Origin of the sequence: Citrobacter sp. RHBSTW-01013, from assembly GCF_013781985.1 — a bacterium.
GTDB lineage: Bacteria > Pseudomonadota > Gammaproteobacteria > Enterobacterales > Enterobacteriaceae > Citrobacter > Citrobacter braakii.
In genome coordinates this window covers 1613045-1667368 of the sequence record NZ_CP056185.1, presented here as the reverse complement: position 1 = coordinate 1667368, position 54324 = coordinate 1613045, and the positions used below count along the sequence as shown (strand labels likewise).

The window sequence follows — 54324 nt, the reverse complement described above, 5'->3', positions numbered from 1 at the left end:
GCGCGCCAGTTTATTCCGATTTATTTATGCTGGGCGCGCTGGGATCGCGCGGGCTGTGTACTGCCCCGCTGTGTGCAGAAATTCTGGCTTCGCAAATGAGCAATGAACCGATTCCCATGGATGCCAGCACGCTGGCGGCGCTAAATCCAAATCGTCTGTGGGTCAGGAAGTTATTGAAGGGTAAAGCGGTGAAATAAAAGAATGGCCTGATGACGCTACGCTTATCAGGCCTACAAACACCCCAACAAGGTAGGCCGGATAAGACACCAGAGCGTCGCCATCCGGCACAATTTACCGCAATTATTGTGCAGTAGCCTTCTGGAACAGAGTGTCCCACATTTCTTTCACTAACGCCTGGTCACGCGGCGATAGTTCGCCTGCGCTGATGGCTTTTTCCAGGCTGCTGGTCACATTGGCGTACAATGCCTCAGCGGAATGGTCCTCTCCAGCGTCCAGTTCGGCCACGGCCAGCGTCAGGTGTCCACGCAAATAGCCACTGGCAAACAACTCATCATCGCTGGCGTGCTCTACCATATCGTCGATTAATGCCAGAATGCGTGATTCAAACTCCGCGATCATCTTCTTTCCTCATTGTAAACGTGGCAGCGACTTCAGTTGAGCGCTTCGGGCCACGGGAATTGTTCCGCCTTAAGTTCAGGCGTGTGATAATAATTCTGTAACGCGTTAATGAAGCGCGCCGGACGTTCAGGGATCCCCTTTTCCAGGTACTCCATCACCTGAGCATGGACACGGCGCTGGAATACCACGCGATCCGGTTCAAAGTCCCCTTCAAGGTTGTCGCAACTGACGTTAAACGGGTAGCCCGCCGCCATGCAAAACAGCCAGTCAAACGCCTGCGGCTTCACTTCCACGTCTTCAAACTGGCATTGCGTCTTCGCGTCGCGTCCGTCCGGACAGTACCAGTAACCGAAGTCGACCAGTTCACGCCGCGCCTTACCGGCGATGCACCAGTGTGAAATTTCGTGTAACGCGCTGGCGTAATAGCCATGCGCAAAAACGATACGGTGATACGGTAATTCCGCATCCGCAGGAAGATAGATCGGTTCGTCATCGCCTTTAATCAGACGGGTATTAAATTCATCGGCAAAGCAGCCGTTAAAAATCTCAATTAACTGTTCGTAGTGATGGGTATTATTCATTAGTTCATCCCCAGCCAGTGGAGAATCTCCTGTCCATGATTATCATAAAGTAGCTTGGCGCTCATCACGGCGGAGACAATGACGATCATTGGCCGAATGAGTTTTTGTCCTTTACTGAGCACCAGCCGTGAACCCATCCGTGCGCCAATAAACTGGCCAATGAGCATCACAAATCCGGTCGCCCAAATCACTTTGCCGCCGAGGGCAAACAGCAACAGCCCGCCGATATTCGATGTGGCATTTAATACTTTGGCGTGGGCCGTCGATTTCGCCAGGTTGTAGCCGCACAGCATGACAAAGGCCAGCGCGTAGAACGACCCCGCAGCCGGACCAAAAAAACCATCATAAAAGCCGACGCAGCCCCCGGCCACCAGCGCGAAAGGCAACCCATGCAACCGACGCTGTCGGTCCTCCTCCCCCACTTTCGGCATCAACAGAAAGTAAAGGCCAATACAGATAACCAGAACCGGCAGGATCTGGCGCAGAATATCTGACTGCACGTGCTGAACCAACAGCGCGCCGCTCATTGAGCCGATAAAAGTCATGAAGATATTGAGCTTCTGATCCGCCAGATTAACCACGCCCCGGCGAATAAAATAGAGGGAGGAAGAGATAGATCCTCCACAGGCCTGTAGCTTATTGGTAGCCAGCGCTTGCGCGGGTGGCATCCCGGCCGCCATCAATGCCGGGATAGTGAGTAAACCACCGCCTCCGGCCAGAGAATCAATAAAACCTGCCAGCATCGCCACGAAAAAAAGCACACCTAACAGCAGTGGCGACACCATAAATAGAGAGGCAAAATGATCCATTAGAGTACATGCTCGTCCAGTAGCGCCTGGCAGGAAGGCGGCAACGGCGGCGGTGTCTTCTTCTCAGGCTTGGTGGTTCCAGGTTTCGGAGGTTCGAACCAGCTTTGCAGCTCCGCGCCGCAGCCGTCACCCGGTGGTGGTAACGGTTGATCTTCGCACTCAAGACTGTCGGCAGGACAACGCAACCGTACGTGCATATGCGCACGATGCTGGAACCATGGCCGCACTTTACGCAACCAGTCCCTGTCGGTCCCTGCATCCAGACAAAGTTGCTGCTTAATCGCCGGATTCACGAAAATACGCGTGACTTCATTATCTTTTGCCGCCAGCCTGATCAGGCTGAAAATCTCCGGCTTCCAGAGTGACGGCACGACACGTTTGCCATCCTGTGAGACCAGATCTAACGCCTGCGGCCGCAGCAGTTGCGACTGGGTCCAGCGGGTTTTCGGCAATTGCAGGAAAATATCTACATCCAGTCCCGTCTGGTGACTGGCGTGACCGCCATTGAATCGCCCACCGGCCGGCATGCCCATATCGCCGATTAACACCGTACCCAGCCCCAGATTGTTGGCCTGATTACTCAGACGCTGGATAAACATCACCAGATCCGGATGGCCAAAGTAACGGCGCTGATCGGTGCGCATCACCTGATAGTGTTCTGACTGTACAGGCAGCGTATCTGCGCCAACAATACAGCCATTGGAGAACGCGCCGATAGACTGCGCGCTGCCTGCAACCGGATGGGTAATTTTCTGCCAGGGCGTCGCCGCCAGACAGGCGGTGCTGGCAAACAGAGCCAGCGCCGCAAGTGCCGTTTTTTTCATCTCTTACCAGCGTGGAATATCGGTCTTCACGTCCGCATTTTGCGCCCGCTGACGCAGCAGGTGATCCATCAACACGATCGCCAGCATCGCTTCGGCGATTGGCACGGCGCGGATCCCAACACACGGATCGTGACGACCTTTGGTGATCATTTCGACTTCTTCACCAAAGCGATTAATAGTGCGCCCTGGAACGGTAATACTCGAGGTCGGTTTCAGCGCCATATGAGCAATGATTTGTTGCCCACTGCTGATCCCACCAAGAATGCCGCCCGCATGATTACTCTGGAAACCTTCTTTGGTGATTTCATCACGGTTCTGGCTGCCGCGCAGTGCAACAACGTCAAAACCGTCGCCAATCTCAACGCCTTTAACGGCGTTAATGCTCATCAGCGCGTGAGCGATATCAGCATCCAGGCGGTCAAATACAGGTTCGCCGAGACCCGCTGGTACGCCGCTTGCAACTACGGTCACCTTCGCCCCGATGGAGTCGCCCTCTTTCTTCAGCCCACGCATCAGTTCGTCCAGCGCCTCGAGTTTATCCGGATCTGGACAAAAGAACGGGTTAAGTTCCACCTGGGACCAGTCTTTGATCTCCAGCGGAATATCACCCATCTGCGTCAGACAGCCGCGAATTTCAACGCCGAATTTTTCCGCCAGATATTTTTTGGCAATCGCTCCGGCCGCAACGCGCATCGCTGTTTCACGTGCGGATGAGCGTCCGCCGCCACGGTAGTCACGCAGGCCATATTTCTGCTCATAGGTATAGTCGGCGTGTCCTGGACGAAAAACGTCCTTAATCGCGCCGTAATCCTGTGAACGCTGATCGGTATTTTCGATCAACAGGCCAATGCTGGTGCCGGTGGTAACGCCTTCGAACACGCCGGAGAGGATTTTCACCTGATCCGGCTCACGACGCTGCGTAGTGTAGCGCGATGTGCCCGGACGGCGTCTGTCGAGATCGTGCTGCAGGTCAGCTTCTGTCAGAGAAATGCCCGGCGGAACACCATCGACAATACAACCGAGCGCCAGCCCGTGTGATTCACCGAAAGTGGTTACGCGAAAGAGTTGCCCAATTGTGTTTCCTGCCATCACGGCTCCGTTATGAGTGTTGTGTATGTGCGCGTGTATTTAGTCTTTATAAATGCTGAAGTGCTCGCGAGCAGCAACTAACTGCTCTTTGGTCAGCATGAATACACCGTCACCGCCGTTGTCGAACTCCAGCCAGGTGAACGGTACATCCGGGTATTGCTCTATCAGATGTACCATGCTGTTTCCGACTTCACAAATCAGAATACCGTTATCTGACAGGTAGTCCGGAGCGTTACCCAGAATGCGACGGGTAAGTTTTAGTCCATCGCTGCCGGACGCCAGACCCAGCTCAGGTTCATGACGATATTCGTTTGGCAGATCGGACATATCTTCCGCATCGACATACGGCGGATTGGTCACAATCAGGTCATACTGGACTTTCAGCAGATCGCGGAACAGATCGGAACGGATCGGCGTAACATGATGGATCAGGCCGTGCTCTTCAATATTGTGTTCGGTCACCGCCAGCGCGTCGGTGGAAATATCCACCGCATCCACTTCAGCCTCCGGGAAAGCATAGGCGCAGGCAATGGCAATACAGCCGCTGCCGGTACACATATCCAGGATATGCTGCGGCTGCTCATTAATAAGGCCCGCAAAGCGGTTATTAATAAGCTCGCCAATCGGCGAACGTGGTACCAACACGCGCTCATCAACATAAAACTCATGCCCGCAGAACCAGGCTTTGTTGGTCAAATAAGCGACCGGAATGCGCTCGTTGACGCGGCGAATCACGCGTTCAACAATGCGATGGCGCTCGCTGGAAGTCAGACGCGCGGTACGCATATCTTCTGGAATATCCAGCGGCAGATAAAGTGACGGCAGCACCAGTTGTACGGCCTCGTCCCATGGGTTATCCGTGCCATGGCCATACCAGATGTTCGCCGCGCTAAAACGGCTGACCGCCCAACGCAACATGTCCTGAATGGTATGCAGTTCACTCACTGCTTCATCGACGAAAATTTTATCCACGTATTCCTCCAGGGCATGCTCGTATTAATTTCGGCGGCTAGTTTGCCACGAAGACGGCGATAAATCAGCATTCACACAGGGCCTGAGCGCGAAAATTGCGTTTTAAGCGATCGGATACCCGCCGAGTCGGGTTAAACTAACGAAAAATAAAAGATGAGACTCTCGAATGAAAAAGAAAACATCGCTCAGCGAGGAGGATCAGACGCTGTTTCACCAGCTGATGACCGGCACGCGTAAAATTAAACAGGACACCATTGTTCACCGACCGCTACGTAAAAAAATTACCGAGGTTCCGGTTAAAAGGCTGCTGCAGGAACAAGCTGATGCCAGTCACTATTTCTCGGACGAGTTTCAGCCGCTGCTGAATACGGACGGCCCGGTAAGATATCTGCGTGCCGACGTCAGCCATTTCGAACTGAAGAAAATGCGCCGTGGCGATTACTCCCCGGAGCTGTTTCTCGATCTGCACGGGCTGACCCAGCAGCAGGCCAAACAGGAGTTAGGCGCGCTGATTGCCGCCTGTCGTCGTGAGCATGTGTTTTGCGCCTGCGTGATGCATGGCCACGGAAAACATATTCTTAAGCAGCAAACACCGCTCTGGTTGGCGCAGCATCCGCACGTGATGGCCTTTCATCAAGCGCCAAAAGAGTACGGTGGCGACGCCGCGCTGCTGCTGCTGATTGAAGTGGAAGAGTGGCAACCACCCGAACTTCCCTGATGCAGAAAAACAGAAAGAGCCGCTTTTGCGGCTCTTTGATTTTCCGGATGACGGCTGTGCCTTATCCGATTCCAGGCTTTTTAAATCGCTTTTGCCATTTTCAGGTTACACGGGCTCATCTGCCAGTTAAAAGTACCCTTCCCGCTCTCATCAAGCGTTACGCTGGCAATCGCTGATGTGGTAAACATCGGCGGTGTTTCGCCTGGGCAAAGTTCAGACACCAGATACCCCACTAAAGGTAAGTGAGAGATGACCAGCGCCGTGGCGATACCTTCATTGGCCAGAGCCTGTAAATAGGCGCTGACCAGACCGACATCGCCGCAGGGAGTCAGCTCCGGCAAAACATCCACACCGGTTGGCAGGTTCATACACTCCCCCACCACATCCAGCGTTTGTTCGGCTCGTAGGAACGGGCTCACCAGAACACGTTCGATATCCACTTTTTGACCTTTCAGCCAGTTCGCCATCAGGCGAGATTCGTCACAACCACAGGAGGTTAAGGGACGAACCGAATCACTGGCGGCATCGAGGGCTGCGTCGCCGTGACGCATGATAAAAACTTGCATATTGCACCGCTTTTGTTAACCAGAATCACCGACACCTTTATCCACAGCCCCTATTGACCGTGGTAACGATGTGGTGGCCGGCATTGTGCCTTATCCATTCACCGAATGAAACGCTGTTTTTTACCTCAACGGCGTAAGTATAGTCAATCTCTGTTTACATTTTGAGCGCGACCCATACATTCAGTGCGGATTCATCCTACCTTTGACCTCATGAATTCAGGTCAGTTTCCCCATTACTCCAGAATCTTTCACCGCGTTCCGCCATCTGCAATAACTGCTCACACGGCGTAAACCGCGAGCCGTATTGCGTGGTCAGTCGTTGCAGAGCAGCAACCACTTCACCCGCGCCGAGCGAATCCATATACCGGAACGGGCCGCCGAGGAAGGGCGGAAAACCAATACCAAATACAGCGCCGATATCGCCATCACGCGCGCTGCGGATAATCTTCTCATCGAAACAGCGTGCTGCTTCATTGAGCATTAACATGACGCACCGCTCAGCGATCTGCGCGGCGGTGAGTCGGCCCAGCCCCTGGACGCCAATAAGCGTATAAATTGCAGGGTCGACCTGTTTTTTGCTTTTACGCCCTTTCGCTCCATAAAGATAGAAACCCCGACCATTTTTTCTACCTTTGCGATCGTCATTCAAAATTGAAGCAACAACATTTGCAGGCGCGCTAAAACGTTCTCCATATGCAGCCTCAAGCACTGGTATAATTTTAGTGCCCGTATCAATTCCGACCTCATCCAAAAGTTGGATTGGCCCGACCGGAAAACCAAACTTAACCAGCGCGGCGTCAATGGCTTCAACCCGCTCGCCTTCGGTCAGCATACGAATAGCTTCGTTAATGTATGGCGCTAAAATGCGGTTAACATAAAATCCGGCCTTATCTCTGACCACTATCGGAGTTTTGCCCTGCTTTTTCGCCAGTTTAACGGTTGTGGCAATTGTCTGCTCAGAGGTCGTGGCATGCGGGATAACCTCGACCAGCGGCATTTTTTCCACCGGGCTAAAGAAGTGCAAACCAATGACTTGTTGAGGCCTGGCAGCGTTCGCCGCAATATCGCCAATCGGCAAAGATGAGGTGTTAGAGGCAAAAATGGTATGAGATGCGCAATTTTGCTCAACTTCTGCCACCATCTGTTGTTTTAACACCAGATCTTCAAATACGGCTTCAATAACCAGATCGCGATGAGCGAAGCCACGGTAATCGGTTGATCCCGAAATCAGCGCCAGCTGTTTATCACGCTCGCTGGCTTTGATATGACGGCGGCGAACCTTCGTTTCAAGCTGATCCCAGCTGTACTTCAGCGCGTGGTTGATTCCCTTGGCATTTATATCTTTGATACGCACTGGCAAGCCGCCTTTACAGGCCGTCACATAGGCAATACCGCCCCCCATCAGACCGCCGCCCAAAATGCCTACACTGTTTAGCGGGCCGGGCTTCACATCACTTCCGGGATCCTTTTTCACATCGGTGTTGGCAAAAAAGATGTGCCGCAGCGCCTGAGACTGAGATGTCATCGCCAGTTCGCCAAACGCGCGGGCTTCGGCGTCGTAACCGCTGCTGCTGCCTTGCGCCAGGCCGGTTTCGATGACCTCAAGGATACGTTCTGTTGCAGGGTAGTTGCCCTGCGTTTTTTGCGCCGTCTTTTTACTGGCCATGCGGAATAACAGCGCCCGCCCCAGCGGCCCCGCTAGCACACGCTCTCGCACCGGCAGAGTTCGGTGTGCGGGACTGTCCTTTTTGGCCAGTTCTACGGCCGCTTCCAGCAAAATGGTATGCGGTACAACTTCATCCACTAAACCCACTTTTAGCGCCTGTTTTGCGCGTAGTTGTTTTCCGGTGAGGATCATATCCAGCGCGGTACTGACGCCAATCAGACGGGGCAACCGCTGGGTACCGCCAGAGCCAGGCAGCAGACCAAGCTGCACTTCCGGTAAACCCAGTACGGTTTTAGCATCATCGGTACAAATACGATTGTGGCACGCCAGCGCCATCTCCAGGCCACCGCCGAGACAGGCGCCATGAATTGCGGCGATAACGGGGATCGGCAAGGCATTAATTTCCGCCATAATCTGCTGCCCCTGGCGTGCCAGCGTTTCAGCTTCCTGCGCGCTGCGACAGCGACCAATCATGTTGATATCCGCCCCGGCAATGAAGTTATCGGGTTTCGCCGAAATGAACACCACGCCGCGTAATGCTTTGTTATCGCGAATTTGTTTCAGAATGACCCGAACCTGAGAGGCAAATTCCGCCTTCAGGGTATTCATTTTCTCTCCGGGCACATCAATGGTGACAACAGCGACGTTATCCAGACGTACGTTTAGCGTAAAAGCCGATGCCATTTCCATTATTCCGCCTCCAGAACCATTGCCGCACCCAGACCACCTGCAGCACAGGCTGTCACTAAACCAAAACCACCGCCACGGCGTCGTAACTCATGGAGGGTTTGGGTGATCATGCGAGCACCGGTGGCGGCGAAGGGGTGTCCATAGGCAATCGATCCGCCCAGCACATTAAATTTACTGTCATCGACCTCGCCCGTGGCATGCGCCCTGCCCAGCACTTCGCGGGCAAAACGTTCGCTACCCAGCAGTTGAAGATTCGCCAGCGTTTGTGCGGCAAATGCTTCATGCATATCGATCAGGGTTAAATCAGCCATGGTCAGACCCGCTCTCTCCAGGGCAAGCGGCGTTGACCACGCAGGCCCCAACAGCATGTCCTGCCAGACATCGATGGCGGTAAAGGCAAAACTACGCAGGTATCCCAGCGGCACCAGCCCCAACTCTTTCGCACGCGATTCCGTCATCATAATCACGGCGGCTGCGCCGTCCGTTAGCGGGGTACTGTTCGCCGCGGTAACGGTGCCGTGCTTTCGGTCAAAGGCCGGACGCAGTTTGGCGTAATCGGCCAGCGTAGAGTTACCGCGAATATTGTTATCTTCTGAAAAAGGATCTTTGAAAGGTGGCGCGTAGGTGGTCATCACCTCATCTGCCAGTTTGCCTTCAGACCATGCCTGAGCGGCGCGCTGATGAGAACGGTGCGCCAGGGCATCCTGTTGCTCTCGCGTAATCCCATAAGTTTTGGCCATTTGCTCGGCCGTATCCCCCATGCGTAAACCGGTGGAATACTCGGCGACGGCTGGCGGTACGGGCATCAGGTCACGTAAGCGCAGTCGGGAGAAAAGTTTAAGACGCTGACCGGTGGTCCGGGCCTTATTGACATCCACCAGCACCCGCGCCAGCTTTTTGCTAACGCCAATAGGCAGAACTGACGAGGAGTCCGCACCGCCGGCAATTCCTGCACGAATAGTCCCCGCCATCAGGCTTTCCGCGACATTCGCCACCGCCTGGAAGCTGGTGGCGCAGGCTCTGCTTACGCTGTAGGCATCGGTGTGCACATTCATCCCGGTTCCCAGCACGATTTCACGAGCAATATTTGGGGCTTCGGGCATTTGCACCACCTGGCCAAAGACCAGTTGCTCAATCACATCAGCAGAAATTTCGCTGCGCGCCAGCAGCTCGCCAACGACCATTTTCCCCAAATCTACGGCGGGAATGCCATGAAACGCGGTTGCCTGGCGGGCAAATGGCGTACGCAATCCGCTTACGATGGCGATGCGATCGCCCTGGCGGGTAACCAGCGGTAAAGCCTGACTCATAACACTCCCCTGTAAAAAATAAAAATAAGTGGTCTGACCTGATCACAGTCTTAACCAATTTTTTACATTTAGCCAAGCAGGGAGAAAAGAAAGTGGGAGCTAAGACACAGTGAATAATCACTGACAGTGACGAAAAAGCCCTTGCTACCGGGTAACAAGGGCTTTTAAAGAAGGGATTAACGCAGACCCAGTTGGAAGATCAGCGTTTCAGCTTCACAGGCAAAAACAAAGTCGATATCCAGACGCACACCTTCAGACTCTTCAGTAAAGGTCGAGGTGATTTGGCAAGGCTCAGATTCCACGCCACGCGCCTTCTCAGTCAGAGCGGCCAGCGTTTCTTCTGCCTCTGCACGATTCGCGAACACACGGCTGTATGACGCGGTGCAATCGGAGTTGTCCATGATGGTGCCAACATCCATACAGCAGCAAACCGGGGTTTCATCAGCACTGCATTTACTCATTGTAGATTTCCTCTGTATTCGCACCTGTGGTGCCAGATAAACGATGGGGATATTTTACGCTCCCATTATTCGCCTCTCCAGTCGTTAATTGTATGAAATGGGATAAGTGACCGAAATCACACTTAAAAATGATCTAAAACAAAAATCACCCAAACAGGTGAGTGTGCATACCCGCAATTTTGCCAGCTGGATCGCGTTTCCGAGATCAGAATTGAAAATATTTATAAACATACTTGCAACATTTCAGCTGGTCAGACCTATACTCTCGGCACTGGTCTGATTTCTAAGTTGTACCTCAGACCCTACACTTCGCGCTCCTGTTACGGTATGTAACATTGTTTGTATAAAAATAAATCAATGAGGTTATGGTCATGAGCCAGAAAACCCTGTTTACAAAGTCTGCTCTCGCAGTCGCAGTGGCAATTATCTCCACACAGGCCTGGTCTGCAGGCTTTCAGTTAAACGAATTTTCTTCCTCTGGCCTTGGCCGGGCATATTCGGGTGAAGGCGCTATTGCAGATGATGCAGGTAACGCCAGTCGTAACCCGGCGCTGATTATGATGTTTGACCGCCCTACTTTTTCAGCGGGTGCGGTGTATATCGATCCAGACGTGAATATTTCCGGTAAATCGCCATACACCGGTCGCAGCACCGATGCGGACAACATCGCGCCTACGGCGTGGGTTCCCAATGCTCACTTCGTGATGCCGATCAACGAACAGTTTGGTTGGGGGGCTTCTGTCACGTCAAACTATGGCCTGGCAACCGAATTTAACGATAACTACATCGTCGGCGAATACGGCGGGAAGACCGATCTTAAAACGGTCAACCTGAACCTGAGCGGTGCCTACCGTCTGAATGATAGCTGGAGCTTTGGCGTTGGTTTTAATGCCGTCTATGCAGATGCAAAAATTGAGCGTTATTCCGGTGAACAAACTGCTGCATTGCCAAAAGTCAGCCAGAAAATTGCCAGCCTGAAAGGTGACGAATGGGGTTACGGCTGGAACGCCGGTATTTTGTACGAGCTGGATAAAAATAACCGCTACGGTTTAACGTATCGGTCTGAAGTCAAAATCGACTTCGATGGCGATTACAAGAGCGGCATCCGCACCCAGGCCAACGCGTTACCTGGCGCAGGCACGGCGTTCCCTTGGGGAACCACCAATGCCACCGTCCCAGGTTCTCTGACGCTTAACCTGCCGGAAATGTGGGAACTGTCGGGTTACAACCGCGTTGCACCACAGTGGGCTATTCACTACAGCATGGCTTACACCAGTTGGAGTCAGTTCCAGGAGCTGAAAGCAACCGGCACCAACGGGCAGACGCTGTTCTATAAAGAAGAAGGGTTCAAAGATTCTTACCGCATCGCGCTGGGTACGACTTATTACATGGATAAAAGCTGGACCTTCCGTACCGGTATCGCCTATGACGATAGCCCGGTTCCTGCGAGCAAGCGTTCCATCTCCATTCCGGACCAGGACCGTCTGTGGTTGAGTGCGGGTACCACTTACGCCTTCAATGATGACGCATCCATTGACGTAGGCGTTTCTTATATGCACGGCCAGAAAGTGACCGTCAAAGAAGGCCCGTATACTTTCGATTCTGAAGGTAAAGCCTGGCTGTTCGGTACCAACTTCAACTACGCATTCTGATTTTCTTCAGATATAAAAAAGGTGAGCTTTTTAGCTCACCTTTTTATTTTCATCCTTCCTTACTCAGAATCGATCTCTTTTAAATCGTCCTGAATATCTTTCGCGTTCGGGTTTTCTTCTGGTTTGAGTTTCCCACCGTTCGCAATAAAGTCATGACGCTGGAAGTAAGCTTCTCGCACCATGATGTAAGGGTCGGAAGACTGACGCAGCAGACCGTCGGAATCAAGCAGTTGCGCGCGGGTTTCAATCCCTTCAACCGTCCATTTACCTATCGACAACGGCCAGGTCAGCCAGGACAGTACCGGATACAGCGTATCCACCATGTCGCCGCCATCATCACGCAGCGTGAAGCTGCCGTAGAATGGAAGCTGCATATACGGTCCATAACCAACGTCATAGTGGCCTAACGTACTACCAAAACGGTGTGGTTCAACGCGCTGTAACTTCGGATTAGCCATACCCGCCACGTCGATAAATCCGCCCATACCTAACAGGGTGTTCAGGAAGAAACGGGTGAAGTGCACCATCCCCTGATAGGGGTCGCCTTGCAGGAAGTAGTTGACCATAACGGCCGGCTCTTCAAGGTTGCCGGTAAAATTGCTCAAACCGTTACGCGCCGGCTGCGGGACATAATCACGCCAGGCAACTGCCACCGGTCGAACAACGTATGGATCTAAAACATTAAAGTTGAAGTTGTACATGGTGCGGTTGAACCCTTCAAATGGGTCCGAACGCCCCTGCTGTTCAGTACCAGAGCTCGCACACCCCACCAAAAGTGTGGTTCCCAGCGCAAGCGCCGACAGGCGAAGCTTCATAAGTGTCTCCCTGTGTATTATGGCTATCGCTGATTGCCATCCATGACGGAACGATGACGTATCCGCCTGTTTAGATGTGAGCGATTGTAACAGCACGTCAAATGATGTCTATATACCCTGTGTTACTGATTTGATCATAGCCTGGTAATGCGTACTCCGCGGCGGCTCTATTCTAGCTACCCCAATAAAAACAAACGTTACCATTTTTGCTATCTCAGACTTTCTCCCGCTGATTTTCGGACAAAAGCCGCTACGCTTTAGCAATACGTGCTAATTCAGGATTCGGCTATGAATGACATTGAGAAGGAAAAGATTGATCGGCACAGCGACGAACTTCAGGTCGACAGTGACGAAAAGCTAGAGGGTAAAAAGATTGAGGTCGATGAGGACAGACTCCCCTCCCGCGCCATGGCGATCCATGAACATATCCGCCAGGATGGGGAGAAAGAAATGGAGCGCGACGCGATGGCGCTACTGTGGTCAGCCATCGCTGCGGGACTCTCGATGGGCGCCTCGCTACTGGCTAAAGGAATTTTTCATGTGCAACTGGAAGGTGTGCCTGGAGGATTTTTGCTGGAAAACCTCGGTTATACCTTCGGCTTTATAATTGTCATTATGGCTCGCCAGCAACTGTTTACCGAAAATACCGTCACCGCCGTCCTGCCGGTAATGCAAAACCCTACGCTCGGCAATTTTGGCCTGCTGATGCGCCTATGGAGCGTGGTTCTGCTGGGTAATATTATTGGCACCGGGGTTGCCGCATGGGCGTTTGAGCATATGCCGATTTTTGATGAAGAAACCCGCGATGCTTTTGTCAAAATCGGCATGGATGTGATGAAAAACACGCCAACGGAGATGTTTTCCAACGCCATCATTTCCGGCTGGTTAATTGCCACAATGGTATGGATGTTTCCCGCCGCCGGGGCAGCAAAAATTGTGGTCATTATTCTGATGACCTGGCTGATTGCGCTGGGCGATACCACGCACATCGTCGTCGGCTCGGTGGAAATTCTCTATCTGGTCTTTAATGGCACGCTGCACTGGAGTGATTTCTTCTGGCCCTTTGCGCTACCAACGCTCGCCGGAAATATCTGTGGCGGGACGTTTATCTTCGCGCTGATGAGCCACGCGCAAATCCGCAATGATATGAGCAATAAACGCAAAGAAGAAGCCAGGTTGCAAGCCAGGCGGGATGAGCAAAAGCAGAAAAACCAGAAAAAACAGGCTTGAATGGTGACGGTTTGAGCAGTTGGGCGGCCTGAGGCTTACCGTTGTGAGTAAAAAACGCTATACTCGTGCCGCTTCGTCCCCTTAGTTAAATGGATATAACGAGCCCCTCCTAAGGGCTAGTTGCAGGTTCGATTCCTGCAGGGGACACCATTTCACAGTTCGCCACTCTCCGCAGTAGTTCGCAAAATCCCTTACACAGCAAGCTCTCAATAAAACACCAGTTCGCCATAGTTCGCATTAGAACGTTGACAGCCGTATGCTTCGGCGGGTAAAAAACGAGTAAATAATTTTACCCACCGGAATTTTACCCATGCTCACCATCAAGCAGATCGACGCGGCTAAGCCGAAAGATAAACCGTACCGGCTGCTCGACAGCAACGGGCTGTACCTTTATGTGCCGGTTACCGGAAAGAAAGTCTGGCAATTGCGTTACAAGCTCGATGGTAAAGAGAAGGTGATGACGGTAGGCAAATACCCGCTCATGTCATTGCAGGAAGCCAGAGACAAAGCGTGGCTTGCAAAAAAGGACGTGTCTGTCGGTGTAGATCCGGTAAAGGCTAAAAAGCTGTCAGTCAAAGACAACTCTTTCGGCTCTATATACCAGGAATGGTACGAGCACAAAAAACAGGTATGGTCAGAGGTATACAGCACCGAACTGTCACGCATGTTCCAGGATGACATTCTGCCGTTGATTGGCGGGATGGAGATTAACGAGATAGAACCAATGCAGATACTGGAAGTGATCCGCAGGTTCGAAGACCGTGGGGCAATGGAGCGGGCCAATAAGGCGCGGAGGCGGTGCGGGGAAGTATTCAGGTACGCGATTGTTACCGGGCGCGCGAAGTATAACCCGGCCCCTGACCTGGCTGATGCCATGAAGGGATACCGGAAGAAGAACTACCCTTTCCTTCCTGCAGACCAGATACCAGCATTCAATAAGGCACTGGCGGGATTCTCCGGAAGTATTGTTTCACGGATAGCAACGCAGGTTCTGCAATACACGGTGCTCAGGACAAAAGAACTCCGGTCCATGCAATGGTCGAACGTCGACTTTGAAACCAGGACGATTACGATCTCTGAAGAGGTGATGAAGGGGCGCCGCCCTCACCTTGTTCCAATGTCAGATCAGGTTGTCTCTCTGCTTGAAATGCTGAGGCCGGTAACACAGCCTATATCAAGCTTCGTGTTCGCCGGACGTAATGATAAAACAAAGCCAATCAGTGAGAATGCCGTGCTGCTTGTTATTCGCCAGATAGGATATGAAGGTATAGCAAGTGGCCACGGTTTCCGGCACCAGTTCAGCACAATAATGAATGAACACGAATGGCCCGCTGATGCTATTGAGAAGCAACTGGCGCACGCTAACAGTGGATCAATACGCGGGATTTACAATCACGCTCAGTACATGGATAAGCGCCGGGAGATGATGCAGTGGTGGGCTGACTGGCTTGATGAGAAGGTGTCATAGGGAAGCAGCGCAAAGCCTTGCAAACCGATGATGACACTGCCGGCGATCAACACTGACGCCAGCAAGCATGAGAAGGAACAGATAAGCCGGACGGTTCAGGAAATGTTTGAGGAGTCTGAGTTCTGGCTTATTTCTGAGTAATATGAAGCGAGGCGCGCACTCTAATCATGTTATGAATCGACCCGTAGCCTGAACTTTCCAGACAATGGCTACGGTTTTTTAACGATTCGTCAGGCACACTAGTCCTGTTTTTCAGGTGGTATATTGCTTACTTTTTCAACGTGTCAAGTTCTGCTTTCAACTCGTGTACTGCCCCGATCAAGTCAGACACCAGGGCCAGATACGACACGTTAAGGATAGGGTTTTCCGGGTTCTCACCTCCCGCCTCAAACACATATAGTGGGTCCACTTCCTGGAGCTGCTGGGCTATAACCCCGCGGTCTCGTCGGCCATCCCCTCGCCATGTGAACTCGTAAGGCTCTATCCGGCTGACACGGTCCAGGGCACCTGTTTGTGCCGCAGTTACTTCTTTTTTCAGGCGTCGATCCGAACCTGACGGAAATATCGCCCCATTTGAGGTATTGATTCCTCCGGAACCATTCACAAAAAGCCAGTGCTTTGTATAGCCATACCCGTCAGAGCAGGTCAATATTGGGCCTGCTGAGTCTGCCGTCCCTGCAGAACCAATGTAACCACCGAACGCCATGTTTAATGTGAACTGGCCTCCCGTACCTCCTGTTTTCTGTATGGTTGCCATCCCCGCAGGCGCAAATACCCGGCTCCCGGAGTAGATATGCTTTATATTAAAGGGCGCGGCTTTGATTGCCGGTATGGCTTCCGTAATAACCGTCGTTGGTGCGGAAATATCGCCTTTCATACTAATGGCGAATGTCGCGGTATTTACTGATGCTATGCACTGAGAGAAGTCGGATAAATTACCGAGTGCAGCTGCTGTGTCATGGGCCTGCTGCGCACTGGTAGCCGCCTCTCCCGCTTTTGTGGTTGCGGTCGATGCACTGGTGGCTGCCTCTCCGGCTTTCGTGGTTGCAGTTGAAGCACTGGTAGCCGCCTCTCCCGCTTTCGTGGTTGCAGTCGATGCTGCTGTTGAAGCTGTTGATGCGCTTGCCGCTGCGGCCGTTTTATCGACAGCAACTTGTCCCGCATCAGCTGATATCTGGTCAGCCAGGGACTGCAGGTGGTCGGTGTCTATTTCTTTAAGCAGGTCGGTTATCTTTTTCCAGCTTGGTCCGGAAAACTGAGAGCCGTCAGGCAGCATCACAGTAATATCACCACCGGTGCTGAACACCATTTGCCAGTTCTGCTTGTCGTAATTAAGCCCACGAAGCGCCTCAGTTGTCTGCGCAACCAGCGCAGCGGTCACCTGGTTCTGGGTGGCTCGTGGAACAGCATTCCACGCAGAGGAGGCTTGTGACGGGCCGGGATACTTGCTGATCAGGGTGATTTGAGTGTCACTGTCGATCGTCTTTACTGGCAGTGTGTAAGTAATACCGCCGACCGTAACGACAACAAAATCACCTGCAGCTAACTCAGTGGTGAAAGTGGTGTCAGTTCCGGCAACCGAGGCTGAGTTATTGTTAAGGGTTAAGGTTCCTGCTGACATGGATATCTCCTGAATTCAGATAATAAAAAACCCACCGGAGCGGGTTATTTTTTGTAGGTTTAATTCGAACAGTTCGAACTGGTGAAATTATTCTTATTCACCCATCGCCAGTTAAATGGATAACCGGCCTGATATTGTGTCTGGTTTACAATTTTACGTATCCCGTAAATGAGCACGTCTGTTTCCTGATTGCCGATCATCGCCGTTGCTGTACATAAGGGTAATTTCTTTTCGAGAGTGCCGGAACATGCAGTTAATGATAAAAATGCAAGAACGATTAATATAATTTTCATATTGTTACTCGCTGTAGTTATTCATATTCAAAATATCAATAGCGGACAACAATAGATAATAGATTTAACAGATCATTTAAAATACATTGATCGTTTAAAACGATCGTACAGGCATTCAATATTTTGACACTTCAACTGCAATAACTGTATTACCTGCATTTACAGGGGCCATTGGCTGCGCGCTACCAGATGGAATTGCCTGAGTGGCAGCGGTATAAATTCGGGTGCTGGCCCCGTTATATACAGCTGTAAAAGTAACCGGAACAGGCCAGAGCTGCCCGCCCGGTCCACCGCCAGATATTCGCCATACCTGCTGACCTGCAACATCCGGGATAATTGCCCATTTACCCGCTCTGCTCTCGTCAATATAAATGCCTCCATTTGCCCCGATTGTTCCGACAGTTACCACGTCCGTCAGGATTTTCGATTCATGAGTAATAACCAGATTCCCCGTCTGGTCGTCCCAGACAGCCAGCCCATACGGAGGATTTGGCATGGGCTGAGGGAATATAGTGAATAAATAGACTGTCAGGGTAAATGTGGTATTTAGTATCTCATAGGCCCGTACAGCCAGTTGTCCGTTTGATTCAATCCAGACAGCACACGCGGCCTGACGGGATGTCAGAACAAACGGGATAACAGGTTGTGTTGCATCAGGTATATTAACCAGTTGCTCAATATAATGTAGAGCACCATTCGATACTGACGAAAACGTCTGCTTTGAATACAGACAAACAGGTACTGACTGGGGGGTGATAAATGTTTCGCCGCTTTTCAACGATAATAACGCACCATATCTGTTAGCCATTATGCATTTTCCAGAAAAACAAAAACATAGCTCTCATTTGCCTGAGGCTGGTTCAGAGAGTTATCAGTGCCTGCGCCAATTACAATACTATTGCCTGAAACGGCTATTGTTCGGCGCCCCTCTACATACGCTATAGTTTTTGCCAGACCCAGCATATATCCGAGCCTCTTCCCTGCCGGCACGTTGAACGAATATGCACCTGACGTCTGGCCGGCACTCAGCTTTATCGTTCCAATGATTGATATTGGTTTAATACCAAAGTTTGCTGATGATCCGTCCTCATGCCAGCAATCAAAACCAAAATCAGACATTAGGCGCTACTCCGGTAATATGCCCCAGCTGTACCAGCAGTCGCCCGCTGGGCCCAGTAAATGACAGGTTGTTATCAGCCTTAGACAGACACCAACCGCCCTGATTTGCAATTTTATAGCCCGTAGACCAGAATGCGCCTGAGATTTTGCCGTTAGTAATCGCAGCATCCGCAATTTTCGCACTGGTGATACTGGCGTTCTGAATAAACGCATCGCTAATAAATACCTGACCATTAACAACAGCAAAGGGTGAATACTGCGTATCACCGCTGCCACTCATCAGGACGAACTGGTTGGCGTTAAATCCGACGCGAGTGACCACCGGCTTACCCGCTTCCGCCAGCACCGCAATTGATATCCCGGCACTGTAAAAAATATCGTTGATGCGCACTCCGGCTTTCAGGGTATGAATGGCCGTAGCACTTGTAGCATCAACGGTGGCGGTGAGCTTATCCTCAAGCGAGGCGGTTACATCTTTAATCTGCGCCTGTACCTGAGTGGACATTTCCGCCATCGCCTTATCCACACTGGCGACCGTCGTTTTAATTACCAGAATATCAGCGCGGACTTCACCATGCTGCGCCCACTGATGCTCTACCGTTCCATGGTTGGCCAGTGCGTTCTGCAATGCGGCTTCCAGGTTGGTATCAATGTCGCCTGTCAGGCGGTCACCATCGGCAGACGTCAGGAAGTCATCAGCAATATCGCCCAGGTAGTCGTCAGCATTCGCATTAGATTCACCACGAACCCAGTCGGTCCATTCACTCTGATTACCAATGCGATCGACCAGACGAGCCCGGTACCAAAATTCAACACCAGCCTTTAAGCCTAGTTGGGTGTAGGTGTGTTGCGGATAAGGAACTCCGGCAAGCAACAAAGGGTTATCACCGTTGCCGTTTACTGAATACTGCAACTCGGTCTGAAAGGTGTCACCTGTATCAACCGGGAAGGACCAGTCAACCTGAATACCCCAGTTGATTGCTGTGGTGCGCAGACCAACCGGTTTCGGTACATCCCCTGTACGCCCTGTGAGATGAGTCAGAACAGAAGATGCCCACAGACTGGAAGCGCCACCGGAATTAATAGCGCGAACTCGCACAAGGTAATCACCGGAGAAAATCCCGGAGACCTCTATATTGCGCAGGCCTGTTTCGGGAATATTGATCCACTCATTATCACCACGTTTCCACTGTGCCTGATACGCGACGATATCTGGCTGAGGTTTCCCGTTTTTATCTACTGGCGCATCCCAACTCGCAACCATAGTGGCGATACGCTGCCCCTGGCGGACCGAATCGTAGCTGCTAATTGCGATGTTCGACGGTTGCCCTACCAGGCCTGTCGGTATCAGACTGATCGGTGGCGTATCCAGTCGGGCATTGTTATCAACCGCATCATATTTCGCCCCGTTGTACTCTGCACCGGTGATACTGTAGGTGTTCTCCTCATCGTTAAATGTCAGATTGGTTACACGGAAATACTGGAGACGCAACTGACCTGCATCGATAACAAAAATGGCATTAGGTAGTGGCTCAGCGGTAAAGGCAGTTGCCAGTATCAGTTGCTGGCCGTTAACCGCCTGAATGGTTCTGCTCTCAACGGTACCGCCCTGGGTACGAATCATCAGCGTATCGCCGGCCAATGCGCTTGTTCCCCGATCGGTAGTTACAGATTTCAGCCCGGCATCGTAGTCAGTAATTCGCCCACCATAGACACGGCCAGACAGCCGCTCATCGGCAAAGGCGAACACTGTCCCAGGTACATAGGCGAAGCCATCGAGTCCAGTCTGAACAGTGATAATGCGATCCAGCGAGTTGGAGTAGACGACCCACCCTCCGCGGCGCTGCGCCTCGATTTCACGTGTACAGCCAATAGCCGTCAATTGCGTCTGCTTAAACTTGAACTGCTTAACCAGCTCGGGAAACATCACTGCCGTTGTGCGATCCTGATAGTGGTTATCTGGGTCACTAAAGTTAATCAGCGCAGAGCTATAGCGGTTCTTTTCACTGCCGCTGGAGTACGTTGGCTTACCGACAACAGAGGCTCGAGTGAGTATCTGAAGTTTTGACGTATCCGCTGGCATATCAGAGACAACATTGAACATGTTGTTGCCCCAGAACGTCATGCCATTAAAACCTGCCGCAATATCCTTGATCACCTGCCAGGCATCAGCCTGAGCCTGGATATAAACGTCAAACATAAAGCGAGGCTCGGTACCGCTGCCACCCTTACCATCCGGCACCTTCTGATCGCAGCGCTGGGCAATACGGTACAACTCCCATTTATCGAGCATCGCTGGCGTAACCCTGCGACCCAGTCCGAAGCGCGGCTCAGTAAGAATATCGAACCAAATCCATGCAGGATTATTCGTCCATCCCCATTTGAATGTACCATCCCATGTACCGCCATAAGTGCGTGTAATCGGATCGTAGTTCTGAGGGATGCGGATTACCCGACCTTTAGGTTTACAAGAAATCTTCGGGATATTGCTGAATGACTTAGCATTGAATGACACATACAGTAGTGCGGTATGTGGATAACGGAGACGCGCATCAATCACCTCGGTGATCGCCTGTACCTGCGTTTTGTTCTGGAGCATTTGGCTGGTACTGTCGTCGGTATCGCGCACGACCCGAATCTGCCAGCCTGTGTTCGCTTTCGGGAGGTTAATACGGTGCGTCAACTCATAGAGAGAGCTGAGTTTCTCCGTAACCGTTTTGGTCATTACTGTAGAGTAAGCCCCACCATCAACGGCGAGATCAATATGGTACGTTACAGTAGTGCCGACAATATCCCCATCGTTTTCCTGCTGCTGAAGGCCAGGAATGCCAACTCGTACTAATACGGCGTCGATCTGGGTATTGCTGATAGTTCTAGTCCATGGGGTGACTTTCGTCAGCGATACGCCAACCGTAGTTTCGTTCTCGACTGCGGGAAAACCCGGAATCGGTGTCTGGGTCTGTGTGCCCGGTCGAAATTCCCAAGAAACGTTCTCAAAATTCATCGTTCCATCGGCGTTACCGAGCGGTGTACCGTCCAGGAAAATCCGGGTCGCATCCAGACCACCAGCAAACTCACCTTCCCCTAGCGCCAGCAGCATGCGGCAGCGCGCCATTGATTGCGCCGAATCAGGCTGTTCTACGGGCGTATGCTGCTTCTGGCTGCCACCCTTTGCACCAGTAATCGTTGCCATATTGCATCCATAAAAAAGCACCCAATTTGGTGCTAATTGAAAGATAAGGAATCTTCAGATATCTTCGGCGACAATCCCTGCACTGATGATGGCGCCGCCGATCTCTCTTTCTCCGTAAAGGATGGCGACAGGGTTACCCATTGCCAGAGTATTTACTGAACCGCCAAACGCATAAGAGGGTTTGTTATCGGGATCATCGCGGCTTTGTAGTCCTTTGGGCTGGGGCGAAAGCATCTGGTAAATCCCACCAGTCATCATTCCGATACCAGCGGAGACCATCCCCGCGCCAATGACACCTGCTGAACCAAACGTCATGCCCGTAACTACGATGCCCGCCACAACCATGACAGCACCCAATATCGTCTGGAACAAACCCGCTTTTTTTGCCCCTTCCATCACCGGTGCTATGCGAATATCGGTACTTCCAGCCAGGTTCTTAAAATCATCCGCGCCAATGTTGCGCTTGCCGCGAAACACCGCGAACGTCATTCCGTTTTTCTTCGCGTTCATCAGGTAACTTTCCAAACCATCCAGGTTGATACATAACGCCTTCACGGCTTCCGCTGACGTCTGCACCGCCAGTTTATGAACGCGTCCGAACCGGGCGCCCAGCGCGCCATACAGTCGAATGGTGGTTAACCGCGCCATGGCTGAATCTCCTGTGGCAAGTCTTTGTGGCGAACGCAGATCATCGTTCGGTCTTTGAAGTAGCCGCGAGCGTATGGCGTGATGCATGACGGATGGCCGTATAGGTGATGCAGTAACTCACCCTCTTCAGTAATGATTCCCGCATGGTTCCACTTACCGGATTCGACTTGCATGATGACCATGCAGCCGGGCGCAGGATCACATTCAACGAACCCCTCACGTTCCCAGTTTTCGAAGTAGAGATTGTCCGGGTACTGGCTTTCCCACCACGGGTAATCGACGCGAAAATCGTTTAGCGTGACGCCTTGGATGGCGTGCCAGTCCATAATCAGCCCCCAGCAGTCATTCGAGCCCAGGATAAACGGACGTCCGATAAGCGGCACCGCCTCCGGCATTATCTCGGCGTATTCATCGCTGTCAGGTGAGTAAATACCCCAGATCACGCCGGAGTTGTTGCACTGCTGGCGGTCCAGATCGGACGGAATAGGCCGGGCACCGTCGCCCGGGTGGGAGTGGATGACGCGAATAATCGTCCCGATATCTTCGGCGTTAGCCCAGTGCTCGCCGTCGATGCGAAAATGCTCTGTCGGATTTTCGTGCGTATTCGGCACAGGAATGTAGCGCTGGCGACGGCCTGACTGAATAACGAAGCCACAGCACTCACGCGGGGATTCCTCCAGTGCATGCGCCCGGATAGCTGCCATTATGGTTTTATTCATTGGTACGTCCGTAAAAAAACCCGCCGAAGCGGGTTTGGTTATCTAGATGGTTATGGAGAGGTCGGGCCTAACCTTTTTCCTGAGAATGTATTTGCTAATGCCAGTCCGTAACGCGGCCTCTTTAAGTTGCATTTTTTCGCCATTCAAAATTACGTAAGGGATTCGGTTTCGTACAGGTTTCGCTAACGCATCTTCGGCATTCATACCGGCGTTTAGTCTGTTGTAAAAAGTTGACTCTTTCATGCCATTTGTTTGCCATGCTGCGCTCATAGTTACCGACTCTCCGCTCACGACAACTTTATGATTATTGCGCTTGTTGCGACCTTGCTCTGTAGCATTTGCCCATCGACAATTGTCTGGAGAATAGCCTTTATTGTTATCTATGCGTTCAATTGAGAACCCTTTAGGCTTCTCACCCATGTCATGAGCAAAATTCACGGGGTTGCTCCATTCATCGCAGACTGTTATACCCCGCCCGCCATAGTGGGGAAAGTCCTTGCAAGCAGGATTTCGACAGCGATCAAGCATAGATGTCCAAGACGAATATCCTGAATAAGCTGTGATTGGCTTGCCATTATGCAGTTTTGTTATTTTTTTCTTATGATAACAGCCGCAAGAAACAACAGCGCCACTACGGAGTGACCCCATGGAAATGCTCTTAACAACACCACATTCACAAGAGCACAAAAAGTATCTGAGACCTTTTGTTTTTATATGGCTAGGGGCTTTGGTTTCTTTAATAATTGTAAGATAGCCGTACTTTTCACCCGGAAAAATAGTAATGCGTGACATATAAACCTCGTAGCAGGTTGCGTAGATGATGGTGCGCGGCAGGAGTGTCTACGTTCACTCTCTTCGACTGGCCAGTCTAGCCGCGCTGACAGATTATAATTACCTGCTCAGTAAAGTGGTAGCAGGAAATCCACCGTAGTCGAGGATGGCCGCGTTCGGCTCCGCTAGGCCAGCGCCGAACCGTTTACGGCAATCACTGAGGCAGCCCCCACACGCATCCAGCGCCGGATCAGCCACCGCGTTACCCTTAGCATCGAAATACGCAGTGCCGTTATAGGTGCATCCATCGCCGCTACGATACTGACCGCGCAGCGCCCATTCACAAAGCGAGGTGATTTGTCGGGTTGGGATAACAAGCCCCTGCAAGTCTGCGGGGCTACTGAGCGCCCATGAAACTACTTCGTCGTCTTCGGCGGTTTTCGTGTCAAGCCAGAAGGTCTGGAGCGTGAACATTGTCGGGTCTGCCGTCGGGTTAACGCCGCCAGGGAAGTTAACCGCGTCAAGATAAACGGCGTAGGTGTCGATGATGCTTACCTTCGCGTTAACCATGTCCTTGAACTGCAGGCAGAGCGCAGTGATATGCCCGTCAAGGTTCGATACGCTAAGTTTCGGCTCAGCGGCCTGGTCGGTCGAAAGAGCGAGGTCAGAAATCTGGAAAGGCCAGAAGTCGAATATTTTGCCATCCCAGATGATGGGCTTTGGTCCAAGCTTAGCTTCATCGCCGTTCGCCGCTTCAATCTCGGCGGGCGTATGAGGAAACGGGCTGTAGTGAAAGCGGTGGATCCCGCCGCTGAACTCTGAAGCATCTACTTCGACCAGGCGCACCCTGCCACCAGGCGCCAGCATTGCCGCCGTATCAATCAGTGCTGTCATGCTCCACCTCAGGCATAGACGCCATAGGCGCGTTTAATCGTGAATGTCAGCTCAGCGAATTTGCTGCTAATCTGGTTTTTGCGCACGGAGTCGGCGACAACGCGGTACAGCCCCTTCTCTTCTCCCGGCGGTGTGATGATGAAAGCCTTAACGGTATGCTCCAACAGGAAGTCGCGAACTACGTTAACTTCCGCCTCCGTTCCTGCGTGCTTCATTGGAACCTGAATGGCGGTGGAGTTAATACCGTTCTCAGCCACCTGCTCGTAGCCATCACCGAACTGGGCTGACCTTACGGTCTGACTGTATTCCACTGCGCCAGCACCGAGTTGTGAGTGCCAGTTATATGTCTCAACGGCCATATTTGCTCCATAAAAAAAACCACCCAAGGGTGGCTACTGTCTGAATATCAGGATGTTGCTAACTGATAACCCTGGTTAATGTGTAGACTCAGCCCGTCAGCGGTGGGACGCTGACGCACTCTGGGAAGGAGGGATGGCTGATTACCTCTGGATAAGGATTCGACATGAACACAGAAATAGGCGACCTGTTTTTACAGCAGCATAAACAAATCACGGAATTGCGAGTAAAGACCTTGGTACATGAGTCTCTGCTAAAGGCAATTATGAGCACTCTTCCTGAAGACGCGACCAACCATATAGCAAAAAGTGTTTGCCAAGTCTTCAATAAAGAAATCTCGAGTGAAGCCGGGGATGAGCTTAAAAAAATTGCTTTAGATTATCTCGAACAGTCGTTTCGAATTCGGTAACGGCTAAATTCATAGATTGGATTTTTTGAAGCAGAACTGAAAGCCCACCTTTCTTTTTAATATCATAGGTTGATGGGCTTTTTTTTATGCTCTTACTCATAACGTTCTCCTGCCTCTCGGCTACGGGTGTAAAAAAGCCCCGCGGTAGCGAGGCTCAAGTTCGGTTGGTGGTCGTTGGGGATTGGTATGGGGATTATTTTTCAAACAAAGCCAGCGCCTGACCTCTAAATTTAATAAGAAACTCCGCAAAAGAAGTACCGTCTTGCCCTATGAAGTTTTTAGCAAGGTCTAAGCTCGCGCTTTTTTCCCTTAAAGGGATTTTGAGGCTATTTACATGGTGGACATAAAGTAAGAACCTTAAGAAATCACCGCCATCATTTGGTATATACCCAATCTCTGAAGCCATAGGAAACCGACTGTTAGGATCGTATGGCTTGGAACCCGTAATCGGAACCCACGTTCCTTGCCAAATATCCCTAGCAATTTTTGGTAATTTTCCCTTTGGCTTCTTCTCGATTCTACCATGCTGCTTCAGTACAGAGGGAGGGGTTCTAAATTGCATGGTTGCTGAAAATTTGTAACCCAGCAAAATATCCCCGTGATCATCTTCATCCAGAGCCTTTTCCCTTGACATGCTCAGTTGGCGGTCATGGAAAGGAGAGTAGGATTTCACCAGCCAAATTATTTCACCAGCAGACGACTTGTCATTCGTAGCATGCAGCCATATCACAATTCGATTTGTCTCCAAAGCCTCAGCTTTGCAAGCTTCTTCTATCGTCATACCCGCCCCACCTTACAGGTTCCGGTAATAAGCATTTTTAAAGTCAAAATCCTGCTTGGCTAGCGGGGTCTGACTTGTAATAAAAGCCTCCCAAGAGCTGTACGCCTCAATAAGCGCGCGCTTTTCATCTGCATTAATTGTGCTCCCTTTCATCCGCTCGAAAGCACCTGATGCCATTTGCTTCCGCTTATCTTTTCTGTCTGATCCACACGACGCAATGGAATCGGCTACAGATGAATTCCACCCAACAAGCTGAAGGATATCCAACCTTTTTTGAGTTACGAACTGATCAGCTGAGGCATTGTGAGCCTGCACAGAGAGAAACTCTGCGAAGTCTTTTTTGTTTGTCGGCGAATGAGAAGGTGCTTCGATAGCAACATCGCATTTTGAAAGCTCATCATACTTGGCTTGCTTTTGAGTGTTGCTGCTTGAGCCACTCCCAGTACACGCAGAAAGCGCTAAGGCTAGCACAGCAGTCACAAAGACCTTTTTCATTATCATCCCCTGATTAGTATGGTTTTGAGCATAATAACCAGGGGATGCTTTGGTGTAACTAGGTACGTGTGATATTGCTTTCTCAAAATGACTTCAATGAGAATTACTTCGGCTGGAACTGTCGTCCGAGCAATCCATCACTCCTGGATGCCCTCACTAGGACTTCAGTCACCTTGGCCTCGATCTCCTTCCCTAACGCTCTTGCTGCATCACTCCCATCACCAGAAGTGGTTGATGATGAGTTGCCCTTATTATCGACGTAAATATCAATATTGACCTGAGGTTGGGACCCACCGCCTCCTTGCGCCCTTACGCCAAGTCGTCCAGCAGAGTCTCGAGTTAGCGGCATAATTGCTTCAGCGCCGGCCTCTGCGAATACACCGCCCTTCGCAAACTTGGACGCCCCCTGGAAAGTAAAATACTGGGGAGAGTCGTATACCCCATTAACGTACTTACTGAGCCCTGGGGAGTCATAAACCCCGCCTTTAGCGTTAAAAGTTAGGCCAGCGGCAGCGTTCGCGTAAGATCCCCCTGGTGTGCTCCCGCCTTTGCTGCCACCGCTTATCCAGCCCATCGCTGCCTGTACTGTATAGGCCACTATAAGTTGGTTGGTTATCTCGAGGATCATCTTGAGCATAGATTTGCCGAACTCTTTAACTGACGCGGTGCCAGTTGTCATAAGCTCAGTCAGCATGTTGCTCAAGCCGGTCAGCGTGGAGCTGGCGACGTTCTTCACGGCATCATAGGTATTCGTGGCGGCGTCAAGATATTCATTCCAGCCAGCAACAGCCCCTGCCTTCCAGTCGCCCCGTAATTTGTCCTCTTCGGCATAATATTTCCTGAGAGCTGCCAGTTCTTTTTCATACCCGGCATCCTCAAGCTTACCGCCACCGTTGAGCCAGCCCTGGCGAAGCTGCGCCTCTTCCATCATGCGCTGCGTTTGCCGACTGCTGAGGCCTGCACTATCACGCAATGCATCGGTTTTTTCCGACATCTGCGTGACGTATTTATTCGCCTGCTGCGCCAGGCCGTTAATCTTCTGCTGCGCCTCTACTTCCTTGTTCTTCTGATCAACCACCTTGGCGGCGTTCAGAATCGCCTCACGGCTCGACAGTAAAGATTTTTCCTGAGCAGTCAACGCGCGGGTTTTGGCTGCCTCGTCCAGTTCCGCAAAGCGTGACTGCTGTTTGCTGAGTTCGGTATTTCTGACCTGAGTATCACCAGTTTGACGTAGCGTTTCGAGGGTCTGAGTCAGTGTCCTCGATTGAGCCTGGTAGTTCTCGATGGTGCGATCACCAGCATCAACCTTTACGGTGGGTGATTTGGGGTTATTCTTTTTGTCACGCTGCTTTATTGCATCCTCGACCTCACGCTGGCGCAACGCAATGAGTTGCTGAGCGTTTGCAATTGCCTCTTTATCTCCAGAGAAAGCAATTTTCCTTGACTGCTCTCGAGCCTCTTTAAGCCTTGCCTCTGCTCCTGCAACGCGATCGGTTGATTCCCACGTTTTATTGATCCAGTCAACTGAGTCTGCGACTGCTTTATTGCCATCGATTGTCAGCTGGTTCATCGTTTTTTGCAGGTCAATTCCCTGCTCAATGAATTTCAGCCCATAATCAATACCACCGCCAAGCGCGACGTTCTGCTTGCCGAGATTTGAACCAGTATACTTGTTCTTCTCCTTTATAGCGGCTTCTGACCACGCGTCACCGATCTTAAGAATCTCTCGTCGATGAGCGTCAATGTCAGCATTCAGTGCAGTGAAATTGCCCGTGCTTTTGTATTTTTCAACCTCCTTCCTCGCTTCATCATAGCTATAGCCGACATCAATCAGTTTTTTAATTGATTCGCTGGCTCCATCATTGGTGGTAATGAACATCTTGCTAACTTCATCAATCGCCTTACCTGTTTTGTCAGATATGGCGACCATGTTAAGCGCGAGCCGTTCAGCAGCATCACCACTAGCACCAAGAGAAGATGTCGTTATTTTTGATGCTTCATCAATCTGCTGCCGCGCCTTGTACACAGCAACAGCCAACACGCCAAATGCTAGCGCTGACAAACCAAGTGCAGCATTTATTGGATTCAGGAAGGACAAAAACACTTTGAGGGTATTACCAACACCACCAAATGAATCTTTAATCTGCCCGCCCTGCTGTAGCAGGATGAGGAACGGGGACTGCCCGCCAGCCAACTGCGTTGCAATATCAGTAAACTGCGCAGGAAGCATGCGCAGCGCCTGGTTGTATTGCCCGATGGAGATACCAGCACGACGTGCGGCTAACTCCTGCCGCGATAGCGCCTCAGGTAGCACGTCGGCCACGCCAGAGAGCCGCTCGCGAGTTTGATTGAGGATGGTGTTGAAATGCTCGAACTGGGTGCCGTTAATGCGCCCTGCTTCGAAGTGTGCCACCAGCTGCGCATGCTGCTCATCCAGCGAGTTGAACGCACGGATTGTCGGGTCGATGGAACCCAGCAGGTTCTTTAACGCTGCGGACTGCTTCTCTGCTGCCTGGGTAGCGGCTAATTCAGCCTGAGCACGCGCTGCTGCCTCGCCGGTGTCGGTCAGCTTGAGGCGGGTGTCGTCCAGTATTTTGTTGTAAGCCTGAAAGGTCTCGGTATCCAGGAAACCTTTGGCCTGAAAGTTTCGCAGTGCCGCCTGCTGCTCATCAAGGCGGTTAAGCGCCTTGTTTACCGGGTCAATATTCTCCAGCAGCCCCCTGAGCGCGTTCTGCTGTTCCTTAATTCCTTCACTGCCCTGCTTCGCAGATTCAGCGCCAGCGCGAAACACGCTATTCAGATCATCTGCTTTATCTACAGCACCGGCCGCCGCCTGGCCGAGTTTATCCAGTTCGTTGCTGGCTGTTTTCAGGTCAGAAACATCGGCCCGCAAAGTAATCGAGGCGATCTGGTCAGTCATTACTTCGTCTCCTTATGCATTACTTTGAGAGCCTCGCTTTCCATAATTTGAAGGTCAGCCATGCAGGCCGCCGCATCCTCAACCCCGTGTAACTCAAACACCCAGGGGAGAACGTTGTAATCAAGACCGGTCGCACCACTCGCGCCGACGCGCCATTGGGTCGCCAGCGTGGAGAAGACGGTAAAGGCCTCCCATATGGATGGCAGGATCCCCACTTCTTCCTCCACGTCCTCAGGCGTTAAACCAAAAGCGGCTAACTCCGCGAGCGTCGGTCCCGGTGTATACATCGCTGCGGCGACCTGCCTCAGTTTTTTTCGCGGATGCCCATCAGCTCTTTGGTATAGGCCAGGCCAATGCTGTCGAATGCGCGCGGATAGTTCTGCAGGAGGACGATCACGTTATCGCGGGTGAACTCGTCAGGTAGTGCCCAACCTTCGACGATATCCATCAGGTAATCCGCCTGCGGCTCGATAGCAGCTTTCTTGCTTGCTGCATCCTTTTGCAGTTTCTCGTCCATCGCGCGCAGCTCTTCCAGTGTCTTATGGCGGAAGGTAAAGGTCAGCTTGCCGTCTTCAGCACCAGCGCGCGGGATGCTGGCGGTAACGGAGAAGGTCGGGTTCGGGATCAGGGAGAATTTGGTCATTTCGGTTCCTTAGAAAAACGAAACCCGCCGTAGCGGGTATTAGTTAATGCCGGGCAGATACATCTGGACTTCGTCGGCGACGCGATCCCGGGCTGCATGTAATAGCTGCTTGCGACCACCAACACCCCACTTGGCCATTTGGCTGGCACACTGGCTAATTGCCTTGGTTTCAGTGTTGATGATGTGGTCGATTTTGTTCAGGCGGGACATGGCACTGATACCAAGACGCACCACTGTTCTAAATACTTCGTACACTTCAATCTCAAACTCTGGCTTTATCCAGGCGGCATAGCGGATTGCCAGAAGTTCAATGCCCCATGCACCACTTTGATCACCGCCTTTTATAACCTTAAGTGGTTGATTTTGTTCCGAAGCACTTTTTAGTGCTTTGGATTTTAGCGCTTTAACGAAGCGTTTGATCTGCGCGCTACGCAGGAAGACGCTGGGCCTTTGTGACTCAGTAGCCTCTCCGTTAGCTACCGCTGCCGCATGAAGATCGTTAAGACTGTACCGGCCTTCGTCATCAACGCGGACGGAGACCCCATTCACTGAGACGGTTGGGTGATTCATGGTGTGTACCTTTTAAAAAGCGAACCTGTTCACACAGAAAAGCCGCCCCAAGAGGCCCACCGGCACTAACGGCAGTTCTCAGGAACGCTTTCTGAAAGGTTCTTGGTTAGAGAGCGCGTGTGAAGGCGCAGTTTGAAAAGATGGGTAATGCGAATACAGAAAATTCGCCAGCGGTACTCATTGCGAAATAAAGCCCGGCGAACCGGGCCTGATTGGTTAGCTGACAGTAACGGTGCATGCCGCCGACGTTAGGGTCTTGCCTGCGGCGTCAGTGACTTCGCAGGTATAAACGCCAGCATCAGTGGATGAGACGGTCGGGATGTTGAGCGTCGATGCCGTTTTACCAGGAATGGCGGTACCGCCTTTCTTCCATACGTAGGTGTAAGGTGCAGAACCACCCTGCATCACTACGGCCAGATCCAGCGCAGAGCCGACGGCCGCAGATTTAGTTCCTGGCAGGTTGGTCAGGAACGCCAGCGGCACAGCGGAGGAATCAGCGATCGGGTAAATCTGCATATCCGATTCGAAGTTCATGCGCGCTTCGTTACTTTCCACGGCATTGATTTCGGTCTTTGGTACCTTCTGGAATGAGACTTTCGCAGAGTAGTAGCGGTCCGCTTTGCCGCGCTGGTTGTGGAACCAGATTGCCGTCGTATCGCTTGACTCATCGAGTTCAATCAGTCGCTTGTAGATGGCAAGCAGCGGGTCGTGAGCGAACGTATAGACCTGAACGACCGCGTTTTTAAACGTCGGGATGGTTCGTGCTTTATCATCCTCCAGGAACTGGATGCTGATGGTCTGCTGGTCGCCACCTTCGGTAGATAACGTCATGACCTGTGGCATGGTAATCCACGAGTCAATTTTGCGTAGCGTCCCCGCGCCAGTGCCAGCCGGGAATTTGTTGGTATCGGTGGTATCGAACGCTTCCAGTACGATTTTGGTACCGGTGACCGACTTCACGCGAAGCACCATGTTATCGAGCTTCAGCCAGCCAGAGTTAACCTGGACAACATCACCCGCCAGAATGCCGGCAGCCGAGGCAACGGTCAGTTCGCATTCCGTCGCATTGGATGCCGCAGTAAAAGTAATTGCGGCCAGATAGGCCTTGGCCACGTTTACACGCGACCCGTTAGGGATTGCGAATGCCATTGCATTCTCCTGAATTTAGGTAATAAAAAACCCGCCGAGCGGCGGGTCAGTAGTCAGCGCGATACTGCATGCTGACGGGAATGGTGTAGGTTATGGAGCCACTGGACCCGTTGGGCGCCGAGGTTGGCCGGTCCTGGATGGGTTGTCTCACCTGCGGCGGTCCGTTGATATAAACCGTCAGGTCGCCATCCACCAGCGCAAGCCCTTCAGGAAACGCATCAGCGACAGATTTAGCCAGCCCTCTGGCCTGCGTCACGCCGCTGCCTGCTGGCGCAATGATGTTGAGCTGCAGGATGCCCTGATAGGTTCGCAATTGACCTTCCAGGTCTTGCCCCACCGTCTGTGCCGGCAGAACATAAACACGCCCGTATGGTGAGCTATCCGGGGGAGTAAACGGTATGTTCGGCCAGGCTACGGGCAGCCCAAGCGATGAGCAGATAACCGCGACCCGACTCTCCAGCAACCCAGCAATCCGCATTGACTGATCAGCGGCCATTGCGCACCTCGCTCATTGCCTCACGGAACAGCTGCGCGGCATCCAGCGCAGTGATGCCCACCATGCCGCCTGGCGCCTGGCCGGAATGCCCGCTCTCCAGTGCTGCCGCATATGGCAGGTTATTGGTGAAGAAAATCGAATTGACCTGTCCGACCCTGAACACCTCAAGCACCGCCAGTCCACGGGAGTTCGAACCCTGCCCGGAGGCGTCTGGCGTGTCGTTGGATTCAGTCGGCTGACTATCAAATCCCACGTACCAGTTATTTTTGAAACGGCCTCCAACATACCCATCAGGCTTTTTGATATCCATCGAATCGTTAACCGCTCGACCACGCTTCAGATATCCGGCCTTTGTGACGTTGGCCGGGTCATTGCGAAGCGCAGCATTATGGTCACGCACCGCAGCGTTATAGGCCACTGCGGTCTGGTTTACCTCCCATTTTTCCGGCTGCCCAATGGGCGACATCTCAACGAGCTGAGCGAGGATTTTAATGCCCGTCAGGCGCACCACTTCGTCCATCTCCTGCTTCGAGCTATCAACGAACAACTGAATGACAGCCAGGAACGGCTGATTAGCAGAACTTGCCATAGTTACGCCCTCAGTTGGATGTTATAGGAGATCAGCACATCGGCAGGCTTAACCGGATTCGGCTGCACCACGCGCCACTTTTTGCTGTCGATTTCAATGCGGTCATCAATGCGTACTTCCGTTTCGAACGTGGCCGCCAGCTTCTTATCGCCTGTAGCAATCAGAGAGCCGTCGATTTCACGAGAGGAGTATTCAGTGATAACGCCGGTAACGGTCGCGATAACAGGCTCGGTGGTAATCTCTTTCCCATACTGATCGCGGGAGGTGGTACCGCCTCGGGTCAGTTGGTAGGATTTGCCGTTATCCTTCAGGAGCCGCGTTGCCGTAGCGCGCATGCGGCGATAGTCGATTGCCATATCAGTCCCTCACTCGAATTGATTCAATATCTCCGCCCGTGCAAAGGTCAATCAAAGCAGCGAATTCAACAGCCTCTCGGCAATTTTTACCCAACTTCATAGCAGAGAGAGCAAAATCACGACCTGAACCTCCAGCCCAAGGGATCACAACAAACAAAGGAACGAGCCGTTCGCCATACTCTTGTGGCTGTCCTACATCTGGAATAAAGATGGCGTAGAAACTTTCCAGTGTTGGTTTAGCTTCCGCCGGTCTCCCGGCATTGAACCAGTCAATAGCCAGGGTGATGTCAACCAGTCCGCCAGAGGTAGCCAGCACTCCACCTTTTACCTGATGAATTTTGCTTGTGTAGCCGTAAACGCAGCCGTTATCTGATATGAGTGTATCGGCAGCAATGTGCGTTCCATCAAAAGCAATTGTGGTCATTTTACCCCCTTTCGACCCGAACCTGGTTGCCGCCCACTACAAGCCCGCGCAGTGCGGAATAGAACCATGGGAATGACGGAGAAGCTTTATTCGTTCCCGGCTCATACTGGACTGTTACCGCACCCTCGACGCGTTCCATCGTCACCGCCCCACCGCCAGCGACCGACGGGGTGAGGTCAATCTCCTGCGATTCGATAGCCAGGCGACATTGAGCATCAATCAGACGCTGTGGAATAGCATCATTCGGCAGGTCAACACCATCGAAGCGCACGCCGGAACGCGGCCAGGATAGAGGCTGAGATATGCTGGAGCGCTGACCGCGCCACTGCTGCCCTTCCAGATAGTCCATGGCCTGAGCCAACATCTGGCCGCACTCGCCATCATCGGCAGGAACGATATACCCGCGCCACGACGCGAATGCGCGCAGGTCAATTACGCTAGCGTAGCTGTTGAAATCTGGTGAGTGAGGATCGTCATTAATCATCCCGGCACTCCACTCAGACTTCGGAAAGCTTCTGCTTCAGCAGATAGCCTTCCAGCATCCAGATTTTGTTGACCGCATTTTCGCGGGCAATCTTGCGGCCGATTTCAGCGTCGAAGTTCTCCGGGCTGGCGCAGGCGCTTTCACCAGTAACAGAGAAGCCGTTTTTGAGATGCAGAACGCAGAAGGTCAGCGTTTTAAGGCTGTCGTGGTAGCCGGTAAGACGCGTCAGTTCGTCTTGTTGACGGATGTTATGCAACACACCATCCTCGGCAGTGAAGTAATATTCACCATCGATAACGCTTTCGATGTGCTGAGGGGTTACACGCGGCGCGGTCAGCCCTTTGGCCTGAATTTCCTGCTCGATTTCTTTGTCGCTCACGATTACTCCTCCCGACGCCAGTCCAGCGCCAGCCAGTTATCCACTTCATCAGGATGAACATCTGCACGCAGCGGGCCGCCAGGGAATTCCGGGGTGTCGCGAACCATGACCACCAGCTCAATACCCTGCTGTTCCTGCTGCTGTTCCTGCTGCTGTTCCTGCTGCTGTTCCTGCTGCTGTTCCTGCTGCTGTTCCTGCTGGGCAGGAGCATGTTCAGCGTCGTTCTGTGCCGCAAGCTTTTCAGCCTCACGCTGCGCGCGCTGCTCTTTGGTCAATCCGGCCATTGGGCCTCCTGAAAAACAAAGGGGCCGAAGCCCCTATTTATTGTTAAGTACCTTATCGACCGACCATCCGCGCTCATAAAGCTGTTTGCGCACCAACTTCACAGGCTTGCCAGCCATCTCGGCAATTTCATTGGCAGTGTATTGGCTGCCATTGTATTCAACAGTTTTTATTACGCGTCGGGGTGGCGATGGCTTCTTTAGGTGGCCTGCCCACCTCTTCTCACTGGCTCTCTGCCCTATTTCAGATTGACTCAAAATCGGACGATTTACAGCGTCTTCAACGCTCCAGCCAAATTCATCAATACGACTTAAGACAAGGGACGGCCCACCACCAAGCCTTGCCGACCATTCAGTTGCGGATAGCGTTTCGCCGTTATGAGTTAAGAGCCTTGTGCTTCTTCTGTTGGAGCAATTAGCCTCTGGCGTAGCCCAGCGAATATTTCCAGGCTCGTAATTGCCGTTGTTGTCAATACGATCAATTTGCGCTCCTTCAAAATATCCATCAGGGAGGTCATCTACAAATGCCCGCATATCTCGCCACCTATCGCAAACCTTAATCCCTCTGCCGCCATAGAATGGAAAAGACTTACACTTAGGGTTTTCGCATCGGTCCAGCATATTTTTCCAGCGGCCATAGTGCTCGGAGTGCGTTAATGAATGGCTGGTTACCGCGTCTCGATGCGCACATCCGCAAGATATGACCGATCCCTTGGCCAAGTGATCTGCGCGTACGCATTTTTCGGTGCCGCAATCGCATCTGCAAACAGCGTAATAGCGATACCTGCCTTTTACGCCAGTCATAAGTACTTCAAGACGGCCAAATTTTTGCCCCTGACGTGCCATTGCTGTCGTTGCTGGCAATAAACCAAATTTTTCAAGCATGAAGCCTCCCGTTGCAAGAGGCTTATTTTAACCCATAATAATATTTATGGTAAGGAGCTACCTTATCATCACCCCATTATGATACATGCGTTCTCAGGCTGCACGGATGCCACACCCCACGCCACACCGACTTCATAGCGCACCTGACGGTACTGACGGTACAGCGCGATCTGGAAGGTGATGCCTGAAACCGGGTCAGTCACGTTCATCACGTCGTCAGCGGTGTCACCGCCTTTTGGCATTGCCGGAGTACGGCACGCCAGCAGGAATGCGTTACGGTCGAATGCCATGTTTGGCGCAAACTCGCTCAGCACAGTGACGGCTGCCTGGTCTGCCAGATCCTGACGCAGGCCCGGTGCAGCAATGGTGATACTGGAAGAGGTAGCGGCCACCACCAGATACTTATTGTCGTCACCATCGAATTTCACTGCGGTGCCGACCGCAATCCCACCGGTACCCGCAGAGATAGCAACAATGATGTCACCTTCTTTCTTCGCGCCGTTTACCTTGTAGCCAGCAGCGGTGCTTTTCGCCGTGCGCTTGATGTTGGCAGATTCGTGCAGGTTGAAGCCCATCACGCGCCCGATTACACCTTCGCGCAGCAACTGGTCGGTACCAGCTTCGTTCGCTTTGAACAGTACGGACTGTTTACCGCGAATGGAGGCCATCGCCTCACCGCCCAGCACCATACGCAGGTCGGTAGTTGGCGCACCGTTATCTACCAGAATCTGGCGGGCCAGCGCTGCATCAGACAGATCGTCTTTAATGCTGAACGGAGTATCCTTCGGCGCGCCCACTGCGCGGGAGGATTTGTAGTACAGCGCCGCAAGGTCAGCGTCCATTTCATTGCTGAGTGCACGGAAGGCCTGAGAGAACTGGTCAGCCAAGATAACGTCGTAGTTACCCGACGGCCCGATAGCCAACTGCTCCTCACCGTTCCACTTGACCGGAGCCATTTTGGATTTGGTGATTTTGATATCCACGGTGCCAATATTCTGATCGCCGTCGTTTGGTGCCGTTGCCGCAGGGGTGATATCAACTGTGGTGGTCGGCGGCGCAACCGGTGCGGTGACGGTCTGGTCTTTAGCCGCAGCATCAGCTTTCGCGTTGCGCGCAACGGCAGGGATGAAGCCCACTTGCTCGCGGGATACGCGGTTCAGTGCGGTGTACAGAGTAGGAATCAACCCAGTAAGCGTATTGCTCATATTCTAAATATCCTTTCGATTAATCGACGATGCTGACGCCGTCGCTCAGCGCAGCCTGCTTGCCTGCGCCATCCAGAGCGTCAAACGCACCGCGTTTCATGGTTTTTTGCCCGGCCTGATGCTGCGACTGGTGGGAGCCACCGCCGCTATTACCGGACGCTTTGAGGATGTAGTCTTTCTGCGGATGCAACTCGACCAGAGATTCCAGCGCTTCGTCGAAGCCAGCCAGTTCTCCGGGCTTGGTGCGGGAGAACACCTTGTTGCCCTGGCCGTCATAGGCCACAACCTTGCCGTCTTCGATTTTGAAGTTCTGCCCGAAGTGGGAGCGCACGAACTCAGCCGGGATCGCCATCTTCTCAGTGATGAACTTAGAGCCACCGAAGCGGCCGCCGATCATCTCGTCGTAGAGCTGGCTTTCGAGCTGTTTGGTCTTGCCGTTCGCTTCATCCAGCTGCTGCTGGAATACCTTGGTGATCTCAGCTTTTACCTGGTCTACAGCGCCAGCATCGATCAGTTTTTTCTGGTCGATTTTGGTCATCATCTCCAGGGCTTCGAGTGCCTTGGTCGGATCGGTGATGCCAGAGAATTTCGCGAGACTGGCTTCCGCCGCCTCCTTCGCTTCACGGTGAGTTTTCGCCTCACCATTCAGGGAGGTGATTTTGGTCATCGCTGCGGCTGCATCGAACGGGATCTCTTTGCCATCATCATGGATGTACACAGGCATACCGTTTTCAACGACCACATTTCCGTTAGCATCGAGTTTGAGTTTCATTGTTTTGCTCCAGCCTTCCGGCCATTGATAGTGGGTCATCCGACCCGGTCACCGCGTCGCATCCGCTCAGCGGCAGGCATAAAAAAGGCCACCCGAAGGCAGCCTGTTAAAATGTTCAGTAACTGGTTAGAGAATTTTCCAATCATCGGCCAATACATCACCCTGACTCGGCACCCAGCCTGGCTGCATGATGTTCTGGGCATTTTTGAGCGCCATCACGCTACCAAAGCTGAACTCACCGATAGCCTCACCAAATCCATAACCGGCAGAGCGGGCAAGATGATCGCCGGGGATTAAAATCACGTACTGGCCCTTGCCGTTCCAGCCTGTCCGGGTAACACGCTTGCCTAATTTCAGAGCTTCCACAGCCAATCCGAAGCTAAGGCCCGATACTGGTCGGTAGGCTTTGTCGAACACATCTTTCGGACTCCAGCTCACATACCCGTTAAAGCGATCGGTATTTGGCTTTCCGCCATCCAAATACTCGACGAGGTAGCCTTCGTCACTGCCATTTTCGTTACCTGGCAGCTCCCAGCCACGGAGGTCGTTATATGACAGACGATCCATCGGGTAAGCATTGATGATCTTCACGCCAATATGTTGAGTCATTGTTTTGTTACCTTATTCAGTTATTCAAACGCCGACGCATCCACGCGGCGCAGTTCGTCCAGGGTCAGAAACTCGCCTCTATCATTAAAAAAGTCCGGGACCTGCATCTTTCCATCCCGGAGCATTTGAGCCCTGGTCACTCCAAGTACTTGCTCCATTCGTGCGTAGGGTTGCCTTACCAACCACTCACTGAAGCTTAGCCCAGCGGGAACTTGGCCCGACATACTTGCCCGCGTAGCGTTGCTCAGCTCGCCAGAGGCTATCTGCAATTCTTCCCACGACTTCGTGAGCAGGATTTCGCAGGACCTGCATAGAAAATGGATTTTTCCCGGCCCGCGTAGGTAGGGAATTTCATGCCCCAGCGGTTTGCCGTCGAGCGTGTAGAGCTTGCGGTCGCGGATGATGCACCACTGGCTGGTATGGGTATCCAGCGTGGAAGACCACTGCTTGGCCTTCACGATATCGCTGTTTGCCAGAGCGAAGTCCTGGCGCGCTGTGGCGGCCATATGGTTCACTGCCGTGCGGGTCACCACAGCCAGGTCACGCCGAGAGGTGTTGATCACCCCATCCTCGCGGTTGAGTTTCGGCGTGCCGGCAACGCGCCGGACAATTTGCTCTACCGTTTCGCCCTGAAGGAATCCAGAGCGAACAGCGTTGGTGATTTTGTCCAGCCGATCCAATTCAAGCTTCTGACCCCACTCTTTCAGCAACCGCCCCTGAAAGGGCTGCGCCACTGCTGAGGCGTAAACCTGTTCTGCCGCAATGCTCTGGAGCGGCACATGCTTGAGGATCTGTTTAGGGATGATGCTGCTGAACAGGTCCAGCTGATACCCGGTCTCATATTCAACGTAGCGCGTCAGTTCGCGCGTCAGCGCAGCATTAACCGGGTCATACGCCTGCTGATTCAGGTCGCGCACGCCAGCCAGCAGCGATGCCAGACGACGGGCGCTATAAGTATCGGCACGCTTGCCGTCCAGCAGCACCAACAGTTTGGCGGCCAGGTCAGCATCCATCTTGCTCAGCAACGCCACCATGCGCCGGGCGACACCAGTGCCGTAGCGGTTCACATACAACCCGTGCGCTATCGTTTCGTCCTGCAGGCGATCGTTAACGGAGCGGTCCATATTACACCTCGCCAGGTGGCGGCTCAGTCAAAGAGGCTGATTCGGTCAGCAACTCGCTCAGCACCACGTCAGGATCTGCGTCAGCATCGATAATGTTCAGCTTCTGCAGAGACTTGATGGCGTCAACACGACGGATATCACCGCCCTGGCGCAACGACTGAATGGCCAGCGCCGCTGGCGGGTTGAACTCTTTCGACTCAACATCCAGCTCGGTACGGACATCGACGTTACCCCCCTCAGATTCCCCGATGTACTCGGCCATGATTTGCAGGATGTTGTCGATCGCATCTTCCAGGCTGGTTGCCATGGTGTAGAGCGGTGACTGTTCCTGCATCTTCTCTTCCGAGGTCTGGTCTACAGACTTCGTTGAGGTGTTGTCCGTGCGCAGCAGCTTCGCGCCAGCCTGGCGCATTTGCTCTACCAGGTCGGTCAGGGACTCTTTGCCAGCACCGATAGATGAGCCGGTATGCTCGACGTATTCGAGGCCCTGTTTCTGGCGATCGTTAAAACTTGCCGCAGAGGAAGAGCCAATCACCAGCTCCTGCCCCTCTTCCAGCCCGAACACCGTCAGTATCGGCACCCGGGCAACGTGCAGGATATTGTCCTGTTCGCTCTGGCTCTGCCAGTGCTTAACGTTCAGCAGCGCCATGTTGAGCAATGGCGGAGAGCCGCACATAAACCCGGTGCGCTTGGTGTAGAGCGTGACAAGCGTGATGTCCTTCCGCGACGTTTGCCACTCTTCGTGCAGCACCCAGTTCGCCTGGACATTGTCGCCGGTCGCCTTGCGGTAAATCTGCACCAGTCCTGGTGTTAGCAATCGAATCTGCTCGACTTTTGTCTGCCCGAAGTCGTCGCCATCTTCGACAACCACCTCTTTGATGCGTAGCGCGGTGAGTTGGACCTTGCCGGCTACCATCTTCGACTTCCAGCCAATCACCTGGCGAGGATTCAACATTGTGACGTATGGCCGCGCGCCGGTGGCCTTTTCATCGGCTTTGGTCTTAACCTGTTCGCCATCTACCCTGGGATAGTCCACCAGCGCATGCGACAAGCCGTATTGCATCGCCAGGCTGAAGAAGGCCTGCGCCCATACATCGAGTCGACTGCCTTCCAGATCCACGTTCTTAGCGAACTCACGCAACGCATCCGGAACGTTCTCACCCAACTGGATTGGCTCTGCAAACACGCGCCCGACGTTCTGATTAATGGTCTCTTCGTAGGCAGGCAGCAGCGTGGCCACAGCCAGACGCTTTTTGTAGTCCTCTTTGTCCTCTTTTGGCCAGCGCGGCATATAAGCCTCACCAAGCTGGCGCATATACAGCGTACCGCCCATCAGGGCGTCGTTAATGTCCCACGCCTGCACCATGTTCCCATAGTCCAGATTGGGTGTTGAAATATCAGGCATGGGGTTAGAGCCTCAGGTTGGTGACTTTGCCGACTTTCTTCGGCGGTGAATGCAGGACAGCATATCGCGTACCGTCCCAGTCGTGATCTTCCTGCTGGGTATCAACATCATCAGGGTTCTTGCTGTCGCGAACGAGCACCGGCACACGGCTTATCCAACCACGACAGTACTCAAACACGTAGAATGCTGGTTTCTCAGGTACACCAGATTCCAGTTTCTTACCCTCAAGGACGGCCTCCAGCATGTCAGCAAAGAGGGCCGCTCCGTTTACGCGCGATCCCGGTTTCTTGTTGGATGGAACCCACTTAACGCCCTGCGATTCCATCTTCTGGGCAATAGAGAGCTCGTCATCGCCAGTGTTGTAGATGGCACCGTCAGCTGGGCCCGGCACAACCTTTTTGCAGATACCGGGCATGATGTTCAGTTGCCCCTGAGTTATCCCATTGAGTTTTATCTCTTCAGGTTCAGGCAGCTCTTCGCCCATCAGCCGCTTATCAATCCAGGCCACACCCTTGGCGACGTTTGTCGAGCTCATATTGAGCCCTTTGTTCAGCTCGTCAGGTGGACAGCCATACCACTCGCCAATCAGGATCAGCGACCCGGCTGGCGGGCAGAACTGGCGACCATCAGGCAGCTCTGCGGCGGTTCCGTCGGATCGTGCCCACCAGAGGTTGGAAAACGGTTTTGATTCGCCCCAGTCATGCGAGCGGTCGACCGTCCAGCTATCCGGTATGCGGAATGGCTTGATGACATGATGCGAGGCATTCCACAGATGGTCGAAACGTCCGCCGCTGGTAACATCCCACGAGCCCTCTACCCACGCTTTGCGTCGGTTAGGGTCTTTAATAGCCATCAGGGTCGCAATGTACTGCGGGTCGAGGTAAGGGTTCTCTTTGAACGAGCCGTGGATGGCCACGCGGGTCAGCGTGATTTCCTCTTCTCGTTCTGTCTGAGGGTTGAACACCATTTGCCTGTCACGCTGCACGGTTCCGCGCGGCGCCGGCTCAATGAAGCGCTTCTTCACCCAGGTATGACCGATGCCGAACGGGTTGGTCGTGCTGAACGTCTCCAGCGGGATTGGCCTCAGTAACTTCCCATTCTCCAGCGGGTAGTTTTCCGGCCTGAACGATGACCGCCGGCAGGAGAACATCATCTCGTAGAATTCAGGGGACTGCTGCTTGGTCAGTTCGTTGAAGCCGATGAACGGAAATTCCTGACCATGGTAGTCCCAGTAGTCGCTCTCTTCCTTCCCGAAGCGGAACAGCAGCTCTTCGCCAGTCGGCCATACCCAACGAAGTTCAGATGCTGATGCCAGATAGCGTGCACCGTCATTAAACAGGCGATACATACGCTTTGACTGGGTAATGATGTCGGTGAGGTTTTTATACTCGGTATCGAATATCACACCTCGCCAGAACGAACCATATCCAAGGCCAACCAGACGACGAAAGCGAGCCAGTTGCGCAGCGGTTTTACCGGGCCCACGAGTTCCTTCATAGAGAATCTCGTTACACGGGCAACTCAGGGAAAGCGACTGCGACCCCGGCAATGGTTTCCAGACGGCTTTGTAATTCATCCACCAAGAACCTCGCTCTGTTGCTTCTGCGCTGCCGCCTCCCAGTCATCAACGTTGTCGCAGGACGGAACGGGCATGATGCTGTGGGTGGCTGTGACCTTCTGCTCGATCTGCTCTTTGAATGCCTGCACACGAACGTGCTTGCCGAGCAATTCGAGGTTCTTCACCTTGTCAGGCCACTTTACCTTTTTGAGGATGGTTTCCGCCGTCTCTTCGTCGAAGTTCTGAATGGTCGTGCTGATGTCCAAACCGGTTAGCGAAATTCGCCAGGCTTTAGGCCATGAAGTAATTGGCTTGAGGCTGCCGTCGTCATTCAGGATGTCCAGAACGTCCATCTGGTCGATTTCAACCAAGCGCCGCAATACATAATCAGCATCAATACCCACATCTTCATTGCGCTTCGCTTTCAGTTCGGCGATTCTGTTTTGGATATCAAGTTTTGACAAGTTCTGGGCAGCTATGCGGTTTGCGGTCTTGACGCTGTACCCCGCCCGAATAGCCGCTTGTGTGGCGTTTAAATCGATGAGGTACTCGCGACAGAACATTTCTTGTTTGTCGGTGAGTGCCATAAATATGTTATCTGCTCCAAAGGAAGATTAAGAATGGCAATGCTGTCAATTGATAAGACATGCCCCCACTGCTTAAAGGAACGGGCTGTATTGAGATGTATTCAACAAGCACCTTTAAGACAAAAATGTTACTCGCTGGTATTTCAATGTCATTCATGCTTCAAGCTTTTGATTGCTGAGGTAGAAATAGATATTCAAAGCACCCCAGAGGATTATGCAAAGACGCAATTATACCCCGTCATTCTCAATGATAACCCACGATTTAAAGTCCTTGATATTTACCCATCACATAAAACCTTTTCCGCGCCAGAAGCAACCCCAGAGAGAGCTGCAAAATTTTTTGTAGAGGCAAAAGAAGATTTTGCAAAAGGACGCTTTGAAACCAGCGCAATGAACTGCCGTAAAGTGATCGACATAGCCACCAAGGCGCTTCATACAGGCAATGAGGATAAGTTAGTAAAACGAATATCTGCAATAAGAGATACGGGCCTGATAACACAAGAAATGGCTGACTGGGCACACATCGTCCGTATTGATACTAATGTTGCAGTTCATTCAGATGAAGAGTTCACCGCCGATGAAGTTGACCAACTTTTGAAGTTTACAGAAGTGTTTTTGACATACTCATTTACTTTACCTGCGATGGTGAAAACCAAGCGGGATTCTGAATAAGTATAGAATGCCTCCATGCCATTACGATGTGTCTGCCCATGGTGATGGCTGTAAAAAACCGCCCGGAGGCGGTTACAGTGTTTTGTATGGTTTCGGCTTAGGGTCACCATGCTGGATGTGGGACTTAATCACATCGTCGCTAGGCTTATTCCCATGACAGCCAACCAGATAAATTTCATCGCCCAGCTGATATTCGAAAACATCAAACTCAGCATCCTCGAAGATCGGGGTACCCCCAGAGCTTTTCAGAAGCCGAAATGTCTGATCAGGAGCCTTAATAACGGGACTGTAGCTCTCGAGAGCCCAAACATCGCCTTTCCAGCCAGCGCCAAACAAAATTATTGTCAGCATATAACCCCCTCTTATCTAAGAGAGCGAATTATACCCCCAACAAAATAACCATTGCAAATCAACGAATTATGTCAACCACCATTTAATGCTAAGTAATTACCATTATCAAGCCCACCCGCAGATGAGCTTTGTAATGAAGAACCGTTGTGAAAGTGGCTCTCGAAGCTATTTTTGTAGCTTAGGCCGCCAGGCGGTGCTGTTCTTCGATAAGAGGCTGACGGTGATTACGCTCGAACATACCGCGCAGCACTTCTTTGCGTTGTTCGAAGTCCCACCCCATGCTGATAAACACGGTGTTAGCACGCTGTAGCTCGGTGATGCAGTGGATTTGCTCTGGCGTGAGGTAGTCGCGGATTGGCTCTTTCTTTCCGATCTCGTGATGCACGCGGAACTTAGCAGACGTCATGCCCAGCGCCAGCCTGTTAATCAGGTCAGCCTCATTGGAGAAATGATGCGGTGCAATCTGCTTACCCTGAGCCTCTCGCTCATGTTTAATGGCGTCGGTCATAGGCTTGTATTCCAGGCGCGCCGAGTTGCGATCCATCTTCTTCTTTGCCAGCGCGCTGCGCATCGTGAAGAACTCAGATACCAAGCGCTTCTTGAATGCCCGGACAACTTCGTTGTTTCGCATGTAGGTGATCAGTAGCGTGGTTTGCTGTTCGTTCAACAACGCGACGCGAACTTTGGAATTGTTGTACCCAGCTCGGATTTCAAATCCGACCTCTCCGAATTCCTCAAGGTCACTTTTGTTACGGTCAACCAGCTTGATGATGGTGTCATGGTCTCGCCCAACGCCCTCGGCGATGGCTGCGGTATTGGTTACCAAGTCGAGCTTCTTGATTTCAACTAATTGCATCGGTAGTTACCTTTTAGTGATGAACCTTGTCACACAGGAGTCCGGCCCACAGAAGGCACCGATAGCCAAACCGGTATCCTCAAGGGTCATCCTGAAAGGTTCTGTGTATTGATGTGCGTGTGTGAGACGCAGTATGCCTCTACCTTCGATAGTCATCGGAATGGAGAGGATCTGCCCTATGCAGCAGGGCGATGATGCTTTGCAGTAGTGGCTGGATCTTCTTGGGGTTTGTCATCCCCCAATAAAAAAGCCCGACCGGAGTCAGGCTTTGTGTGTGTAAAAGGGGTGACGAATTACTTCATGCACTGCGTGCGGACATATTCCTGAAGACCAAGAATTTGCTTCTCTGCCGTGACTAATTGCTCTCGGAGATGGAAATAATTTTGTCGAGCGTCTGGAGTGAGTTCGGCGGTGGCAGCATCATCCATGCCGCTGGCGCTGGTCGCTCCGTTCGCGGGACAGTTTGCGTTGAACTGCAGCCGCTTACGGCCAGCAATGACATCGCTATGCAAACGCTCAATGGTTTCTTTCGCATCAGCCAGTTCTCCGGTGTATTTGGCATCCAGCGCAGCAACATCACGCTGGCGTGTCTGCATGTCTTTAATGGTGGCGTTCGCCAGGCTGAGTTTCTCAGTGGCCTTATCGCGCTGGTCTTTGTAGTTGATAGCGTTGTCGCGGTAGTGGTTCACGAAGAAAGCCAGTGCGCCGATTAACGCCAGCACCAGCAACTGCAGCCAGTAACGCTTAACCAGTGCGCTAATCATGACAGGAACAGAGCTCGCTCTGCCTCCCGCCGACGGGTCAGCCCGTTCAGCACTTTGCCACCAGCTTTATTCCAGCGCAGGAACTCATCGGCAGCGCCAGCATAATCACCGGCGTTGAGTTTTCGCAGGAGAGTCGATGTCGACAGTGACCTGGCGCCAAGGTTATACGTGAACGACACCAGGGCGTCGAATTGCCCCTGAGTCACGCCGACTTTAACCAGGCGGGACACGTCACTTTCGTAGCTGACCAGTCCGGTCTTCAGCAGACGTTCTGCTGTTTCCTGCTTAATCGTCATCCCGGCGCGGATTGGTTTCCCGTCAACAGGCTGAGTCCAGCCATAGCCGATCGTCCAGACGCCAACGCTGTCCTGGTACGCGGTGAGTTTGCAGCCTTCGAACTGCTTGATCAGGGCAATGCCTTTATCACTGGTTTGCATTCTTCATCCCCGTCAGTCGTTCCCAGAAATAAGTCAGCGCCACGGACCCCATCGCCCCGCTGATACCAGAAGTAACCAGGATCATGTATAGGCTCAGACCACTTTCAACGCTGATCAGGCCACCAATGAGACCGGTAAAGCCGGACACTGCAATTTGCGCCAGCGCATTGACCCAGCTCCAGGCGGCTTTGTTCTGCTTCACGTCAATAAGGTATCGGACCAGGCCGCCCCAGCATGACAGAGCAAGGACAATCAGCCATGACACTCCGGCAATGCTTTCTTTATCTTGCATACGTTTAGCCATATCACCTCCGAAAAAACGGGGTGCTGTTTGTAGTAAGGGATCAGGCCCTCGGGACGATTTAACAAGTAGGCATGTCGAGGATGGTTCACGGGGCCTGGAATAAAAAACCTGGCGACAAGCCAGGAAGGTGAGGGTGTGGCAATGTCAGCTCTGCGGCTGAAGATACCCTGGCTGGGATTTGGCAATAAAAAAGCCCGAGGCGTTAACCTCAGGCTTGAATTCTTTACCGTAACAATTCACGGATTTTTAGTGTTAGGGCGATGATATTCTAACTTTCGTCATTATGCAAGCTGCAATCGTTATCGGAATCAAACTTTGCTAGTAACTTTCGATAAAATCGCATTTGCCGCTGATTCCGCCTTTTCAATCTCTGCAATTAAAGTCTCATAGAATGGCTTAACGGCCTTGTCCCATACACCCGGTGAAATAGCGTCAGTAAACTGGCGGATGGATCGATAGCAGGACGCTGCCGGAAGGCGCTCATATCCCCTGCCTGAGCATTGACGGCAAGCGCTCATAACTGGAACACCCTGCTCCTCTGACTTCTTGCGATCCAATGCCATACCTCTTCCTCTGCACTTCACGCAGGATGTTGAAATGACGCCTCGGCCACTACATTTCTTGCACGTCTCTTCTACCTGTTCATTCGCTGTTTTTGCAGGCGTTTTTTCTCCACATCCGGGATGCTTAACTACCAGTGTTTCCTTCCTGATTACGCCGCGACCTTTACAGCATGAGCAGGTAACCTGGCTGGCTGCTGACCGGCAATAATCCTGATATGCAAAAGTTGCGAGAGTTTGCAGAACCTTGCCCTTAACATTAGTCTCAAGCTTGCGAATGGCTGCCACCTTATCGCAGTGCTTTATCCCGTATTGCATTAGCAACTGAACGGATTTCTTTTTATCAGCATCACTCAGATTCATCTTTCCGCTAAAAGCACTGAATCCAAGCGGGGCGCGACTTTGCACCATGCCGAATGCCGCCATAACATCAGTACCAGTTAAAGAATCTGATGCGGTCGCCCTTGGTGAATCTGATAGTTGCGGTGATTTAGGAGAGTGAAATTTAACTGTGCTTTCAAGATTCATGCTGCTTCTCCTAATGGCTGTTTGGTTTTGGTCTGGTTCTGGCTGTGCTTTGCTACTGGCGGCAGGTTGGCGCGCTTAACGCTTTCGGCCTGATATCGGGTTATCTCGTCTCTGGTCACGGTGCGCACTCCCCAATAATGATCTGCCCCTTCTCTCCCCAAAGCTTTGTCACCCGGCCATCCCAGACGCGGCTGTCGTCGTCGAAAATGGCATCGAGTAGCGCCTTTTCCAGGTTGTCTTTATCCGGTTTCTGCTGATGCGCCTGGCCGTTGAGTTGCGCGCGCTTCTTCTGGCTCCAGCTTTTTGGCATGGGAATGATGAAGGTGACGTGATAACCGGAATCAGGCAGACAGATCCCGAGCTGGCGTACTTCGGCTTTAAAAGCCCAATATGCCGCTGTTGCCGGACGTTTTACCCACCGGTCCCGTTGAGTCATGCGGGGTTTGCTGACTGGCGTGATATCGAAAATATTCATATTTTCACGAGCCCCTCTTTAAGCCAGATGACCTGCGTGCGAGCCATGCCTTCCAGCGCGCACTCCTTTGCAAATTCCGCATCGACCAGACGGGTGCGGCGATCAATCTCGTCGTGGCAACTGCTGCATGCGATGGTGGCGATCAGGTCAGGCGGCTTGATTCCGGTCCCGCATAGACCAGCAAGACGTATGTGAGCCAGTACTGAGGTTTCAGGATTGCCGTTGCATACGCCGGGGATCCGCACCTGACATTCGCGGCCGCGTGCCGCTTTGCATAAATTAGCCATGTGACCTCCGCGCTTTCAGGCGATCCCATTTCACCTGGGTCAGTCGTGCGGTGTAGCCGAGCAGTGATGGGATTTCGGATGGCTTGAGTTCAGGCTTGCGCTTAGTGCGTGTCCGGACCCGGTAGATTTCGTTGGTGATGATGCGAGCGAGAGGGCTAGCCATTACGCAACCCTCCCGAAGTAATCACCTGAGTAGCGAACTTCACGGAGTTGCACGCCGTTTTGCACAGCAAATGCCTGGCTGTATTCGATGAGACTGGTCATGCGACGGATGCCCATCTTCGCAGTGCTTTCCCGGATGGCGCAGAACTCCCCTTCCAGACCCGGCACCACTTCACCAGGCTTACCGGTGGCAATGGCATGGCCTGAGACATACAGGACTTTCCATGAAGCGAGGTCGCGCGACTTGCCAGCCCATTGCAATTGCTTCGCTGTATCTCCACAGAGAGCGTGGAAGAGGTCGTTTTGGGCGAGAGTGCGGTCAGCCTCAGAAAACTTCACCACGAGCGGCAGAGCGTCGTTAACGGGCAGCTTCCTGATGTAGTCGATGAGGTTATCGCGAACGCGTTCGTCGCGGAGGTAGAAAACAGGCTGTTTCATACGCCACCTCCGAGAGGTAACGCAGAATGCAGAAAATCGCAGGTGCATTTCTGCATCTGTGACAGGTGGTTTGAAGTACTCTTTGTGTTTCGCATCTAATTTCCCAATCAGATGCAGAGGTCACAGCCGGGTGCTCAATCCGACTGCGACATAATTATAACACTAATTTTGAGAGTGAGTAATGTTGCTTGACGTTGCAGAAGATTGGAATTCAGTTATGCGATTAACCAAAGCATTCATCTCATTACTCATCAATTTTCGTAACACCCTATCCCTACGAAATACGCATAGCCTAGGCATGTTTTGCCGCTTTTCTCGAACTGGAAGTGATGATGAACTCCAGTAACGATTCATCAGCGCACGGCCTTGTCCCATGTCAGACCCCGTTAACTCCTGAATGGTGCTAAATTTAGCCATCACCTATCCCCTTCTGACAGCTTTTGCATAGCACCGGCGTAACGCTGCATCCCATGTTCAAGTGCTGACTTCACATCTTGCTGCGGTGCTGCTGGATATGCGCTACCAACCTGCCCTGGCTCGTTACTGCCGGTGCAAGCGTTGTTATGGTCATTTGCATGAGGGCAGCGCTTGTTGCCGCATTCTTGGCAGACGACAAAACGCATGTCACTCATCGTCACCGGTCGGCAAATTCGACACCAACAATCCGGAGTTACCGGAGACTTGCCATCCTGAACGGTAGGCATATCCGGACCTTTGCGAATCGCCCTGGCAAGCTCGATTTGGTCGTCGTACAACCAGTCACCTGTTTGCGGATGATTAGCCTCTGCCAGTTGTGCAGCCCACTCCAGTCCGTCTTTGTGTCCTTGCAGATAGTCCGGCGGTAACTCATCACTATTACTTGCAGGTTCGGCCTGAAGCATGGCGGCGCGGCATTGATTCCATCCGTTGGCATAATTTAAGGAATATCGGACGCCATCTTTCACATGCTTAAAGCCCATTCCATCTTTCAGTTTCGGTATTTCATCTGGCACTGATAACACCGCTGGCTGCGGTAACTGTGGTGCTGTGTAGAGTGGCTGGCGCTCAAAACAATCTGACGGGTTACACTCATCCTCGCTATCACAGAGTTTCCATTCCGTAGTGAATGGTGAACCATGCTCTTCTGTCTTTGGCGTATGCACATAGCGATATCGCCACGCCACAGGATCCGCATTCATCGCTGCAATCGCCACATCAATCACCTTCACAGCATCAGCCATTGCGCAGCAGAGATTACCGCCGTCGCTTTGTGCGGATGCTTTGCTGAGTATTTCGCGTATCTGGTGCAGGCGCTCGAGTGATACAGGACCGTGCGCCGGGTGGTTAGTTGTCATGCTGCATGCTCCTGCTTACGGTTAGAGCGACATACCAGCGCCCAAAAGTTCATATCGCAAATCAGTGCCACGCGCATTTCTGCAGTAAAGCGACATCCGAGTTTATTTGACTTGCCGACTGACCGCCGACGCTTGCGCATTATCTTGCGTACGTGCACAGCATTAACTTCAACCTGACGATGCCTTGAGGCATAAACACCCTTAGCTGGTATCTTCCGAGCTTGTTTCTGGTACGCGGTTAACAGATCATGTACGTCTGTAAATTTGCTCATCTCATTCCCCCTTCACGCCAATGCCAGCGGCGGTATAGATTGCGAACCACGGCGTAGCGTAGCCACCAGAACGGTCATGTGGTCGCTCGCTACCAATAGATATTTGAATCTGACCGTCATTCTCTCTCAGATATCCGTACGGCTGTCGCGCCTCCAGTTCTGCTATGCGCTTCTCTGCTGCTTCCAACTTGGCCTCTGCCCGGTTCGCACGCTCGCCCTCAGATTCTGCTAACTGGTGGTAATGCCACTTTTCCCCTTCGTATGCGCTGGCGTAGCCTTTTTCTTTCTCCAGCTCATCCAGCAGCGCCAGCACAGCTTCCGGGCTTGCTTCATCCTGCCAGGCGTCAGAGGTATCACTGACAGAGCGGAGCATTATTTCTTCCTGCGCCGCTTCACGCAGCGCCTGTTTGTTGAGTGCTGTCATTGGGCTGCTCCTTTGCACAGGTCGTGCATTTCCTGAAGCGTCTGCATATCAACAAGGTCACGGTCTGGCATCTGCGTGTCGTTGTACTTGCTGTAAACCAGGCTGGCTTCGCATACCAGCTCCATTGCTTTCGATGACAGATCCCTGCACTTGCTCTCGGCGTTAGTGAGCTGTACTGCCATGTCTGTTTCTGCTGCTTGCCATGCCCACCATGCAACCTGCATGTCCCAGTCCATGTACTCACCATCTGAGTTTTTACAGACCCGGTAGTCAATCAAGTCACCGAAGCGCGCCTTAATGGCTTGTTCAAATTTTTCTCTGCTAGTCATAACCCTACCCTCATAAAAAAGGCCCGCTAAGCAGGCCTGTTAATCGATGTTTTTGCGTATTGCATAAAAAAGGCCGACTATCACGGCCACGCTTGCAGATAGCTCTGCTATGTAGGCTTCAGTCATGGGGTTTTTCTCGGTACATCATGATGACCAGGTTACTTTTGGTTGCGATTTTTACGGTCTCTCCGGCAGTGATTTTTTCCAGCTCAAAGGCATCGTATAAATCATTAACAGCCTTCTGCTTTACCGACTCTTTGCGACGCTTACACCACTGTTTCATGGTCATTGATACGACCCATTCACCTGCTTTGCACATGACGTAAAGCATCCCAACTGATGCCAGGACGAAGTGCATTATTGCCGTTGCTTCAGTCATGCTCGCTTCACTCCGAATGTCTTAACCAGTGCCGACTCCATGCGACCTACACAGGCGCGGATACGGGCTATCTCTGTCTCTGGAAACATGCTGGATGCCATCTGCTCCAGTGCGCCTTTAAGTGGCTTGCTATCAACCTTTTCGATACGTGCCAGAGCAAATGCCTTGAGCGACTGCTTGATGCTGCGACCGTCTACGCGAGCACAGGCGCGGCATAGTTCTGCGTGGAGGATGGTTTCAGGAAATTCGTTATATTCCTGCTCAATGATTTCTCGCGTGTTGCGTGCTTCTTTCATGCTCCAGCTCTCCCGTAAATCATCATCAGCCGCTTGCGTGCGTCGCTCTGCATGAACTCCGCTACAACACCGTTATTCTCCGGGTTGTATGGGGTGAACATCTTCGGATCGTCACTATTGGTTTTATCTTTCTTGATAACGCCTTTTGCTACCTGGCTACTCTGGTTAGCATCAACGGCACGCTGCCTGATGGACTCGCCTCCGCCATTCTTCAGCCATTGCTGGAACGCCTTTTCGCCGGGGAATACGCCAATACCAGGAACGCTGCGCAATCTGCCCATGAAACGAAGCTCTTTCGCCTCTTCGTAGTAGCGGTTGCGACTGATGCCGACTTCCTTGTAAATCAGATCAACCTTGGCTGACTGGTTAGCTGATACGTAATCGAGAATGCGTTGCTTTAAGCTGTCCATCGTCTTCACCTGATAAGGCCAGCGGCCTTCCCTTTGAGATATTCATCCCATAGCCACTGCGCTGGAGTAAGCGCCCCCAAAGTTGCAGCGTTAGGCATGCAGCCAAATGTTTTTCCTTCAGGGTGATAACCGATATTACGGCTCTCATGGGTTACGGGAATGACATCGGAACTGCACTCAATGGCCATAACTGGTGATGGGATTTGTTCGCCTCCAGCGACTTTTAGCGCCCATTCTTCGAGCTTTTTAGCTGCGAACTTTTCAGTTTCAACTTCGCTAAGTTGCCTTTGATACATGGCCCGTCGCGTATCTGTGATAATCCAGTACATGACAGGATGTGACCAAGGGAACCTCTCCGCGCCGCCAGTGTGAACACCTTTTTCTCTGCTGTAGCGATGAAACTCATTCATCACATCAGACAGGTTAACTCCAAGAACTGTACTGCTGTCCTTGCACCACTTGATGAATTGCCCAGGGGAAGGCCAGAAAGGTGACTCGCTGGCCCTTGCATGCCTTACCCCTGAGGAAAGCTGTTCTCTGCTGCGTATCCCGTTTTCAGAGAATGCGGCGATCCACTGTCGCTTTGCAGTCTTCTCGTCAGAATCTGTCTTCAGGTTGGTCTGAGATGCTGCTGGGAATATTTGCTTTAGCTGGCGAAACAGTGAGTCAACCAGGTTCTCGGCTTCGATGTTGATTACGTTTTTCGGATCGTGGCTTCCGGACATCCGGGCCATTGCTTCACCATCACGGTTCTGAATAGCTGTCATCAGTTGCATTGTCACAGGAAGTCCTCCCAGCCCTCTCGGCTGTTCCAGTGTGGAGTTTCGGGTTCACTACGTTGCTTTCTGGTGAGCGGGTTAACGCGTGCATTTCTGATCCAGACGCGGAATGCTGAATTCCAGTCAAGAAGCATGGTCCCTCTCGCAGTGTGGTAATCCTTGAAGTTGAGCAACTCAGTTTCAATGCTCACCCCCTTCTCTCTCGCCATCGCTATGTGTTCTTCGTTTGGCTTGAACATCGGTGGAAGAGGAATTTCGCCTCCGGGTGATATGCCAATACGACGCTTTGCAGCTTCGCTCATAAATCCTTCGCTCCCAGAGAGAGAGTTAGGTTCATTGACTGGTTCAAAAGAGTGACTGATTCTGGGTGCAGCTCCTGCACTACCCCCTAGTGAATCTCCTGCACTAGGTAGTGAATCTCCTGCACTAGGTAAGGTGAGGATGTAGATGTTTGTAGAATTGCCTTTCGGCCCCTTCCTGAAGACTTTTTTCAGCAATCCTGACTGGCAAAGATCATCAATATGACTCATTACTGAACGTTTGCTGATTTCGCACTGGTCAGCGATGTATTGGTAGCTAGGCCAGCATTCACCCTGATCGCTCGCATTGTCAGCAAGTTTCAGGAGAACGAGCTTGCGTAATGGATTGCCGACCTTAATTTGCATGGCTTTCACCATTAACATCATGCTCATTATTAGTTCTCCTGTTCTGCTTGAAGATAACTTCCACACACAAATAAACGCACTCATCACAGATGCATACACCGTCGCCTGTAATGATCGTTGCAACGTCGTTATTGGTTTTTCCGCAAAACGAGCATTTGTGAGTAGGATGTGTATTTGCTTTTCCTAACTGGTTTGGCATAATTAACTCCGCAAATAGTTGTTAAAAATCCATCGTGATTTGATCTGAATCCTCGGTTGCAGCCGGGGATTTTTTCTTTGTGAGCACCGCAGCTACTTCTCTTGCCAACCGCGCCATATCGTCATCAACGACACCCCATTCCAGAACAGCCAGCAGCATTGCCATCTTCGGCAGCCACGTTTCTTTCCAGCGGGTTATCTGTGCCTTATCGACGCCGATCTCTTTAGCTACGTTGTT

Annotated in this window: 70 protein-coding genes, 1 tRNA gene and 2 pseudogenes (2 of these 73 only partly in view); 9 read left to right on the top strand and 64 right to left on the bottom strand. The window is 52.2% G+C overall.

The window, feature by feature from the left end:
• On the top strand, positions 1–197 hold the final stretch of the coding sequence (gene mnmC / locus HV350_RS08140; RefSeq protein WP_181630216.1) for a bifunctional tRNA (5-methylaminomethyl-2-thiouridine)(34)-methyltransferase MnmD/FAD-dependent 5-carboxymethylaminomethyl-2-thiouridine(34) oxidoreductase MnmC. The gene continues 1804 nt to the left of window position 1, outside the view; the window shows 197 of its 2001 coding nt (coding positions 1805–2001); its start codon lies beyond the left edge, outside the window; its stop codon occupies positions 195–197.
• A gap of 103 nt (positions 198–300) precedes the next feature.
• Here the strand turns inward: mnmC and HV350_RS08135 are convergent, their stop codons facing one another.
• From HV350_RS08135 to prmB, 6 genes are read right to left on the bottom strand one after another with little or no spacing between them, the layout of a single operon-like run.
• Positions 301–579, bottom strand: coding sequence for a YfcL family protein (locus tag HV350_RS08135; RefSeq protein WP_016157057.1), 279 nt, complete (start codon positions 577–579; stop codon positions 301–303).
• 32 nt (positions 580–611) lie between these two features.
• Positions 612–1160 (bottom strand): elongation factor P hydroxylase, encoded by a 549-nt coding sequence (locus tag HV350_RS08130; RefSeq protein ID WP_016153873.1) that lies wholly within the window; start codon positions 1158–1160, stop codon positions 612–614.
• Positions 1160–1969, bottom strand: coding sequence for a sulfite exporter TauE/SafE family protein (locus tag HV350_RS08125; RefSeq protein ID WP_016153874.1), 810 nt, complete (start codon positions 1967–1969; stop codon positions 1160–1162). Before HV350_RS08125 ends, HV350_RS08130 begins: the two co-directional genes overlap by 1 nt.
• Positions 1969–2793, bottom strand: coding sequence for a penicillin-insensitive murein endopeptidase (gene mepA, locus HV350_RS08120; protein ID WP_016153875.1), 825 nt, complete (start codon positions 2791–2793; stop codon positions 1969–1971). Before mepA ends, HV350_RS08125 begins: the two co-directional genes overlap by 1 nt.
• Positions 2794–2796: 3 nt before the next feature.
• Positions 2797–3882, bottom strand: coding sequence for a chorismate synthase (aroC, locus tag HV350_RS08115; protein ID WP_003028170.1), 1086 nt, complete (start codon positions 3880–3882; stop codon positions 2797–2799).
• 39 nt (positions 3883–3921) lie between these two features.
• On the bottom strand, positions 3922–4854 hold the full coding sequence (prmB, locus tag HV350_RS08110) for a 50S ribosomal protein L3 N(5)-glutamine methyltransferase (protein ID WP_003028173.1): 933 nt from the start codon (positions 4852–4854) through the stop codon (positions 3922–3924).
• 166 nt (positions 4855–5020) lie between these two features.
• Between prmB and smrB the strand changes: the two genes are divergently transcribed.
• The gene (smrB, locus tag HV350_RS08105; RefSeq protein WP_181630214.1) at positions 5021–5572 is read left to right on the top strand and encodes an endonuclease SmrB; all 552 of its coding nucleotides are present in this window, start codon (positions 5021–5023) and stop codon (positions 5570–5572) included.
• Positions 5573–5652: 80 nt separating this feature from the next.
• Here smrB and sixA read toward each other — a convergent pair whose 3' ends face one another.
• From sixA to HV350_RS08085, 4 genes are all read right to left on the bottom strand, one after another.
• Positions 5653–6138 carry a phosphohistidine phosphatase SixA gene (sixA, locus tag HV350_RS08100; RefSeq protein ID WP_003028179.1) on the bottom strand — a complete coding sequence of 162 codons (486 nt, stop codon included), beginning with the start codon at positions 6136–6138 and terminating at the stop codon, positions 5653–5655.
• A 208-nt stretch (positions 6139–6346) separates the two neighbouring features.
• A complete protein-coding gene (gene fadJ, locus HV350_RS08095) occupies positions 6347–8494 on the bottom strand; it encodes a fatty acid oxidation complex subunit alpha FadJ (protein ID WP_181630212.1) in 2148 nt (715 codons plus the stop codon).
• Positions 8494–9804: an acetyl-CoA C-acyltransferase FadI gene (gene fadI / locus HV350_RS08090; protein ID WP_016153879.1), complete on the bottom strand. Its 1311-nt coding sequence runs from the start codon at positions 9802–9804 to the stop codon at positions 8494–8496. Before fadI ends, fadJ begins: the two co-directional genes overlap by 1 nt.
• 176 nt (positions 9805–9980) lie before the next feature.
• A complete protein-coding gene (locus HV350_RS08085; protein ID WP_003834838.1) occupies positions 9981–10265 on the bottom strand; it encodes a YfcZ/YiiS family protein in 285 nt (94 codons plus the stop codon).
• Between the two features lie 371 nt (positions 10266–10636).
• Between HV350_RS08085 and fadL the strand changes: the two genes are divergently transcribed.
• Positions 10637–11917 carry a long-chain fatty acid transporter FadL gene (gene fadL, locus HV350_RS08080; RefSeq protein ID WP_016157062.1) on the top strand — a complete coding sequence of 427 codons (1281 nt, stop codon included), beginning with the start codon at positions 10637–10639 and terminating at the stop codon, positions 11915–11917.
• Between the two features lie 59 nt (positions 11918–11976).
• Here fadL and mlaA read toward each other — a convergent pair whose 3' ends face one another.
• Complete coding sequence (gene mlaA, locus HV350_RS08075) at positions 11977–12732, bottom strand: phospholipid-binding lipoprotein MlaA (RefSeq protein WP_003028190.1); 756 nt, start codon at positions 12730–12732, stop codon at positions 11977–11979.
• A 288-nt stretch (positions 12733–13020) separates the two neighbouring features.
• Between mlaA and HV350_RS08070 the strand changes: the two genes are divergently transcribed.
• The 4 genes and pseudogenes from HV350_RS08070 to HV350_RS08055 form a co-directional block, all read left to right on the top strand.
• Positions 13021–13962, top strand: coding sequence for a formate/nitrite transporter family protein (locus tag HV350_RS08070; RefSeq protein WP_181630211.1), 942 nt, complete (start codon positions 13021–13023; stop codon positions 13960–13962).
• A 75-nt stretch (positions 13963–14037) separates the two neighbouring features.
• A tRNA-Arg gene (locus HV350_RS08065) sits at positions 14038–14112 on the top strand.
• A gap of 160 nt (positions 14113–14272) precedes the next feature.
• Positions 14273–15430 carry a tyrosine-type recombinase/integrase gene (locus HV350_RS08060; protein WP_181630209.1) on the top strand — a complete coding sequence of 386 codons (1158 nt, stop codon included), beginning with the start codon at positions 14273–14275 and terminating at the stop codon, positions 15428–15430.
• Positions 15431–15451: 21 nt separating this feature from the next.
• Positions 15452–15571: pseudogene (locus HV350_RS08055) on the top strand (DinI-like family protein); the annotation flags it as partial.
• Between the two features lie 127 nt (positions 15572–15698).
• Here the strand turns inward: HV350_RS08055 and HV350_RS08050 are convergent.
• The 10 genes from HV350_RS08050 to HV350_RS08010 all read right to left on the bottom strand — a co-directional run bounded on the left by HV350_RS08050 (position 15699) and on the right by HV350_RS08010 (position 25047).
• Positions 15699–17051, bottom strand: coding sequence for a tail fiber domain-containing protein (locus HV350_RS08050; RefSeq protein WP_181630206.1), 1353 nt, complete (start codon positions 17049–17051; stop codon positions 15699–15701).
• A 59-nt stretch (positions 17052–17110) separates the two neighbouring features.
• Positions 17111–17344, bottom strand: a complete 234-nt coding sequence (locus HV350_RS26625) for a cor protein (protein ID WP_104651394.1) — start codon at positions 17342–17344, stop codon at positions 17111–17113.
• Between the two features lie 115 nt (positions 17345–17459).
• Complete coding sequence (locus HV350_RS08045; RefSeq protein WP_181630204.1) at positions 17460–18152, bottom strand: hypothetical protein; 693 nt, start codon at positions 18150–18152, stop codon at positions 17460–17462.
• On the bottom strand, positions 18152–18463 hold the full coding sequence (locus HV350_RS08040) for a hypothetical protein (RefSeq protein ID WP_104651396.1): 312 nt from the start codon (positions 18461–18463) through the stop codon (positions 18152–18154). Before HV350_RS08040 ends, HV350_RS08045 begins: the two co-directional genes overlap by 1 nt.
• On the bottom strand, positions 18456–21656 hold the full coding sequence (locus HV350_RS08035; protein WP_181630203.1) for a DUF1983 domain-containing protein: 3201 nt from the start codon (positions 21654–21656) through the stop codon (positions 18456–18458). The genes HV350_RS08040 and HV350_RS08035 overlap by 8 nt, the downstream gene beginning before the upstream one ends.
• A 54-nt stretch (positions 21657–21710) precedes the next feature.
• A complete protein-coding gene (locus tag HV350_RS08030) occupies positions 21711–22304 on the bottom strand; it encodes a tail assembly protein (RefSeq protein WP_181630201.1) in 594 nt (197 codons plus the stop codon).
• Positions 22292–23023 carry a C40 family peptidase gene (locus tag HV350_RS08025; RefSeq protein WP_181630199.1) on the bottom strand — a complete coding sequence of 244 codons (732 nt, stop codon included), beginning with the start codon at positions 23021–23023 and terminating at the stop codon, positions 22292–22294. The genes HV350_RS08030 and HV350_RS08025 overlap by 13 nt, the downstream gene beginning before the upstream one ends.
• A 42-nt stretch (positions 23024–23065) precedes the next feature.
• Positions 23066–23815: a hypothetical protein gene (locus tag HV350_RS08020; RefSeq protein ID WP_125391974.1), complete on the bottom strand. Its 750-nt coding sequence runs from the start codon at positions 23813–23815 to the stop codon at positions 23066–23068.
• Positions 23816–23914: 99 nt separating this feature from the next.
• On the bottom strand, positions 23915–24688 hold the full coding sequence (locus HV350_RS08015) for a phage minor tail protein L (protein ID WP_181630197.1): 774 nt from the start codon (positions 24686–24688) through the stop codon (positions 23915–23917).
• Positions 24689–24696: 8 nt separating this feature from the next.
• Complete coding sequence (locus HV350_RS08010; RefSeq protein ID WP_181627151.1) at positions 24697–25047, bottom strand: phage tail protein; 351 nt, start codon at positions 25045–25047, stop codon at positions 24697–24699.
• 164 nt (positions 25048–25211) lie between these two features.
• Here HV350_RS08010 and HV350_RS08005 point away from each other — a divergent pair, with 164 nt between their 5' ends.
• On the top strand, positions 25212–25454 hold the full coding sequence (locus tag HV350_RS08005) for a hypothetical protein (RefSeq protein ID WP_181630195.1): 243 nt from the start codon (positions 25212–25214) through the stop codon (positions 25452–25454).
• Between the two features lie 193 nt (positions 25455–25647).
• On the opposite strand, the gene HV350_RS08000 is transcribed toward HV350_RS08005, so the two are convergent.
• From HV350_RS08000 to HV350_RS07895, 22 genes are all read right to left on the bottom strand, one after another.
• Positions 25648–26235, bottom strand: coding sequence for a hypothetical protein (locus HV350_RS08000; RefSeq protein ID WP_181630194.1), 588 nt, complete (start codon positions 26233–26235; stop codon positions 25648–25650).
• Between the two features lie 12 nt (positions 26236–26247).
• Entirely contained in the window at positions 26248–26730 is a 483-nt protein-coding gene (locus HV350_RS07995) for a membrane lipoprotein lipid attachment site-containing protein (RefSeq protein ID WP_181630192.1), read from the bottom strand.
• A gap of 103 nt (positions 26731–26833) precedes the next feature.
• The gene (locus HV350_RS07990) at positions 26834–29650 is read right to left on the bottom strand and encodes a phage tail tape measure protein (RefSeq protein WP_181630190.1); all 2817 of its coding nucleotides are present in this window, start codon (positions 29648–29650) and stop codon (positions 26834–26836) included.
• Positions 29650–29937, bottom strand: a complete 288-nt coding sequence (locus tag HV350_RS07985; RefSeq protein ID WP_181630188.1) for a DUF1799 domain-containing protein — start codon at positions 29935–29937, stop codon at positions 29650–29652. Before HV350_RS07985 ends, HV350_RS07990 begins: the two co-directional genes overlap by 1 nt.
• Positions 29938–29954: 17 nt before the next feature.
• Entirely contained in the window at positions 29955–30293 is a 339-nt protein-coding gene (locus tag HV350_RS07980; RefSeq protein WP_181630187.1) for a phage tail assembly chaperone, read from the bottom strand.
• Positions 30294–30332: 39 nt separating this feature from the next.
• Positions 30333–30863, bottom strand: a complete 531-nt coding sequence (locus HV350_RS07975) for a KilA-N domain-containing protein (protein ID WP_054623475.1) — start codon at positions 30861–30863, stop codon at positions 30333–30335.
• 216 nt (positions 30864–31079) lie between these two features.
• Entirely contained in the window at positions 31080–32012 is a 933-nt protein-coding gene (locus HV350_RS07970) for a phage tail tube protein (RefSeq protein WP_181630186.1), read from the bottom strand.
• A gap of 46 nt (positions 32013–32058) precedes the next feature.
• Positions 32059–32508 (bottom strand): DUF4128 domain-containing protein, encoded by a 450-nt coding sequence (locus HV350_RS07965; RefSeq protein ID WP_181546020.1) that lies wholly within the window; start codon positions 32506–32508, stop codon positions 32059–32061.
• Positions 32498–33097, bottom strand: coding sequence for a hypothetical protein (locus HV350_RS07960; protein WP_181630184.1), 600 nt, complete (start codon positions 33095–33097; stop codon positions 32498–32500). Before HV350_RS07960 ends, HV350_RS07965 begins: the two co-directional genes overlap by 11 nt.
• A 2-nt stretch (positions 33098–33099) precedes the next feature.
• Positions 33100–33453, bottom strand: a complete 354-nt coding sequence (locus tag HV350_RS07955; protein ID WP_181630182.1) for a hypothetical protein — start codon at positions 33451–33453, stop codon at positions 33100–33102.
• Position 33454: 1 nt separating this feature from the next.
• Positions 33455–33877, bottom strand: a complete 423-nt coding sequence (locus tag HV350_RS07950; RefSeq protein WP_181630181.1) for a hypothetical protein — start codon at positions 33875–33877, stop codon at positions 33455–33457.
• Between the two features lies 1 nt (position 33878).
• The gene (locus HV350_RS07945; protein ID WP_181630179.1) at positions 33879–34361 is read right to left on the bottom strand and encodes a DnaT-like ssDNA-binding protein; all 483 of its coding nucleotides are present in this window, start codon (positions 34359–34361) and stop codon (positions 33879–33881) included.
• Between the two features lie 13 nt (positions 34362–34374).
• The gene (locus HV350_RS07940; RefSeq protein WP_181539032.1) at positions 34375–34740 is read right to left on the bottom strand and encodes a Gp49 family protein; all 366 of its coding nucleotides are present in this window, start codon (positions 34738–34740) and stop codon (positions 34375–34377) included.
• A gap of 2 nt (positions 34741–34742) precedes the next feature.
• A complete protein-coding gene (locus tag HV350_RS07935) occupies positions 34743–35024 on the bottom strand; it encodes a hypothetical protein (RefSeq protein ID WP_181630178.1) in 282 nt (93 codons plus the stop codon).
• A 33-nt stretch (positions 35025–35057) separates the two neighbouring features.
• The gene (locus HV350_RS07930; protein ID WP_181630176.1) at positions 35058–35906 is read right to left on the bottom strand and encodes a hypothetical protein; all 849 of its coding nucleotides are present in this window, start codon (positions 35904–35906) and stop codon (positions 35058–35060) included.
• A gap of 68 nt (positions 35907–35974) precedes the next feature.
• On the bottom strand, positions 35975–37111 hold the full coding sequence (locus HV350_RS07925; protein WP_181630175.1) for a P22 phage major capsid protein family protein: 1137 nt from the start codon (positions 37109–37111) through the stop codon (positions 35975–35977).
• A 19-nt stretch (positions 37112–37130) separates the two neighbouring features.
• Positions 37131–37883 (bottom strand): DUF6651 domain-containing protein, encoded by a 753-nt coding sequence (locus HV350_RS07920; protein ID WP_181630173.1) that lies wholly within the window; start codon positions 37881–37883, stop codon positions 37131–37133.
• A 126-nt stretch (positions 37884–38009) separates the two neighbouring features.
• On the bottom strand, positions 38010–38492 hold the full coding sequence (locus HV350_RS07915) for a DUF2829 domain-containing protein (RefSeq protein ID WP_181630172.1): 483 nt from the start codon (positions 38490–38492) through the stop codon (positions 38010–38012).
• A gap of 20 nt (positions 38493–38512) precedes the next feature.
• On the bottom strand, positions 38513–39616 hold the full coding sequence (locus HV350_RS07910; RefSeq protein ID WP_181630171.1) for a hypothetical protein: 1104 nt from the start codon (positions 39614–39616) through the stop codon (positions 38513–38515).
• 1 nt (position 39617) lies between these two features.
• Positions 39618–41021, bottom strand: a complete 1404-nt coding sequence (locus tag HV350_RS07905; protein ID WP_181630169.1) for a DUF4055 domain-containing protein — start codon at positions 41019–41021, stop codon at positions 39618–39620.
• A gap of 4 nt (positions 41022–41025) precedes the next feature.
• Entirely contained in the window at positions 41026–42597 is a 1572-nt protein-coding gene (locus tag HV350_RS07900; RefSeq protein WP_181630167.1) for a terminase, read from the bottom strand.
• Complete coding sequence (locus tag HV350_RS07895) at positions 42594–43166, bottom strand: terminase small subunit (protein ID WP_181630165.1); 573 nt, start codon at positions 43164–43166, stop codon at positions 42594–42596. Before HV350_RS07895 ends, HV350_RS07900 begins: the two co-directional genes overlap by 4 nt.
• 33 nt (positions 43167–43199) lie before the next feature.
• Here HV350_RS07895 and HV350_RS07890 point away from each other — a divergent pair, with 33 nt between their 5' ends.
• Positions 43200–43838: a DUF4145 domain-containing protein gene (locus HV350_RS07890; protein WP_181630164.1), complete on the top strand. Its 639-nt coding sequence runs from the start codon at positions 43200–43202 to the stop codon at positions 43836–43838.
• Positions 43839–43910: 72 nt separating this feature from the next.
• On the opposite strand, the gene HV350_RS07885 is transcribed toward HV350_RS07890, so the two are convergent.
• The 21 genes and pseudogenes from HV350_RS07885 to HV350_RS07780 all read right to left on the bottom strand — a co-directional run.
• Positions 43911–44189 carry a hypothetical protein gene (locus tag HV350_RS07885; protein WP_181630162.1) on the bottom strand — a complete coding sequence of 93 codons (279 nt, stop codon included), beginning with the start codon at positions 44187–44189 and terminating at the stop codon, positions 43911–43913.
• A 178-nt stretch (positions 44190–44367) separates the two neighbouring features.
• Positions 44368–45045 carry a Rha family transcriptional regulator gene (locus HV350_RS07880; protein WP_045142314.1) on the bottom strand — a complete coding sequence of 226 codons (678 nt, stop codon included), beginning with the start codon at positions 45043–45045 and terminating at the stop codon, positions 44368–44370.
• Between the two features lie 293 nt (positions 45046–45338).
• The gene (locus HV350_RS07875) at positions 45339–45809 is read right to left on the bottom strand and encodes a lysis protein (RefSeq protein ID WP_181630160.1); all 471 of its coding nucleotides are present in this window, start codon (positions 45807–45809) and stop codon (positions 45339–45341) included.
• Positions 45806–46246, bottom strand: a complete 441-nt coding sequence (locus HV350_RS07870; RefSeq protein ID WP_181630159.1) for a lysozyme — start codon at positions 46244–46246, stop codon at positions 45806–45808. The genes HV350_RS07875 and HV350_RS07870 overlap by 4 nt, the downstream gene beginning before the upstream one ends.
• Positions 46233–46538: a phage holin family protein gene (locus HV350_RS07865; protein ID WP_129318762.1), complete on the bottom strand. Its 306-nt coding sequence runs from the start codon at positions 46536–46538 to the stop codon at positions 46233–46235. Before HV350_RS07865 ends, HV350_RS07870 begins: the two co-directional genes overlap by 14 nt.
• 320 nt (positions 46539–46858) lie before the next feature.
• Positions 46859–47638 (bottom strand): antitermination protein, encoded by a 780-nt coding sequence (locus tag HV350_RS07860; RefSeq protein ID WP_154914066.1) that lies wholly within the window; start codon positions 47636–47638, stop codon positions 46859–46861.
• The gene (locus tag HV350_RS07855; protein WP_181630157.1) at positions 47635–47757 is read right to left on the bottom strand and encodes a hypothetical protein; all 123 of its coding nucleotides are present in this window, start codon (positions 47755–47757) and stop codon (positions 47635–47637) included. Before HV350_RS07855 ends, HV350_RS07860 begins: the two co-directional genes overlap by 4 nt.
• On the bottom strand, positions 47754–48113 hold the full coding sequence (locus HV350_RS07850) for a RusA family crossover junction endodeoxyribonuclease (RefSeq protein WP_181630155.1): 360 nt from the start codon (positions 48111–48113) through the stop codon (positions 47754–47756). The genes HV350_RS07855 and HV350_RS07850 overlap by 4 nt, the downstream gene beginning before the upstream one ends.
• Positions 48110–48400 (bottom strand): DUF1364 domain-containing protein, encoded by a 291-nt coding sequence (locus tag HV350_RS07845; protein WP_139935612.1) that lies wholly within the window; start codon positions 48398–48400, stop codon positions 48110–48112. Before HV350_RS07845 ends, HV350_RS07850 begins: the two co-directional genes overlap by 4 nt.
• A complete protein-coding gene (locus tag HV350_RS07840) occupies positions 48393–48563 on the bottom strand; it encodes a NinE family protein (RefSeq protein ID WP_054626103.1) in 171 nt (56 codons plus the stop codon). The genes HV350_RS07845 and HV350_RS07840 overlap by 8 nt, the downstream gene beginning before the upstream one ends.
• Entirely contained in the window at positions 48563–49000 is a 438-nt protein-coding gene (locus HV350_RS07835) for a recombination protein NinB (protein WP_032180568.1), read from the bottom strand. Before HV350_RS07835 ends, HV350_RS07840 begins: the two co-directional genes overlap by 1 nt.
• Before the next feature lie 416 nt (positions 49001–49416).
• Positions 49417–50334 carry a DUF551 domain-containing protein gene (locus HV350_RS26620; protein ID WP_249418033.1) on the bottom strand — a complete coding sequence of 306 codons (918 nt, stop codon included), beginning with the start codon at positions 50332–50334 and terminating at the stop codon, positions 49417–49419.
• A gap of 273 nt (positions 50335–50607) precedes the next feature.
• Positions 50608–51030 (bottom strand): ead/Ea22-like family protein, encoded by a 423-nt coding sequence (locus tag HV350_RS07820; protein ID WP_181630154.1) that lies wholly within the window; start codon positions 51028–51030, stop codon positions 50608–50610.
• Positions 51027–51359 carry a hypothetical protein gene (locus tag HV350_RS07815; protein WP_181630152.1) on the bottom strand — a complete coding sequence of 111 codons (333 nt, stop codon included), beginning with the start codon at positions 51357–51359 and terminating at the stop codon, positions 51027–51029. The genes HV350_RS07820 and HV350_RS07815 overlap by 4 nt, the downstream gene beginning before the upstream one ends.
• A gap of 118 nt (positions 51360–51477) precedes the next feature.
• Positions 51478–51738, bottom strand: a complete 261-nt coding sequence (locus tag HV350_RS07810; protein WP_049040442.1) for a DUF4752 family protein — start codon at positions 51736–51738, stop codon at positions 51478–51480.
• Entirely contained in the window at positions 51735–52034 is a 300-nt protein-coding gene (locus tag HV350_RS07805) for a hypothetical protein (protein WP_181539049.1), read from the bottom strand. The genes HV350_RS07810 and HV350_RS07805 overlap by 4 nt, the downstream gene beginning before the upstream one ends.
• Entirely contained in the window at positions 52031–52444 is a 414-nt protein-coding gene (locus HV350_RS07800) for a hypothetical protein (protein WP_181630150.1), read from the bottom strand. The genes HV350_RS07805 and HV350_RS07800 overlap by 4 nt, the downstream gene beginning before the upstream one ends.
• A 5-nt stretch (positions 52445–52449) precedes the next feature.
• On the bottom strand, positions 52450–53220 hold the full coding sequence (locus HV350_RS07795) for a replication protein P (protein ID WP_181630148.1): 771 nt from the start codon (positions 53218–53220) through the stop codon (positions 52450–52452).
• Positions 53221–53222: 2 nt separating this feature from the next.
• The gene (locus HV350_RS07790; protein WP_181630147.1) at positions 53223–53915 is read right to left on the bottom strand and encodes a helix-turn-helix domain-containing protein; all 693 of its coding nucleotides are present in this window, start codon (positions 53913–53915) and stop codon (positions 53223–53225) included.
• Between the two features lie 25 nt (positions 53916–53940).
• A pseudogene (locus tag HV350_RS07785) lies at positions 53941–54087 on the bottom strand (ClpX C4-type zinc finger protein); the annotation flags it as partial.
• Between the two features lie 21 nt (positions 54088–54108).
• On the bottom strand, positions 54109–54324 hold the 3' portion of the coding sequence (locus HV350_RS07780) for a CII family transcriptional regulator (RefSeq protein ID WP_181630144.1). It continues 84 nt past the right edge of the window; 216 of the gene's 300 nt are visible here — the last part of the coding sequence; the start codon falls outside the window, past its right edge — the gene reads right to left on this strand; the stop codon is at positions 54109–54111.

Bases quoted from the DNA above. Each gene is read 5' to 3' on its own strand.
- HV350_RS08025 (WP_181630199.1), bottom strand. From the start codon at position 23,023: ATGAATAAAACCATAATGGCAGCTATCCGGGCGCATGCACTGGAGGAA.
- mepA (WP_016153875.1), bottom strand. From the start codon at position 2,793: ATGAAAAAAACGGCACTTGCGGCGCTGGCTCTGTTTGCCAGCACCGCC.
- HV350_RS07890 (WP_181630164.1), top strand. From the start codon at position 43,200: ATGGCAATGCTGTCAATTGATAAGACATGCCCCCACTGCTTAAAGGAA.
- HV350_RS08005 (WP_181630195.1), top strand. From the start codon at position 25,212: ATGAACACAGAAATAGGCGACCTGTTTTTACAGCAGCATAAACAAATC.
- HV350_RS07895 (WP_181630165.1), bottom strand. From the start codon at position 43,166: ATGGCACTCACCGACAAACAAGAAATGTTCTGTCGCGAGTACCTCATC.
- HV350_RS07845 (WP_139935612.1), bottom strand. From the start codon at position 48,400: ATGGCTAATTTATGCAAAGCGGCACGCGGCCGCGAATGTCAGGTGCGG.
- HV350_RS07990 (WP_181630190.1), bottom strand. From the start codon at position 29,650: ATGACTGACCAGATCGCCTCGATTACTTTGCGGGCCGATGTTTCTGAC.
- HV350_RS08035 (WP_181630203.1), bottom strand. From the start codon at position 21,656: ATGGCAACGATTACTGGTGCAAAGGGTGGCAGCCAGAAGCAGCATACG.
- HV350_RS07985 (WP_181630188.1), bottom strand. From the start codon at position 29,937: ATGTATACACCGGGACCGACGCTCGCGGAGTTAGCCGCTTTTGGTTTA.
- HV350_RS07835 (WP_032180568.1), bottom strand. From the start codon at position 49,000: ATGAAACAGCCTGTTTTCTACCTCCGCGACGAACGCGTTCGCGATAAC.
- mlaA (WP_003028190.1), bottom strand. From the start codon at position 12,732: ATGAAGCTTCGCCTGTCGGCGCTTGCGCTGGGAACCACACTTTTGGTG.
- HV350_RS08015 (WP_181630197.1), bottom strand. From the start codon at position 24,688: ATGACAGCACTGATTGATACGGCGGCAATGCTGGCGCCTGGTGGCAGG.
- HV350_RS08040 (WP_104651396.1), bottom strand. From the start codon at position 18,463: ATGTCTGATTTTGGTTTTGATTGCTGGCATGAGGACGGATCATCAGCA.
- HV350_RS08030 (WP_181630201.1), bottom strand. From the start codon at position 22,304: ATGGCGCGGTTAACCACCATTCGACTGTATGGCGCGCTGGGCGCCCGG.
- aroC (WP_003028170.1), bottom strand. From the start codon at position 3,882: ATGGCAGGAAACACAATTGGGCAACTCTTTCGCGTAACCACTTTCGGT.
- HV350_RS07995 (WP_181630192.1), bottom strand. From the start codon at position 26,730: ATGAAAAAGGTCTTTGTGACTGCTGTGCTAGCCTTAGCGCTTTCTGCG.
- HV350_RS07920 (WP_181630173.1), bottom strand. From the start codon at position 37,883: ATGAAACTCAAACTCGATGCTAACGGAAATGTGGTCGTTGAAAACGGT.
- HV350_RS07840 (WP_054626103.1), bottom strand. From the start codon at position 48,563: ATGGCTAGCCCTCTCGCTCGCATCATCACCAACGAAATCTACCGGGTC.
- fadJ (WP_181630212.1), bottom strand. From the start codon at position 8,494: ATGGAAATGGCATCGGCTTTTACGCTAAACGTACGTCTGGATAACGTC.
- HV350_RS07805 (WP_181539049.1), bottom strand. From the start codon at position 52,034: ATGAAAGAAGCACGCAACACGCGAGAAATCATTGAGCAGGAATATAAC.
- HV350_RS08050 (WP_181630206.1), bottom strand. From the start codon at position 17,051: ATGTCAGCAGGAACCTTAACCCTTAACAATAACTCAGCCTCGGTTGCC.
- HV350_RS08125 (WP_016153874.1), bottom strand. From the start codon at position 1,969: ATGGATCATTTTGCCTCTCTATTTATGGTGTCGCCACTGCTGTTAGGT.
- sixA (WP_003028179.1), bottom strand. From the start codon at position 6,138: ATGCAAGTTTTTATCATGCGTCACGGCGACGCAGCCCTCGATGCCGCC.
- HV350_RS07945 (WP_181630179.1), bottom strand. From the start codon at position 34,361: ATGATTAATGACGATCCTCACTCACCAGATTTCAACAGCTACGCTAGC.
- fadI (WP_016153879.1), bottom strand. From the start codon at position 9,804: ATGAGTCAGGCTTTACCGCTGGTTACCCGCCAGGGCGATCGCATCGCC.
- HV350_RS07950 (WP_181630181.1), bottom strand. From the start codon at position 33,877: ATGACCACAATTGCTTTTGATGGAACGCACATTGCTGCCGATACACTC.
- HV350_RS07975 (WP_054623475.1), bottom strand. From the start codon at position 30,863: ATGAATCACCCAACCGTCTCAGTGAATGGGGTCTCCGTCCGCGTTGAT.
- HV350_RS07960 (WP_181630184.1), bottom strand. From the start codon at position 33,097: ATGGCAAGTTCTGCTAATCAGCCGTTCCTGGCTGTCATTCAGTTGTTC.
- HV350_RS07970 (WP_181630186.1), bottom strand. From the start codon at position 32,012: ATGGCATTCGCAATCCCTAACGGGTCGCGTGTAAACGTGGCCAAGGCC.
- HV350_RS07860 (WP_154914066.1), bottom strand. From the start codon at position 47,638: ATGAATCTTGAAAGCACAGTTAAATTTCACTCTCCTAAATCACCGCAA.
- HV350_RS07815 (WP_181630152.1), bottom strand. From the start codon at position 51,359: ATGACTAGCAGAGAAAAATTTGAACAAGCCATTAAGGCGCGCTTCGGT.
- HV350_RS26620 (WP_249418033.1), bottom strand. From the start codon at position 50,334: ATGACAACTAACCACCCGGCGCACGGTCCTGTATCACTCGAGCGCCTG.
- HV350_RS07930 (WP_181630176.1), bottom strand. From the start codon at position 35,906: ATGCTTGAAAAATTTGGTTTATTGCCAGCAACGACAGCAATGGCACGT.
- HV350_RS07810 (WP_049040442.1), bottom strand. From the start codon at position 51,738: ATGACTGAAGCAACGGCAATAATGCACTTCGTCCTGGCATCAGTTGGG.
- HV350_RS07900 (WP_181630167.1), bottom strand. From the start codon at position 42,597: ATGAATTACAAAGCCGTCTGGAAACCATTGCCGGGGTCGCAGTCGCTT.
- HV350_RS07800 (WP_181630150.1), bottom strand. From the start codon at position 52,444: ATGGACAGCTTAAAGCAACGCATTCTCGATTACGTATCAGCTAACCAG.
- HV350_RS08020 (WP_125391974.1), bottom strand. From the start codon at position 23,815: ATGTCACGCATTACTATTTTTCCGGGTGAAAAGTACGGCTATCTTACA.
- fadL (WP_016157062.1), top strand. From the start codon at position 10,637: ATGAGCCAGAAAACCCTGTTTACAAAGTCTGCTCTCGCAGTCGCAGTG.
- HV350_RS07905 (WP_181630169.1), bottom strand. From the start codon at position 41,021: ATGCCTGATATTTCAACACCCAATCTGGACTATGGGAACATGGTGCAG.
- smrB (WP_181630214.1), top strand. From the start codon at position 5,021: ATGAAAAAGAAAACATCGCTCAGCGAGGAGGATCAGACGCTGTTTCAC.
- HV350_RS07965 (WP_181546020.1), bottom strand. From the start codon at position 32,508: ATGGCCGCTGATCAGTCAATGCGGATTGCTGGGTTGCTGGAGAGTCGG.
- HV350_RS08000 (WP_181630194.1), bottom strand. From the start codon at position 26,235: ATGACGATAGAAGAAGCTTGCAAAGCTGAGGCTTTGGAGACAAATCGA.
- HV350_RS08010 (WP_181627151.1), bottom strand. From the start codon at position 25,047: ATGGCCGTTGAGACATATAACTGGCACTCACAACTCGGTGCTGGCGCA.
- HV350_RS07915 (WP_181630172.1), bottom strand. From the start codon at position 38,492: ATGACTCAACATATTGGCGTGAAGATCATCAATGCTTACCCGATGGAT.
- HV350_RS07980 (WP_181630187.1), bottom strand. From the start codon at position 30,293: ATGACCAAATTCTCCCTGATCCCGAACCCGACCTTCTCCGTTACCGCC.
- HV350_RS08130 (WP_016153873.1), bottom strand. From the start codon at position 1,160: ATGAATAATACCCATCACTACGAACAGTTAATTGAGATTTTTAACGGC.
- HV350_RS07935 (WP_181630178.1), bottom strand. From the start codon at position 35,024: ATGGCCGGATTGACCAAAGAGCAGCGCGCGCAGCGTGAGGCTGAAAAG.
- HV350_RS07790 (WP_181630147.1), bottom strand. From the start codon at position 53,915: ATGAGCATGATGTTAATGGTGAAAGCCATGCAAATTAAGGTCGGCAAT.
- HV350_RS07955 (WP_181630182.1), bottom strand. From the start codon at position 33,453: ATGGCAATCGACTATCGCCGCATGCGCGCTACGGCAACGCGGCTCCTG.
- HV350_RS07910 (WP_181630171.1), bottom strand. From the start codon at position 39,616: ATGGACCGCTCCGTTAACGATCGCCTGCAGGACGAAACGATAGCGCAC.
- HV350_RS26625 (WP_104651394.1), bottom strand. From the start codon at position 17,344: ATGAAAATTATATTAATCGTTCTTGCATTTTTATCATTAACTGCATGT.
- HV350_RS07925 (WP_181630175.1), bottom strand. From the start codon at position 37,111: ATGAGCAATACGCTTACTGGGTTGATTCCTACTCTGTACACCGCACTG.
- HV350_RS07880 (WP_045142314.1), bottom strand. From the start codon at position 45,045: ATGCAATTAGTTGAAATCAAGAAGCTCGACTTGGTAACCAATACCGCA.
- HV350_RS07850 (WP_181630155.1), bottom strand. From the start codon at position 48,113: ATGAATATTTTCGATATCACGCCAGTCAGCAAACCCCGCATGACTCAA.
- HV350_RS08135 (WP_016157057.1), bottom strand. From the start codon at position 579: ATGATCGCGGAGTTTGAATCACGCATTCTGGCATTAATCGACGATATG.
- HV350_RS07870 (WP_181630159.1), bottom strand. From the start codon at position 46,246: ATGCAAACCAGTGATAAAGGCATTGCCCTGATCAAGCAGTTCGAAGGC.
- HV350_RS07875 (WP_181630160.1), bottom strand. From the start codon at position 45,809: ATGATTAGCGCACTGGTTAAGCGTTACTGGCTGCAGTTGCTGGTGCTG.
- HV350_RS07885 (WP_181630162.1), bottom strand. From the start codon at position 44,189: ATGCTGACAATAATTTTGTTTGGCGCTGGCTGGAAAGGCGATGTTTGG.
- HV350_RS08060 (WP_181630209.1), top strand. From the start codon at position 14,273: ATGCTCACCATCAAGCAGATCGACGCGGCTAAGCCGAAAGATAAACCG.
- HV350_RS08070 (WP_181630211.1), top strand. From the start codon at position 13,021: ATGAATGACATTGAGAAGGAAAAGATTGATCGGCACAGCGACGAACTT.
- HV350_RS07865 (WP_129318762.1), bottom strand. From the start codon at position 46,538: ATGCAAGATAAAGAAAGCATTGCCGGAGTGTCATGGCTGATTGTCCTT.
- HV350_RS07820 (WP_181630154.1), bottom strand. From the start codon at position 51,030: ATGACAGCACTCAACAAACAGGCGCTGCGTGAAGCGGCGCAGGAAGAA.
- HV350_RS08045 (WP_181630204.1), bottom strand. From the start codon at position 18,152: ATGGCTAACAGATATGGTGCGTTATTATCGTTGAAAAGCGGCGAAACA.
- HV350_RS08085 (WP_003834838.1), bottom strand. From the start codon at position 10,265: ATGAGTAAATGCAGTGCTGATGAAACCCCGGTTTGCTGCTGTATGGAT.
- HV350_RS07795 (WP_181630148.1), bottom strand. From the start codon at position 53,220: ATGCAACTGATGACAGCTATTCAGAACCGTGATGGTGAAGCAATGGCC.